The organism is Microbacterium sp. B24 (assembly GCF_000333415.1).
Taxonomy (GTDB): Bacteria; Actinomycetota; Actinomycetes; order Actinomycetales; family Microbacteriaceae; genus Microbacterium.
Genome location: NZ_BADB01000378.1, coordinates 1 through 48,919 on the forward strand (window position 1 = coordinate 1; position 48,919 = coordinate 48,919).

Consider the following 48,919-nt stretch of genomic DNA (forward strand, 5'->3'; position numbering starts at 1 on the left):
TCGGACCCGGGGATCCTCTAGAGTCCCGGAGAAGAAGTCGGCGTAGGCGTCGGCGACTCGTTGCGGGGTCGCCTTCAGCCCCGGGCGATCGGGGTCCTCCCCGATCGCGACGAGGATGTCGCGCACGGCGGCGGCGACGCGGTCTCGATCGACGGCCACGTCACGAGCCTAGGCGGTGGCGGGGCGCGCCTGCCCGCTCGGACGCCGCTGCGCCGCGGTCTGCGCCGCGGGCTGCTCCTCCGCGACGGATGCCGCAGCCAGCCCGGCCTCGTCCTGACGACGGGGCACGTCCACCGGCGGCAGCATCGAGACGGGGCGGTCGTCGCTGGAGAGCCACTGCGGGCGCGGCGGCAGCTTCTTGACGTCGCGGAAGATCTCGGCGAGCTCGAGGTGGTCGAGCGTCTCCTTCTCCAGGAGGGCGAGGGCGAGCTTATCGAGGATGTCGCGGTTGGCGTTGATCACCTCGTAGGCCTCGTTGTGGGCCTGCTCGATGAGATCGCGCACCTGCTTGTCGACGCGCTCGGCGATGCGCTCGGAGAAGTCGCGGCCGTGACCCATGTCGCGGCCCATGAAGACCTCGCCGGACGACGAGCCGAGCTTGACGGGTCCGACATCGGTGGTCATGCCGTACTCGGTGACCATCTTGCGGGCGATGCCGGTGGCCTTCTCGATGTCGTTGCTCGCACCGGTGGTCGGGTCGTGGAAGACGATCTCCTCCGCGACACGGCCGCCCATGGCGTAGGTGAGCTGGTCCTGCAGCTCGTTGCGGGTGACCGAGTACTTGTCCTCCAGCGGCAGCACCATCGTGTAGCCGAGGGCCTTGCCGCGCGGGAGGATGGTGACCTTCGTGACCGGGTCGGTGTTGTTCATCGCCGCCGCCGCGAGGGCGTGACCACCCTCGTGGTACGCGGTGATGAGCTTCTCCTTGTCCTTCATGATGCGCGTGCGACGCTGCGGACCGGCGATGACGCGGTCGATGGCCTCGTCGAGTGCGCGCATGTCGATGAGCTGCGCGTTGGAGCGCGCCGTGAGCAGCGCGGCCTCGTTCAGCACGTTCGCGAGGTCGGCACCGGTGAAGCCGGGCGTCTTGCGCGCGATGACGGCGAGGTCGACCGAGGGCGAGAGCGGCTTGCCGCGGCCGTGCACCTCGAGGATGCGCTGGCGACCCTTGAGGTCGGGGGCATCCACGCCGATCTGACGGTCGAAGCGGCCCGGGCGCAGCAGCGCCGGGTCGAGGATGTCGGGACGGTTCGTGGCGGCGATGACCAGCACCGAGGCCTTCGGGTCGAAGCCGTCCATCTCGACGAGCATCTGGTTGAGCGTCTGCTCGCGCTCGTCGTGACCGCCGCCCATGCCGGCACCGCGGTGGCGGCCGACGGCGTCGATCTCGTCGATGAAGATGATCGCCGGGGCGTTCTCCTTGGCCTGGTTGAAAAGGTCGCGCACGCGGCTCGCGCCGACGCCCACGAACATCTCGACGAAGTCGGAGCCGGAGATGGAGTAGAACGGCACGCCGGCCTCGCCGGCGACGGCGCGCGCGAGCAGGGTCTTACCGGTTCCGGGAGGGCCGTACAGCAGCACGCCCTTCGGGATGCGGGCGCCGACCGCCTGGAACTTCGCCGGGTCCTTCAGGAAGTCCTTGATCTCCTGCATCTCCTCGATGGCCTCGTCGGCACCGGCGACATCGGCGAAGGTGACCGTCGGGGTCTCCTTCGTCACGAGTTTCGCGCGCGACTTGCCGAACTGCATGACCTTGCTGTTGCCGCCCTGGGCCGCGGAGAAGAAGAACCAGAAGAGCAGACCCAGCAACAGGATGGGGATGAGCAGCGACAGCAGGCTCTCGAAGAAGGTGGTGCGCGGGACGACGTCGTTGTAGCCGTCCTTCGGGGTCGCGGCATCCACGGCCGAGACGACCTCGTTGGCGCGCGCGCCGACGTAGTAGAACTGCACCTGCGTGGCGCCTTGGAACGGCGCGGACAGGGTCATGTCGACGCGCTGGTCGCCGTCGGTGTTCGTCACCTGGGTGACGGTGCCGCCCTTCAGGAGCGTCAGGCCCTCCTGCGTCGTGATCTGCTTCGCGCCCGTGAGCGTCGAGATCAGCGACATGCCGATCAGCAACAGGGCGCCGATGAGCAACACGTAGACGAACGGGTTGCGGCTGAGCTTCTTGAAGTCCATGATCCGCTCAGGCTACCGCGCGGCGACTATGGGGCGTCTGTGCATTCGCCACAGGCGAACCGGGAGCGGCCGCGCACCCCCGGTCGTTGAGCGAGCGCAGCGAGTCGAAACGCCCGCGCCGCGTTCAGCTGTAGACGTGCGGCGCGAGCACCGCGACGTCGCGGAGGTTGCGGAAGCGCTCGTCGTAGTCGAGGCCGTAGCCGACGACGAAGTCGGTGGGGATGTCGAAGCCGACGTAGCGGCAGTCGATCTCGACCTTGGCCGCCTCGGGCTTGCGCAGCAGCGCGAGGATCTCGATCGAGGCGGCGCCGCGCGACGCGAAGTTCTCCAGCAGCCAGCTGAGGGTCAGGCCCGAATCGATGATGTCCTCGACGATCAGCACGTGCTTGCCGGTGAGGTCGGTGTCGAGGTCCTTGCGGATCTGCACGACACCGCTGGACTTCGTGCCGGCGCCGTAGGACGACACGGCCATCCAGTCGATGACGACGTCGCGGCGAAGCTTCCGCGAGAAGTCGGCCATCACCATGACGGCGCCCTTCAGCACGCCGATCAGCAGCAGATCCTTGCCGGCGTAGTCGGCCTCGACGCGCGCGGCGAGCTCACCCAGCTTGTCGTGGATCTGCTCCTCGGTGACGAGGACGGTGGACAGCTGGTCAGCGATGTCGGCTGCGCGCATTCCTCGATTTTAGGCACGGATGCCGCGGCACCTCAGTCGGCCGCCGTGAAGACCAGACGGGTGCCGCTGCGCTGGGCGCGGCATCCGGGCAGGTCGATCGGGCCCTGGCCGCGCCAGTCGGTGACGAGCCGGGCGACCTCGAGGGTCTGCACGCGGGTGAGGCTCACGCCGAACTCGCTCGCGACGACGTGGCGGATGATGCGGTGGCGCAGCGCGGGCGGGTTGGCCGCGAGCGCCGGCACCGACACGGCGATGCCGGCTTCGGCGTGCTCGACGATGTCTTCGATCGTCTCGTCGATCATCTCGGCGAAGGCCGCGGCATCCTCGCGCAGCTGATCGCTCGTGCGGGCGAGTGCCTCGGCGACGCCCGGGCCGAGCTCCGCTTCGAGCACCGGCATGACGTCCTGGCGCACGCGCACCCGGAGGAACCGGCGGTCGAGGTTGTGCGGGTCCTCCCACGGTGGCAGGCCCGCGGCGGTGCACGCGGCGCGGGTGGTGGTGCGGCGCACGTCGAGCAGGGGGCGCAGGATGCGGATGCCGTCTTCGACCCGGTCGGGCGACATGCCGCCGAGGCTCGCGGCACCGGAGCCGCGAGCGAGGCCGATGAGGACGGTCTCGGCCTGGTCGTCGAGGGTGTGGGCGAGCAGGATGGCTTCGGGCCCGGCATCCTTCGCGGCGGCGAGCAGGGCGGCGCGGCGGGCATCGCGGGCAGCGGCTTCGGGCCCGCCCTCCGCACCGACCTCGACGCGGATCACCCGGGCGGCCAGCCCCTGCTCTTCGGCGACGGCGGCCGCACGGGCGGCAACGCGGTCGGATCCGGGCTGCAGTCCGTGGTCGATGATCGCCGCGGATGCTGGGACCCCGGCTTTCGGCGCCTCGAACGCGACCGCGTCGGCGAGCGCGAGCGAGTCCGCGCCGCCGGACAGACCCACCAGCACGGGGCCGGTGACCGTGGCGAGGGCCGCGCGCACCGCCCGGCGGATCTCGGCGACGGCGGGGTCGAGGCTGGGGCGGTGGTCCACGGCATCCACGCTAGCGACTGGCCGCGTTCACAACTCCGCCTCAATGGGGGTAGCGGCGCCCCCGAGGGCGGATCCAGGCCTCTGAGGCGGAGTTGCGCACGCGACGACGGCGGAACGGCCACCGGGCCTGCCGACTAGGCTGGATGCCGGCATCCACCAGACCCTCCGAAGGAGAACCAGCATGGGCGCATACGACGCCGTCATCGAGATTCCGCGCGGCAGCCGCGTGAAGTACGAGGTCGACCACGGCACCGGCCGCGTGTTCCTGGACCGCGTGCTGTTCACGCCGATGGGCTACCCCGCGAACTACGGCTTCTTCGAGGACACCCTGGGCGAGGACGGCGACCCGCTCGACGTGCTGCTGCTGCTCGATCGCGACCTGTACCCGGGTGTCATGGCCAAGGTGCGCCCGGTCGCCGTGCTGAAGATGCTCGACGAGGCCGGCGGCGACGACAAGGTCGTGGCGGTGCTCGCGAAGGACCCGCGCTGGGCGCACATCCAGGACGTCGACGACCTCGACGAGTGGACCAAGGGCGAGATCGGCCACTTCTTCGAGCACTACAAGGATCTCGAGCCCGGCAAGTGGGTCAAGGTCGACCAGTGGGCCGGCACCGAAGAGGCCGAGCGCCTGGTCGCCGAGGCGTTCCAACGCTTCCAGGACGAGGGTGCGCAGACCGCCACCCAGGGTGAGGGCCACGCCCCCAAGACCATCTGAGACCTGGTCTCACACGCGAAGAGCGGATGCCGGTCGGCATCCGCTCTTCTGCGTTGCAGCACTCGTCAGTAGACGTTGATGCCGTGGTCGTAGAGCACGGGTGCCGGGTCGATGCGCACGCCCTGCCAGTACACCTCGAAGTGCAGGTGGCAGCCGGTGGAGGCGCCGGTGTTACCGACGTGGGCGATGAGGTCGCCCGCGTTGACCCACTGACCGACATCGACGTTGTAGCCGCCGTTGACGATGTGGGCGTAGCCGGTGACGACGCCGCCGCCGTGGTCGACCTTGACGTAGTTGCCCCAGTCGCCGGTGTACTGGGCCCACACGACGCGGCCGGAGGCTGCGGCGTAGATGGGCGACCAGCAGGAGGTGGCGAAGTCGATGCCGCGGTGACCGCCGCTGGTGCACACACCGTTGCCGCAGACCGAGCCGCGGTTTCCGAACCACGAGCTGATGTAGCCGGAGGCCGGGCGTACCCACCCGTCGGTGCCGGGCGTTCCGCCACCGCCACCGCCGCCTCCTCCGCCGCCACCGCCGCCGTTTCCGGCATTGGCGGCGGCCTCTTCGGCGGCCTTACGGGCGGCCTCGGCGGCCGCGGCCTGCCGGGCTTCTTCGGCCTTGCGCGCGGCTTCGACGCCGGCCTGGTAGTCGGCGACGGTCTTGGCGGTCTGGTCCTGGAGCGCGGCGAGCTGCGCCTGGAGGGTGCCGAGGTTCTTGTCCTGCTCGGCGAGCGCGGCCTGGGCAGCGGCGGCGGCATCCTGCGCGGCCTGCATCTTCTGCTGGGCTTCCTTCTGCAGGCGGTCGCGCTCGTCGCGGGCGAGCTTGGCCTTGTCGCTCAGGCTCTGGGCGTTGTTGCGGGCGCTGATCGCGTCGGCGTAGACGCCCCGGTTGGCCGCGACGAGACGGTCCATCGTGCCGAGCTTGGCGAGCAGGTCGTCGGCGCTGGCGGCGGAGCCGGAGAAGAAGAGCTCCATCGACGGGTCGCTGCCGCCGGCACGGTACTGCTGAGCGGCGAGACGGCCGAGCTTCTTGGCCGAGGCGGTTGCGCGGGCCGACTCGTCGTCCGCCTGCTTCTGTAGAGCGTCCGCATTGTCGGACGCGGTCTCGAAGTCGATCTGCGCCTGCACGTATTCGTTGGCGAGACGCTCGGCGTCTGCCTGCTTGGCGGCGACGTCGGCCTGCAGGGCAGCGATGAGGCCCTGGATGCGGGTGACTTCGTTGGCTTTGGCGGCCTCGTTGTTCTTGGCGTTCTGCACGTCGTCCCACGAGGGGTAGTCGGCAGCGAACGCGGATGGGCTGAACCGCAGGCCGAAGGCGCTGACGGCGCCCAGGCTCAGCACGCCCAGGCCGGCCAGTCCCAGCGCGGATCGGCGGCTCACCGGGCCGCGCAGGCCCGCAATCTCTGTGGCGGTCGGCGCGCAGCCGCAGTCTTCCGCCGAAGCGGCCTTCTCGGTCTTCACCTCGAACCTCCGTCTTTCACGCGCGTCGACCCCCGCCATCCCGCGATGGCAACACACGTCACACTAACAACATTCGTCACATTCGCCCAGGGGTTTCTGGTGATGAAACCGCTGGGAGACCGGGGCAATTCGGAGGCTCGCACGTGCCGCGCCCGCGGCCATCCTCCCCTGCGGAGAGCGCGCGGCACGGCATCCCACGCCCTCGATTTCCGATTTGCTGGATGATCTCTTATGCTTGAGCGTCGGTAAGAATGAGCCTCCGGGTTCGCTCGGCCCCATCGTTTAGCGGCCTAGGACGCCGCCCTTTCACGGCGGTAGCACGGGTTCGAATCCCGTTGGGGTCACTCTCCGACACACAACTGAATACGTATGGCCCTGTAGCGCAGTTGGTTAGCGTGCCGCCCTGTCACGGCGGAGGTCGCGGGTTCAAGTCCCGTCAGGGTCGCTCCGAGCGACGGGCCCTTTTCTTTCGAGATCGAGGGCCCTTCGTGTAGGACGCGGCAGATTCTTTCCAGCGGATGCCGCGCGGCTCTGTAGCTCAGTTGGTAGAGCGCACGACTGAAAATCGTGAGGTCACGGGATCGACGCCCGTCGGAGCCACACGAACCGTCGTTACAACGGTTCCAGAAACCCTCGCCTAGCTTCTACATGGCGGGGGTTTTGCTTTGGGCTAGTGAGAAGTGGTTTCCGGGTCGACGTTTCTGGGTCCCTGAGCCTGTCGAAGGGCCCGGTTCCCGAGTGAGCGCAGCGAGACGCAGGACGCCCTGACGCTGCCCCCCGGGACGTTGTGCCGGTTTTGTGTCGGTTACGGTGCCTTTCGACGCAACGCACACGACACATCGGCACCTTCCGATCTGCCTAGAGCTGCGAAGATGCCCCGCGCGGCGGACGAGATCGCCCCAGTACCCGAGTAGGCTCCCGATGACATCGTCACGCGAAGCGCCCGCAGGGTCGGGAGCCTACTCGGGTACTGGCAAGACGAAACCCCGGCGATGTGGCTGAGCCAGTGATCGTTCCGGGGTCTTCGTGTATAAGCATACGGTCAGGATCCTGAATGTCAACCGAACGAGCCGCGCTCAGCGCCGAGGACTACGAATCGCTCCTCCCGCTCGTGACTGCCGAGCGGCTGGGATCGTACTCCCGAGCCACTGATGGCGGCACTGCGGCTGCTTTCGCCCTCTATGAATGGAACATGCGCGCAGCCGCGAGCGTGATGGAGCTCACCTCAATGGTCGAGGTGATCGCCCGTAACGCCCTCGACACGCAGTTGCGTAGTTGGGCGACCCGCAAGCACGGCCACCCGTCTTGGCTTGATGTCGTGCCGGTCGATCAACAAGGACGCAAGGACATTCAGCAGGCCCGAGATCGAGCGACCCACCGGGGACGCCGGCCAGAAGTTCACGGGCGCGTCATCGCCGAGCTTTCGCTGGGGTTCTGGCGGTACCTGGTCGAATCGCGCTATCTGACCTCGCTTTGGGTGCCTTCGACGCACGCCGCGTTCGCGCACGGACATCCCGACCTCCGCACCAGGCGGCGCGACGTCGGATTCCGGATGCAGCAGCTCAACTTCGTCAGGAACCGCGCCGCCCATCATGAACCCATCCATCAGCGTAATCTCCGACGCGATTTGGGACTCGCCCTGGATCTGGCGCAATGGATCTCGCCAACCGCGGGCGAATGGGTCGCGAACACCACGTCACTCCCCGCTGTTCTCGCCGAGCGCCCAAGTTCCTCATAGTCTCGCATTCAGTACAGCTTTTGTCCTCGATTCGGGGTACAAATCATGCATGACTGGTTCCACCATCGCAAAGCTCGGCACAATCGCCGCTGAGCACTGGGGCATGGTCACGACAGCGCAAGCTGCCGACGTCGGCGTCTCTCGCAAGACAATCTCAAGCCTCACCGCATCCGGCGCCCTCGAACGCCACGCACAGGGCGTCTACCGGATGGCCGGCGCACCCGAAGCCATGCTCGAGATCGACACCCTCACTCACCTTTCATGGTGGACGCTGGGAAACTGGAACGAGCGCGGGTCATCGAAGATCAGGGGCCTGATAAGGGTGCGATCGCAAGCGAAGAAGTACTGGCGGTTGGCGATGATTCCCTTTTCCCGCTCCAGGCAGCCCTCAGCTACGATATTGCTCAGAACCTTTATGTGGGGCCCGACAACCTCCTCGTTGAGGGGACTAGCGACTTCACTTATCTCACGGTTCTTAGTGATCACCTGAAGTCCATCAACCGTGAAAGAATAAACGGTCGATGGCGCGTGCTTCCCGCGGGTGGCGCGACCAACATTCCTACTTTCGTGGCTTTGACCGGTAGGAACTTGGACGTCACTGTTTTTGTCGACGGGACGCCATCGTCGATCACGAAGCTCACTAATCTGGCTGACCGAGGGCTCCTCAAGAGGAAGCGCATCTTGGTGACCGATATGTTCGCAGAGATTGACCCATCGGGCATCGAGGATCTCTTCGAGCCCGAGGACTTCCTCGCGCTCTACACGAAGGGCTTCAAGACCCGGCTCGCAATGTCAGCGCTCAACGCAAGGACCGCATCATCTCCCGCATCTCGCGGGCCGTCGGGACCGAATTCACAGCCCATGGCGTTCCTGCCGACTATCTACTTCGTCATCGCAGCGAAGTGCTGCCAACTCTTTCTGACGTGACCCTCAACCGGTTCGAGGCCGCATTCAAAGCCATCAACGCGACACTCACTTAGTAGCTGCTGCTACGCCGAGGGCACGGACGCGCAGTGGGATCAACGATCTCCAGCACCAACGCCGACCGACCGCTGACATCGTTCACACGAGCCTCGACGAACTCTTGGACCCGTGTCGCCACGCCCGAGTTCAAACGGCGGGCCCCGACCGCGAGCGGTTCAGCGTGGGCGCTACCCTGGCTACATGAACTCACCGCCGGGCTCGCTCACGCCGATCTTCGTGACCCTCGTAGCGATTCTGGTTGCGCTAATCGCGGCTGTGGTAGTTGTGCGTACCTTCCGGTCGAGTTACCTCCGCAAGGTGACGTTGGATGACACCACGATTCGAAACCTCCAAGCCGAAATCACAGACGGCGCCCGGCGGGCATCCATCCAGCCTGGCATGGAGGTTGATCTTGCCGGATTCTGGCGCAAGAGCGGAATTAAGGAGCCTGACCGCCGCGCGGTTATCCAACCCTTGATCGATAGCAACATCTTCGGGTGGTACGAGCGCAAAAGCAATGCCGCGTTCGAGCAGTTCCTTGCTGACGTCGGCCGACTGATGTGGAACCCCACCCGGACCAAGGTCGTCGTCTCTCAGTGGGTGAGGGACGACCGCGAGGCCGCCCAAGTCGTAGTCGAGCAGGCACTCGGTCCGTTGTACTTTGGGGACGTAGACAACAGCACGACCTTGGGCGACCGCGCAGGACGCGACTTCACGGGTGGTGATCGCATCGGTGGCGACAAGGCCGGGGGCGATCTCACCAAGGTTCGTGCCGCAGGGTCAGTGATTGGAAGTGCGAACCAGGGCCGCACCAGCTTCGAGGGGTCACCTATCACCACCGGCGAGGAGCTCAGCTCCGCGCTCTGCGATCTCGCCAACCAAGCGGCACAACGCCGAGAAAGTGATGAGGTTGTTGCGGCGCTCCGTTGGGCTGCCGAGATGGCGGCGGGAAACAGCGTTCCAGATGCGCGTGATCAAGCGAAGCACCAGCGCACGCTGGACCGCGCGAGCGGTTGGGTCCGCAGCAGCTTGAGCGCCATTCTCGAAGGCGTGAGTGGCGCGCTGGCCGGCGGGTGGCTGCTAGACCTTCTCCGAGGCTAAGAGGTGTGCCGGTCCCGTGCCGGTAGCTCCGCTGAAACCACCCCCGACCAGCCGCGACCAACCATGACAACTTCCGAGGAATCACGCGGCAAACAGCGACCAACGAGCATCCACCACACCTCACGAAATCCAACTGAAAATCGTGAGGTCACGGGATTGACGCCCGTCGGAGCCACACGAACCGTCGTTACAACGGTTCCAGAACCCTCGCCTAGCTTCTACATAGCGGGGGTTTCGTCAACGCCGCGGTTCCGGTCTGGTCATCCTCGTCATTCGAGAGGGGCCCGGCATCCACCGCCCAGGTGTGATGCTCACGGACGCAACCCGAACGACTCACCTCCCCTTTACGGATGACGGTCCTCGGCGAAAGCCCGAGATGCTGCGACACCAGATCGGGATCCGTCTCGACGGAGCTCACGACCAGCGACGCTCGACCGGCGCGAATCATGAGCCGAGCATAGAGCGACGTCGCCGGTCAGCGGATGTTCGCTTCGTCGAGCTCGCAGTGCTCGACATCGACCGTCCCGATGAAGACGCCGGTCTGATTCCACGCCCACGAGCCCGAGTCGAGATCCGCCGCGCGGAAGGAGGCGAGGATGCCGGGTCCCTGTCCGCCGAGGCTCGCCACCGTCACGCTCGTCCACCCGCTGGCAGGCGCCACGGCATCCAGGTGGAACACGTCACCCGTCTGGACGTCTCCGATGATCCGGGTCACCGACATCGCGGATTGCTCCGCTGATTCGTCATCCGACCACGTCACCTCGAAGAAGTCCGCGTTGCGGGCATCGCACGTCGCGAAATCGAGCGAGCCATCCGCGTTGATCCTCGCGGCGACACGGTTCACGGAGGAGCACCCGGCCAGCGTGACCCCCACGGCAAGAAGAGCCGCGATCCCCACGAAACGCACGGTCCGCCTCACGGGCTCACTCTAGGAGAACGGCCCCACCCCCGGCATCCGTTCTACCCTCGTGGTGTGACCGATGTCGCTGCCGCCTACGCTGCACGAGCGGCCGAGTACGTCGAGGTCGTCGGATCGATGACCGCCGTGCACCCCAGCGACAGACACCTCGTCGAGACCTGGGCGGCCGCGGCATCCGGCCCGATTCTGGATGCGGGATGCGGACCGGGGCACTGGACCCACCACCTCCACCAGCGAGGCGTGGGCATTCGCGGCTTCGATCTCGTGCCCGCGTTCATCGACGGCGCTCGCGCGACCTATCCGGGTGTCAGGTTCGACCTCGGCAGCATAGATGCGATCGACGAGAACGACGGCGCTGTCGGCGGCATCCTGTCGTGGTTCTCGACGATCCACCACGAGCCCGAACACATCGCCGTGCCCCTGAGCGAATTCGCCCGCGTTCTTCGGCCCGCGGGCACGCTGCTGATCGGCTACTTCGAGGGCGAGCAGATCGAGCCCTTCGACCACGCGGTCACGCGCGCCTACCGCTGGCCGGCATCGCAGCTGCAGTCACGGCTCGATCAGGCCGGCTTCGACGTCATCGAAACCCACCGGCGCTCCGAGCGCGGCCGTCGCCCGGTCGGCGCCATCCTCTGCGAACGCCGCGGCTGAGGCCAGGACGATAACGGCCAACCGGGCTGACGACCGCGTCGACGGATGCCGAGAACGCCGATTCCCGCGTCACCCGCCGAGGCCGTCGCGCATGTCCTCCCACACCGAGGCGAGCGCCTCCTCGAACGACAGCTCTGCCGAGCCTTCCAGCCACCGATCCATCGCGAGCTCGAAGCACGTCACGGCGATCGCGGCCAGCGTGCGCGCGTGCCGCGCGTCGGTGCCGCGGTGGGTCAGCGCCTCCTCGATCGCGCGCCCGAGGTGGTGGCTGCGGAGAAGATCGCGCTCGTGCAGCGCGGGCTCGCTGCGGACGATGCGGCGTCGACGCGCGATCGGCTCGCGCCACTCCTGCAGACCGCGGCACGCGGCGAGCAGCCCCTCGCGCACGACCGCGGAACCCGAGCTCTCGGGCGAAACGGCCGCCATGAAATCCGCGACGGCCGGGGGAAACTCGCGGTCTCGCAGGAACAGCACATCGCGCTTATCGGAAAAGTGACGAAAGAACGTGCGCGTCGTCAGCCCCGCCGCCTCGGCGATCTGCGGCACCGTCGTCCCGGCGAAGCCCTGCCGCTCGAACAAGCGCATCGCGGCGTTTTCGAGCCGGAGCGCGGCATCCGGAGACCATCGGGGCATGCTCCCATGATGACACGACGTGCCGTAACATATGCCGTGATGACATCACATGTCATCACCAACGGATGGACGCAGACATGAGACAGAACACCGCGGCGTGGATCGACGCCCCGTACGCCGAGCTCACGGTTCGCGAGGCACCGATGCCGACCCCCGAACCGGGCCAGCTGCTGGTCGAGGTGCGCGCACTGGCGGTGAACCCGCTCGACGCGATCATCCAATCCAACGGCGCGGTCATGTACGGGTGGCTGCGCTACCCGGTGATCCTCGGCGAGGACGTCGCGGGTGTCGTCGTCGGCGTCGGCCCCGGCATCGACGCCTTCGCCGTCGGCGACCGGGTCGTCGCCTACGCGATCGGGTTGGAAAAGGGCCGCGATGCCGTCGGCGAGAGCGGATTCCAGGCCTACGTCGCCGTCGACGCGAGCCTTGCCGCCCGGCTGCCCGACGACCTGCTCTTCGAGGATGCCGCGGTGTTGCCGTTGGCGGTGTCGACGGCCGCAGCGGGTCTGTTCGAGGCCGACCAGCTCGCGCTGGACTACTCCGCCCTCGGGGCGGCGGCGGCGCGCGAGGACGTCGTCGTCGTGTGGGGCGGGGCAACGGCCGTCGGCGGCAACGCGATCCAGCTCGCCCGGGCGGCCGGCTATCGCGTCATCACAACCGCATCCCCCCGCAACCACGAGCAGCTGACGCGGCTCGGCGCAGAGGGGGTCTTCGACTACCGCGACCCGAATGCCGTCAAGCGGATCATCGACGCGATCGGCGCCTCCCCCGTCGCCGGCATCCTCGCCATCGCGGTCGGGTCCGCGGAGCCCTGCCGGAAGATCGCGCGGGCCACCGGCGCCGCCAGGATCGCGATGGCCAGCCCACCGGTCTCCTTCTACGACCAACCACGCCGCCGCGGACTCTCGCTCCGCCGGATCCGCCTGTTCCTGCGCCTCGGAACACGCACCGCCCTCATGCAAGTCCGCAGCCGCACCCGCGGCATCCGCGCCTCGTTCATCTGGGGAAGCGCCATCGCGACCTCGCCCGTCGGGCCGGCGATCTGGGGCGACTACCTGCCCCGGGCCCTCGCCTCGGGCGCACACGTACCGTACCCGCAGGCGCGCCTCGCCGGGTCGGGGCTCGCAGCGATTCAGGGGGCGATCGACACGCTTCGCCGCGGCGTCTCGGCGCAGAAGCTGGTCATCGCGCTCGACCCGGCATCCACGGACTCCTGACCGCCGCCGACCGAGGATCCGGCGCTCAGCCGGCGGCCCGGAACGCGAACACGTCTTCCGGGGCGAAGCGGTACTCGTCGTCGCAGCGGTAGCCACGCAGCCACGGAACCCCGTCCACCACGCGAAGGTAGAACCCCTTCGGCACCTCGACGTCGTCGCTGATCGGCGCCGTCGCGACCTTCAGCGCTCCCTGTGGCGACCGACCCACCGACAGCACCGAATCCGTCGAGTTCGACTGGGTGAGCCACGCCAACCGGAGATACGGCGCGGCGTCCGGCGGGCAGAGCCCCCAGCCGAGGGATGCCGCCGCAGCAAACACCTCCGGCAAGGTCCCGCCGTCTGTCAGGCCCAACTCGTGCACGGTGCGCGCGACGATCCCGACGCGCTCGGCGGGTCGGGTGTCGAATGCCGAGTGAGCCAGAAGAGTCTCGGCGTGGGCGTTGAGGCCGACCCCGTGCTCCTGCAACCGCGCGGCCAGATCCTGTCGCGACAGCCCGCCCACCGTCAGCGGACTCGGCCCCGGCCAGGCCCATGCCTCCGGCTCGGTCGTCTCGACGCTCATCGTCTCAGCGTAGGCGGCGGCATCCGCGACTCGACGCTTACCCTCCGGGGCACTCGCACTCGCACACGCTGCCGCTGTAGCACTGGCACGGTAGCGGACTCGGGTCGACTCTCTCGGCCGGGGGCCGGGCGGAGTGGAGGCCACTGGCCAGCCCCACGCCGAGGTAGGCGCTGAAGAGCAGGGCGACGAGGGCCAGCGTGAACGCCGCCCATCGACTCCCCACGGCCGCGACGACCACGATGCCCAGGAGCACCGCGGCGACGATGCCGAAGCCCGCGGCGAAGGCGGCCGCCCCAGGTCGGCAGACGCCCGAGGTGTGGGGCCCATGGAGATGTCCGACTCGCCGCCCCTCGCCGCTGATCGGCGGAGAGGCCTGCGAGTTCATCCCTTCGACGCCAGCCGCAGCCGCAGTCGCATAGCACCGAAGGGATGCCCCGCGCCAGCCCACCGGCGTTGCGGCATCCGACTGCTACGTTTTCAGCCTCACTCAGAAGGCAGACATGACCGAGCGCGTAGCTGAGCGGGTGAAACGCCTGCTGCACGAACACCCCGACGCCGAGGTGCGTTTCACCGCTGCCGTGACCGGCGACAGCTACCTGTTCAGCATGAGCAGCGGGCGACCCGCGATCTTCGTCCACCCGCTGCACGAGCAGCTCGTGACCGATCTCCGCCGCGCTCACGCCGCTCACGTCGCGCCCACAGCGACGGCATGACGACGGGGTAGCCTGAACGTCGGACAGCACTGACGCGACGAAAGGCGAGAGCCGATGGCCGTGACCTACGCCTCCTTCAGCAGACGCACGCGCGCGAAGCTGACACCGCTCGGCGCCGCCGACTTCCTCTTCCTCGCGGCCTGGAGCGCCACCCACCTCGACGACACCTACGGCGCCTATCTCGACGAGATCGAGCACGGCGACGCACGCCGCGTGCTGCGCGACGCGCTCGACGCCGCGTGGACGGTGGTCGACGCCGGCACCCTCCGCAGCGGCACGCTCGACGCCGGCTTCCGGGACGAGCTGTCCGCGCACCTCGCCGCCGTGCGCGACATCGACATCGACGACCTCGACTTCACGAGACCTTCCGACAGCGGCGTCCTCAAACTGATGGAAGCGACCGAGGCTGCACTCAGCATCGCCGTGACACCAGACCCCGATCCCACCGACGCGCTCACCGCACTCTGGGCGCCGGTGGATGTGCTGAACACGATCAAGCACGGCGGGGCGTTGCGCCCCGAGACCGACCCGCTCGACGACGCCTTCTTCGCCGAGGAGCTCGCCGCGCAAGCCGCCGTCATCGCCGACCTCCAGGCGCAAGCGCGGCTGACCGGCGCCGATCGCCGCATCCACCGGTCATGACGATCGACTCGTTCCCCGCGTACCTCGCAACGCTCGAGAGGGCGATCGAGCGTCTCCCGTCCTCGGCGCGCCTCGCGTTCGGCGCCTGGTGCGCGCGACGGCTGTTCGCCGCGCACGCGGATGATCTGCCGGATGCCGCGGCACGGACCGCGGCCGCGGAGGCGCTGACGTTCGTCGAGCGTCGCACCGCCGCGGACACGGACGAAGCGGCATCCATCGACGCCGCGCTGCTGCGCCTGCAGACGATCGACGTCGACGAGATCGACGCGGTCACCAGCTCCGGTACCGGCGCGCTGAAGCTGCTGGAGTGCCTCGAAGACGCGCTCGTGTTGAGCGAGAACGGTGACACCGCGTTCGCCGTGGCGTGCGCGCAGTGCCCGATCGACGTCATCGACGTGGTGATGACCGACGACCTCGGACTCGACACCCGTGATCCCACCACGCACATCCACCATCCGCTGCTGTCCGCGGAGATCGACGCGCAGATCGCCGAGCTGGAACGGCTCCAGCGCGGCAACCGCTCGCCCCGCCCGGCTGGCACCATGACCTGACAATGGCGACAATGAGAGCGTGCCCCGCCCCGCCGTCACGCCCGTCCAGCTCGATGCGACGCCCGCGACGATGCGCGCGGTCGTCGGCGATGGAGGCCTGAACGCCCGTGCGGCGATGCAGGCCGTCGTGACGTGGGCCTCGTCGGCGACGAGGCGCGAAGACCTCCTCGACCGCAGCGAGTTCCCTCTCGCCGGCGACATGCTCGCGTTCCTCGTCATGAATCAACTGGCCTACCGCGGTGTGGCGAGGCCGACCGAGCTCGCGGACGCCGCCCACACGGGGCGCTCGAACCTCAGCAAGGTGGTCCGGCGCCTCGAAGCGGCCGGTCTCGTGGGCCGCATGGCCAACCCCGCCGATGGCCGGGAGACCATGATCGGCATGACGCCCGCGGGACGCGAGGTCGCTCGCCGCATCGTGGCGGCCAGCGATATGGACCTCGCCGGCGCTCTGGCGGACTGGAGCGAGGACGATCGCGTGCGCTTCGAAGCGCTGCTCGTGCGGCTCGTGCGCGACCTGGACCGCCAGGTCGATGGCGACGTACACCGCATCGCCGGCGGCACCTGGGAGGATGCCGCGACACCGTGGCGCCCCGGCGATGGGCCGTGAAATCCGATATCATTGTCCAAGCGACAATCATTGACGACGTGCTGACCACGTCGAGAGCGGAGATGCCATGACGGAGACCGTGCGAATCGACGTGTCGACCGGCGCACTCCGCGGGCTTCGGGAGAACGGGATCGACCGCTTCCTCGGCATCCCGTACGCCGAGCCCCCGGTGGGCGCGCACCGCTTCGCGGCCCCCGTCCCCGCCCGACCCTGGACGCAAGAGCGCACCGCCGACAGCTTCGGCGCGACCGCGCCGCAGTCGCCCTACCCCGGCGAGATCGGCGAACTGCTCAGCTGCCCCGTGATCGAGGGCGACAACATCCTGACCGTCAACGTCTGGACACCCGCGACCCGCGCTGTCGACCCCCGGCCCGTCGTCCTGTGGCTGCACGGCGGCGCGCTCGAGCGGGGCGCCTCGGCTCAACCCGTCTACGACGGCACCGCCTTCGCCCGCGACGGGATCGTCTTCGTGTCGGCGAACTACCGACTGGGCGCCGAAGGGTTCAGCGTGCTCGAGGGCGCGCCGCGCAACATCGGCATCCTGGACGTGGCCCTGGCCCTGGAATGGGTGCACACCGAGATCGCCGCCTTCGGGGGTGATCCCGCGCGGATCACGCTGATGGGCGAGTCCGCCGGGGGCGCGCTCGTGGCCGCACTGATCGCCCGGCCGGCTTCCCGCAGCCTCGTGGCCGGCGCGATCATTCAGTCCGGACCGCTCGAAGCGCAGCGCGAGGTACAAGCCCGCCGTGCCTCCGACGCGATCGCGCGCCACCTCGGAATCCCCGCGACTCGCGACGGGTTCACCGCCCGCACCACCGCCGAGCTGGTGCAGGCCCGCTCGGAGATCTCCGCGGGATCTTCACCGGTGCGCGGCGCCCCCGGCTTCCAGCCCACGATCGACCCGGAGACCCTTCCGGCCTCACCGCTCGACGTGCTTGCGGAGGCCGAGCTCCCGCTGCTGATCGGAACCAACACCGACGAGTATCGGCTCTGGCTGACCCCCGACGCGCTCGCGAGCATCGGACCGGTGAAGTCCTGGCTCGCGCGCCGCGCGACTCGCAGCCCCGAACGCGCCGCCCGCGCGGTGCGGGGCGCCTTGCCGGACGCTTCCCCCGGCGAGGTGCTGGGACAGCTGCTGACCGATCGCATGCTGCGCGCCCCGCTGGTGCGGGCGGCGACGGCGCGCCCGGCACCGACCTATGTGTACGAGTTCGCCTGGGAGAGCCCCGTGCGCGACCTCCGCGCGGCCCATGGGCTGGAGCTGGGTTTCACGTTCGACCGGCTCGACGAGGAGGAGGCGATCCGCATGGCGGGCCCCGCTGCACCGGCCGAGCTCGCTCGCGCGATGCACGCCGCCTGGGTGTCGTTCATCGCCACGGGCGACCCGGGATGGCCGGCCTTCGACGCGAGACGACTCACGCAGATCTGGGACGATGCTCCGCGTATCGCGCCCCTTCGCCGCGCCGCGGTGGTCGACGCTCTGAGCTAATCGCCACTCGGCGGGGCGGCGCTCTGCCGACTCGCCGACAGCGAGGCCAGACGCCCGCCGATCTGGGCCTGCACGGCGGGCGACGCATACTGGAACACCACCTCGGCGAGCGTCTGCTGCCGCGTCCACCGCGTCGCCGCGAACATGGCGTCGGCCGCTCCCGGTCGATGCGCATCGAGCGCGTCGACAACCACGGCCAGGGCGTCCGCATCATCGATGATCTCCGCCAGCGCGCTGTCCAGGCTCACCGAAGCCGGAACCGGAGGCTCCGCCACGACGACCTCCCAGCGATACGTTCCGGTACCGACCACGACGTCCGCGCTCGCCCCCGGCAGACGAACCAACGCCTCGACGCCGGTCGGCAGCACCGCCTCCACGACGACACGCGCGCCGCCACGGCGCCAACCGACCTCGATCTGCCCGAACGGCGACGCGTACGTCACCGCCGCATCGTCGATGCCGACCAGCGGGTGCGGCGCGATCCGGATGCGGCGGTATCCGGGCTCGAGCGCCGTCATCCCGGCGAGGACGCGATGCATCCAGTCGGCGACCGCTCCGAGCGCGTAATGGTTGAAGCTCGTCATGTCGCCGGGGTTGATCGACCCGTCCGGGAGCATCGAGTCCCAGCGCTCCCAGATCGTCGTCGCGCCCATGGTGACGGGGTACAGCCACGACGGGCACCGCGTCTGCAGCAGCAGCCGCGCCGCCTGGGCGTCGTGACCGGTCATGGTGAGCGCATCGAGGACGAGCGGAGTGCCCACGAAGCCGGTGGCGATGCGGTAGCCGTTCTCGCGGACGAGATCGGCGAAGCGATCACCGGCGGCCTTTCGAAGCTCCTCCGGCAGCAGCTCGAAGACGAGAGCGAGCGCGTACGCGGTCGGGGTATCCGACATCAGCCGCCCGGCGGGGGTCACGAACTCGCGGACGAACGCCGCGGTCACCTCCTCCGCCACGGCCGCATAGGCCACGGCATCCGCGGACTCGCCGCACAGCGCGGCCGCGCGTGCGAGCACGCGGGCCGACCGCGCGAGTTGAGCGGTGGCCACGAGCCCCGTGGAGGTCATCGCCTGCGCCGGCCGATCCGGCGGCGCGGTGGGGTCGAGCCAGTCGCCGAACTGGAAGCCCCCCTCCCAGACGCGTGTCGGTCCGGCCAGCTCCAGGCAGCGATCGACCCACGCCTTCGCGCTCGGGTACTGCCGGCGCACGGTGTCGGCGTCGCCGAGGAGACGCTCGAGAACGTCGGGGACGATCACGGCGGCGTCGCCCCACGCTGCCGCCGGCCGGGCGATGCCGATGACGTCGGGCACCACGAACGGCACCGTCCCGTCGGCGGCCTGCTCGAGCGCGAGATCACGCAGCCATGAGTCGAGGAACCCTCGGACGTCGTACAGGAAGGCCGCCGTCGGCGCGAAGACCTGGATGTCGCCGGTCCAGCCCAGACGCTCGTCGCGCTGCGGGCAGTCCGTCGGAATCGAGACGACGTTGCCGCGAAGACTCCACACGACGTTGTCGTGCAGGCGCTGCAGCAGCGGATGCGATGTGCGGAATGAACCGGTGCGTTCGAGATCGCTATGCACGACGACCGCGGTGACGGCCCCTTCCGGAATCTCGCCCGGCCAGCCGGAGACCTCCGCGTACCGGAAGCCGTGGAACGTGAACTCCGGTTCCCACACCTCCGTGCCGGTGCCCGCGAGCGTGTAGCGGTCGGTCGCCGCGGCGCGGCGGAGCGGACGCGTGCCGAGGCGACCGTGCTCGAGCACTTCGGCGTGACGGAGCGTGATCCGCGTACCCCGAGGGCCCGCGACGCGCAAGCGCAGCCGGCCTACGAGATTCTGACCGAAGTCGAGGATCGTCGCGCCGTCATCGGTCGCGATCCGCGCGACCGGATGCCGCTGCTCGATCCGCCGCACGGGAGGCGAGACCCGCGGACCGGGAATCGTCTCACGTGGATACACGCGCGCCGGCGCCCACGAACCGTCATCGAACCCCGGTTCGTCCCATTCCCTGCCGGCCGCGTCGACGGGCTGTGCTCGGGCATCGTAGGTCTCGCCGTCATAGAGCCCGCTGGCAAGGAGGGCGCCGGTGGATGCCGTCCACGACGCATCCGTGCGCACCCACCGACGAGATCCATCGGCGAACTCGAGAAGCAACTGCGCGGCGACCCGCGGCTGGTCTCCGTAACGGGGGCGGGCGTTCTGACGGAAGCCGAAGTGCTCGGTCGCCCACAACCCGGCCGCGCGCAGACTCAGGCAGTTGCGCCCGGCACGGACGAGCGAGGTGACCTCGACGGTGTCGTGCACCGTGCGCGACGAGTAGGGCGTCCACCCCGGCGCGAGCACGTGATCGTCGACGTCGCGCCCGTTGACGGCGGCCCGATATCCGCCCACGGCGCTCGCGTAGAGCAATGCGCGCACCACCGCGGGGGCATCGCTGCCGCGGTCCGGGAGGTCGAACTCGCACCGCAGCAGGGCGGGCTGGGCGTGAGCCTGCGGCGCGGGGTGGCCGATCCACTCCGCATGCCATTCGTCGTCGGCGAGGAATCCGGCGACGACACGCACCGGGTCGCTCCACGCGCTGACGCTCCCGTCGACACCCACGACCCGCACCGACAGCGCGCCCGTCTCGCGCGGCTCCAGCGCGGCGAACGGCCAGGCAATGCGGAACCGCCCCTCCCCCGCAATTCGCGCGGACCGCGTCCGACCGGCGACGACCCAGCGCACCTCGGCGTGCTCCTGCCGCCACGCCGGCTCGCGGGCCTCGACGCGCCAGCCCATCCGCGGACAGGGCGATGGGACCGGGAGACCGGGCGCCGGGGCGTCGATGTCGACACGCACCACACGCACGGCCGACCGGTCGGTCATGCCGCACCCGCCGTCGAAGCGGCCTCGGGATCGGGCGCGGCCTCCTCGTCGAAGACGTGCGGTACCGCCCGCCGCCGGAACACCGCCCACGCGCACGCGAGCCCGAGCACGTTGAAGATCGTGAGGAGCACGTACAGCGTTGTCACCCCGGCATCCAGGATGAGGGGGGTGACCACGGCGAGTCCGGCCGCGGCGAAGCGCCCGACCGAAATGATCGCGCCTTGCGCCGTCGAGCGCAGCAGGGTGGGGAACGATTCCTGCGTCCAGACCTTCATGATCCCCTCGAACGCGAACGCCCCGCCCACTGCCGCCAGCAGAGCGCTGACGGCGTAGGTGACGAGAGAGAGACCGGCCACCACGATCACCAGCTTGGAGACGATCATGAGCACGGCCCCGATCTGAAAGTAGAGGAACCGCCGCGGGCCATCTGCGATCTTCATGAACCACAGGTAGCCGAGCACCGCGACCGGCACCATCGGCAGCGCGATGAGCGCGGCTTGACCGACCGTCGCACCGCCGTAGGTCACGACGATGTAGGTGCCGAACTGGCCGCTCGTGTTCGCGACGAGATTCGTCAGGGCGTAGAAGGCCATCAACGCGAGGAACGGCACGGCGTACGGCGGGCGCAGCAGGTCGCGTACACGCGCCCGGTCGGCGCGCACCGTGGCGACTCCGGCGCGCCGCTCGTCGCGCGCCACCCTCCACGCCACCGACTCGGGAATGGTCAGACGCCCCACGAGCACGAGAGCGGCCACGATGCCGATGTGCGCGAAGATAACCTGCGCACCCGGGCGCCCCAGGTCGCCGACGATGCTCGCAAGGACGGTGTTGACGACGATGCCGACGATCCACAGGAGGTTGGACAGCCCCAACAGCCGCCCCCGATTGCGGTCAGTCGCCGCCTCGGCGATCGTCGCGAGGGAGACGGGCAGGTCGGCACCCGTGCCGAGCCCGAGGAGCACGGCGCCGACGGTCACGATCGTGAACGACGGCGCCGCGATCAGAGACGCGACCGCGACGATCACCAACACCATCGTCGCAGTGAACACGGGGCGGCGCCCGAATCGATCACCGAGACGGCCGCCGATCAGTGCTCCGATCGCGATCGACAGCGTCAGAGCGCCGGCGGCGACTCCGACTTCCCACTGCTCGAGGGTGAGGTCTTTCTGGAGAATCACGAGCGAGGTGCTGAAGCCGGTGATGGCGGCGGAGTCGATGTACGACGCCATGCCGGAGACGACGGCGACCCACCAGGGGCGCTCACGAAGCGGACGTGCGGGCATTGCTTCTCCTTCGAAGCTGACGACGGGTCGCAGCTCACATTAGACAATCATTGTCCCTGAGACAATGATTGTCTAATGAATCCGTCTGCGGGATGCCCGCGCGGCGGCCGGAGAACACCGGAAGAACGGCATCTGTCCACAGACTGAATACTCGCGGTGGCGCTCGACGCGATTCGCGGGGTAGAGTCGCTCACGACGCACGCGTGACAGCCGGGGGGTTGGTCCGCAGGAGACGGGGGTCTTCGCGTCGTCTTACTGGGGGTGGACGGATTTCGATTCGTCCGTCGGTTTGCTGGGGGGCAAAATGCCGACTGCATTGCTGCGTTCGTCCGTGCTGGGGATCACACGATGAGCGCGCTTCACGACGCCACGGGCATCGCGACGACCGGGTTCGTTTCCCCGTTCCCGACGATCGCGTCTCGGGCGTCCGCGGCCGCACCACCGTCGCGCGCTCTCGAGCGCCGGCAGTCGTGGGAACGCCGCTACCGCTGGATCCTGCGCACGAGCGACGCCGCCGCGGTCGCCTTCACGTGTGCAGTGGCCTCGGTGGTCTCGATCGGCGCGGTGAGCGGTCCGCTCGCCGTCGCCGATCCTGGCCTCGTCTTCCAGATCGCCGCCGCGACAGCCGTGATCTGGCTCCTGATGCTCTCCGCCTTCGCAACGCGAGACGTCAAGCTCATCGGCTCGGGCGCCGCCGAGTACACCCGCATGATCCACGCGACCGGGTTCGCGTTCGGCCTTCTCGCGATGATCGATGTGGCCATCGATGTCGACGGCATCCGCGCGCAGCTCTTCGTCGCGCTGCCGCTCGGCATCGGCGTCCTGCTGTTCGAGCGCTGGCTCTGGCGCCGTTGGCTCATCCGCCGTCGACTCGCGGGCGCGTACACGACGCGCGCGATCGTGGTCGGCGAGCGCGCAGACGTCGAGTACGTGATCCGCTCGATCGCCGACCCCGGCCTGGGCTACCAGGTGGTCGGCGCCTCGCTGCGCGGGGACGACCTCGACAGCCTGCGCGTCGGCGACGCCATCTACCCGGCGATGCGCACGCACAGCGTGGCCGAAGCCGCCGCAGCACTCGACGCCGACACGATCATCATCGCCAGCCGCGGAGACGAAGGCGCCGACGAGATCAAGCACCTCGCCTGGCAGCTGGAGAACACGGCCGCAGAACTGGTGATCTCCAGCCGCGTCTCCGATGTCGCCGGGCCGCGCATGTCGCTGCGGCCCGTCGAGGGGCTGCCACTCATCCACGTCGAAATCGCCTCGTTCACCGGCCGCGCCTACCTCGCCAAGCGCGCACTCGACATCGCGGTCGCTTCGATCGCACTCCTCTTCTTCGCGCCGATCGCGGCGGTCATCGCCATCGCGATCAAGCTCGACTCGCCCGGTCCGCTGTTCTTTCCCCAAGCACGGGTCGGGCGTGACGGCCACGAGTTCCGGATGATCAAATTCCGCTCGATGGCCGTGGATGCCGAGGAGCGGCGCGCCGCGCTGCTCGCGGCCAATGAGGGCGCGGGCCCGCTGTTCAAGATGCACGACGACCCTCGGGTCACCCGCGTGGGCCGGATCCTGCGGAAGTACTCGCTCGACGAGGTTCCCCAGTTCTGGAACGTGCTGGTCGGCGACATGAGTGTCGTTGGCCCGCGCCCTCCCCTTCCGAGCGAAGTCGCCACCTACGACGACGACGTCTTCCGTCGCCTCTACATCAAGCCGGGCATCACCGGCCCCTGGCAGGTCGGAGGACGCAGCGACCTCAGCTGGGAGGAGAGCGTGCGGCTCGACCTGCGGTACGTGGAGAACTGGACGGTGATGACGGACATCGTCCTCATGTGGCGGACGGTGCGCGTCATGCTGCGACCGGACGGAGCGTACTGATGACACGCACGGTCCGCATTCTCGGCACGCACGGCGTCCCCGCCGCCTACGGCGGGTTCGAGACTGCCGCACAGCATGTCGCGATGTACCTGCGCGATCGGGGCTGGAACGTCGTGGTGTACTGCCAGCTCGACGGCGACGGCGACATCACCTCGGATTGCTGGAACGGGATCGAACGGGTGCTCGTTCCGGAACCGCGCGAAGGCTGGAAGGGCACGTCCCACTTCGACCTCGTCTCGATCCGCCACGCCACCACACATCACCGCGAGGGTGATGTGTGGTTGACCTTCGGATACAACACCGGCGTCCTCGACGTCATGCCGCGCCTTCGCGGCATCCCGAACGTGATCAACATGGACGGGATGGAGTGGACCCGCCGGCGCTGGGGGCTCGCCAAACAGGCCATCCTCCTGGGCAACGAGCGTCTCGCCGGTCTCGTCGGTGACGTGCTCATCGGCGATCACCCCGTCATCTCCGCGTATCTCCGGCGTCACTTCGGCGCACGGCGCGTGCAGACCATCACCTACGGCGCACCGGAGGTCATCAGCGCACCCGTCGCACCGGTCTCCGACCTCGCTCTCGCCCCCGACGCGTACGGCATCGTCGTCTGCCGGCCGATTCCGGAGAACTCCGTGCTCGAGATCGTGACCGCCTGGTCGGCACGCCACCGCGGGATGCCGCTCGTCGTGGTCGGGCCGTACACCGACACCGACCCGTACCACCTCGCCGTCCGCTCCGCCGCCTCGGACGAGGTGCGCTTCCCCGGTGCGATCTTCGACGCGGATCGGCTCGCCGCGTTGCGCCTGCACGCGGCCGTGTACGTGCACGGACACACCGTCGGCGGGACGAACCCGTCACTGGTGGAGGCGATGGGCGCGGGCAACGCGGTCATCGCCCACGACAACCGCTACAACAGCTGGGTCGCCGGATCCGACAACGCGTACTTCCGCGACGCCGACGATCTCGCAGTCCTGCTCGACGAGCTCCTGCCGAACGCCGGGCGGCTGCATCGGATGGGCGAAGCCAGTCGAACCCGGTACCGCGAAGAGTTCACCTGGGAGCACATCGGCGCCCAGTACGAGCACGCACTGCTCACGGCGCTCGCGCGCCACGGCCATGTTTCACAACGAACGGAGGTGCTGGTGTGATCGATGTCGCCGTCGTGGGCCTCGGCAAAATGGGGCTCTCTCACCTGTCCATGATCAAGGCGCACCCGGAGGTCAATCTCGTCGGTGTGTGCGACGCCACCGGCTATCTTCTCGACATCCTGTCGAAGTACACCGGAGTAGCGACCTACAAAGACCTCGGCAAGATGCTCGACGAGGCCAGGCCCGAAGCGATCATCGTGGCGACGCCCACCCACCTGCATGCGGGAATGATCCGGGAGGCGTTCCGCCGCGGCATCCACGTGTTCTGCGAGAAGCCGTTGGTCATCGATCCCGCCGAGAGCGTCGAACTCGCCGCCCTCGCCGAGGAGAGAGGCATCGTCACGCAGGTCGGCTACCACAACCGCTTCGTCGGCGCGTTCCGCGAAGTGCAGCGGCTGCTCGAACTCGGTGCGATCGGCACGGTCGAGACCGCGCTCGCCGAAGCGTACGGGCCGGTGGTGCTGAAGCCGGCCGGACGCACCTGGCGCAGCCAGCGTGCCACCGGCGGGGGCTGCCTCTACGATTACGCGGCGCACCCGCTCAACCTGCTCACGTGGTACCTGGGCGAGCCGGAGTCGGTCAGCGGCAGCCAGCTGACGAGCATCTTCTCGGCGCAGATCGACGATGCCGTCGCGGCGACGCTGCACTACCCGCAGGGCACCGCGCAGATCATCGCGAACTGGTCGGACGAGTCGCAGCGCAAGATGACGACCAAGATCACCCTGTGGGGTGAGCACGGGCGCATCCACGCGGACCGGCAGGAGATCCAGGTGTACCTGCGCGACACCGCGGAGATCCCGGAGGGCTATCGCGCGGGCTGGAACGTCCGCTACACCACCGACCTCACCGAAGCGCCGTGGTTCTACCTGCGCGGCGAGGAGTACAGTGCGCAACTTGACGCCTTCGTCTGGCGTGTGCGCTCTCGTGCCGTCCACGGCCAGAACGACTTCGGTTCCGCCGCGGCGACCGACCGCGTCATCGCGATGATCAGCGAAGACGCCACCCGCGTCGACGCGCGACTCGCGGCATCCGGCCACACCGCGACCATCACCCCGCTCGCGCCGCGCCGCGCGAGCCGATTCGGCACGGCACTGCGCGCCCTGCGAGGAGGAGCACGATGACTCTCATCACCCCGTCCACCCGGACGATGGACCGCCTGCTGTTCGGCGACAACCAGTTCTTCGGCGTCAACCACATGTCCGAGGAGAAGGCGCGCGCCCAGCAGATGCGCTTCCAGGACACCGACGCGATCATGTCGGTGCTGGATGCCGCCTACGACGAGGGCGTCCACACGTTCATGTGCACGACCCACGACCGCATCGGTGAGATCGCCGACCGGGTGCGCGCAGATCCTGACCGGTACGACCAGATGACGTTCTTCCCCTGCATGCCGTACGCACACAAGTACGCCAATGCGGTCACCGACGACGGGTTCCTCGGCGCGGTGCGCCGCTTCCTCCCGGAAGAGGGCCTGCTCGATTCCATCGCGCGGGGCGCGTCGTCGTTCGCGCGCAAGGACATCGAGGGCGTCGCCACGCTGCTGATCGACGCCGAGCTCAAGATGTTCTCGGGCCTGTCGACGCCCGTGATCTGGCTGCAGAACGTGATCGTCGATCTGCTGTCGGGCCTGGGCTTCACCGATGCCTTCCGCATCTTCGCGGACCATGTCCGAAAGCGCTACAACGCCGAGCCGGGCTTCATCACCATGAACCTGCCGCGACTGCTCGACGATCTCGACCGCGCCGGCGTGGAGAACCCGATCGTGTGCTCCAACATCAACAAGCTCGGCTTCCGCATGTCCGGCGGCGTGGACAGCTACCTCGACGCGATGCAGAAGCGACCGTTCCGCGCTGTCGCGATGTCGGTGTTCGCCAGCGGCGCGATCTCGCCGCGCGAAGCGATCGAATGGGTCACCGCGCTGCCGAACCTCGAATCGATCGTGTTCGGCGCGTCGAGCCGAGCCAACATCGCCTCGACGGTGAGTCTCGTCGACGAGTACTGGCCCGAGCACTGACATGGCCTCCACCGCCCACGGTCGCACCGTCCTGATCGCGAACCCTTCCGCCGACCTCTACGGATCGGACCGGATGATGCTCGAAGGCGTTCGCGGCCTCGTCGAACTGGGGTGGCATGTGGTCGTGACCAGTTCGGATGACGGACCCCTCATTCCGCTGCTGCGAGCCGCCGGCGCCGACGTCGTGTTCCTGGACGCGCCGGTGATCCGCAAGAGCGCCCTGCGGCCCGGCGGACTCGTGCGACTCATCCGCGAGATCGCCACGCAGACGCCGCGCATGCGTCGCTTGGTCGCCGATCTCGAAGCCGACGTGGTGATGGTGAACACGGTGACCATCCCGTTCTGGCTGCGCGCCGCACGGCGGGCGGGAGCCGCCAGCGTCGTGCACGTGCACGAAGCCGAATCCACGCTGTCGGCGCCCGCGCGCGCACTTCTGACCCGACCCTTGCGGTGGGCGAGCGGCGTCGTCTTCAACTCCCAGACCAGTCGTCGCGTGTCGGGGTCTGCATGGCTCGAGCGGCGCGATCGCGCCCGGGTCGTCCTGAACGGTATCGCCGGCCCCGACCGACCGTCGCCGGCCCGTATCCACCTCGATGGACCCCTGCGGGTCGTGTACGTCGGACGTCTGTCGCCGAGAAAGGGAGTGGATCTCGCCATCGATGCGATCGATCGCCTCCGGGCCGCGGGGATCGACGCGGAACTCGACATCGTGGGCGACGTCTTCCGCGGTTACGAGTGGTACGAGCGACAGCTCCGAGAACAGATCTCGCGCCTTGCACTCGAGGACCGTGTTCGCATCGTCGGCTTCCAACGGATGGTGTGGGACATCGTGTCCGCTGCCGACGTGGCGGTCGTTCCCTCCCGCGGGGACGAATCGTTCGGCAACGTCCTGATCGAGGCCCTGATGTGCGCACGCCCGGTAGTCGCCGCCGATCATTCGGGGCTGCGCGAGGCCTCCGGGGGGCTCGAAGCGGCCGTCCTCGTTCCGACCGACAGCGCCGATGACCTCGCGAGAGGTCTCACCGGAGTGCGAGACGACTGGGCCGCAATGCGCGACCGGGCGTGGCGAGACGCCGAGACGGTGCGACGGCGCCACTCGCCGGACGCCTACCATCGCGCTCTGTCCGACGCACTCGCCGAGCGCATCGGAGATCTCGGCGCGCGAGCGCCCGGTCGGACGGCGGCGTCGACGATGATGAGCGAGTCGGAACCCCTCGTGCTCGAGGGGAGAGGGCGATGAGACGCACGGTCGCGACGTCCGCACGTCCCCGCTCCCGCGCCGCCACGATCGGTACGGCAGCGGCAGCGCTCAGTCTGACCCTCGTTCTGACGACCACAGCCTGCTCGGCCCCGCTCCCGGAGGGGGGATCCGCCCCGGCAGCGACACCGGCGGCTCCGGCCTCCAGCGCACCACCGGCCACGGGAGACGCTGTCGGCGAAGCCCCGACGGCGTCACCCGCTGCCGAGATTCCCGTCGCGAAAGTCGGACGAGGCGGCGGCACCGCCACCGTGAGCGCGGCGGCATCAGCTCCCGATGCACCGGTGGTGTACGCGGACGGTGTCACGCTGCGGATCACGGATGTCTCGTACGCCACCGAGACGTCTCAGGGCCCCGGCGCCGCGACCGGACGCGAGTTCGCCCGACTCACCGTCGAACTCACCAACGGGTCGACCGCGCCGATCGATGTCTCGACGTCGGTCGTGACGGTGCTGGATGCCGAGGGCAACCGACTCACCCCGGTCTACACCCCGGAGTCCGGGGCGCGTGACTTCAGCGGCACCGTCGACCCGCGGCAGACCGCGACCGCGGTCTACGCGGTCGCCGCGCCGACCGACCACTCCACCCCGCTCACGATCGTCGTCGACTTCGACGCGCTCCACACGTCCGCGGTGTTCCGCGGTGCGCTGACCTGACCCGCCGTGTTCCGCCCGGCATCCGTTGCCCACTCCGCCCGAGGAGCATCATGACCCGACTCGCCGCGCACTCGTCGCGTCTCACCCGCCTGCTCGCGCCCGTCCTCGTGGCCGCGACGGTCATCGCCGGCGGTCTCGTCGCCGCCGCACCCGCCGCGGCGGCAGATCCCGCTCCGGTGGCGCCGGAGACGGTGACCGTCGACCTCCTGCCGACCTGGCAAATCAATGGCGTCGTCTGGAGCCAGGCCGTCGTCGGCACCACCGTCTACGTGACCGGCAGCTTCACGAAAGCGCGGCCGCCACAGGTCGCCGCGGGCGGCGCCGGCGAGATCGACGCGAACAACGTCTTCGCCTTCGACATCACCACCGGCAACCCCGTCGCGGGATTCTCGCACGCCTTCGACGCGCAGGGACTCGTCGTCCGCGCCGCTCCCGACGGGAAGACCGTCTACTTCGGCGGCGACTTCACCACCGTCGACGGCCAAGCGCGTGCCCACGTGGCCGCCTTCGACGTCGCGACGGGTGCGCTGACGCCGTGGGCACCGCGCACCGATGGACAGGTGCGCGCCTTCTCGTTCATCGGCGACACCGTATACGCGGGCGGGAACTTCCGCTCCAGCAACGGCCAGCCGCGCACCGAACTGGCGGCGTGGAGCGCGACGACCGGCGCGCTGACGTCGTGGGCGCCCACCGCGTCGGGCGACGGGTTCGTGTGGGACATGGTCACCAGTCCCGACTCGTCGCGGCTGATCGTGGCGGGTTCGTTCACCCTGCTCAACGGCGCCGCCGCGTATGGAATGGGAGCCCTGGATGCCGCGAGCGGTGCAAGCATGCCGTGGGCCGCTGTCGACCGCATCCGCAGCGCCGGTCTCAACGGGGCCATCTCCAGCCTGAGCACCGACGGCACCCAGGTCTATGGGTCGGGGTACGCGTTCGGCGCGGGAGCCTCCTTCGAGGGCACCTTCGCGGCCGACCCGTACACCGGAGCACTGAACTGGGTCAACGACTGCCTCGGCGACACGTACTCCACCTTCCCCCAGAACGGCGTGCTGTACGTGGCGAGCCACCACCACGACTGCAGCGTCGTCGGCGGGTTCCCCGACACGAACCCGCGCTCGCGGTGGATGAAGGCGACGGCGGAGCCGACGACCCCCGTGGGCACGATCACGCGCAAGGACGCCTACGGGTGGGACTTCACCGGCCTGCCGTACGCGGGCCTGCTGAACTGGTATCCCGACCTCGACTTCGGGTCGTACACCTCCGCCCGCCAGGCCGCGTGGAGCGTCACGGGCAACAGCAACTACGTCGTCCTCGGCGGCGAGTTCCCGAAGGTGAACGGCATCGCCCAGCAAGGTCTGGCCCGGTTCGGCAAGCGCACCGTGTCACCGCATCTGAGCGGTCCGATCTACACCGCCGCGATGACGCCCACACCGTACTCGAACGAGCGCGGCCTGGTGCGTGTGCCGTTCAGCAGCGCGTGGGACCGCGACGGGGCGGCCGTCACCTATGACGTCTTCCGCAGCCCCGCGACCAAGATCGCCACGTTCAGCCGCACCGACGGTCGCTTCTGGTCGCTGCCGAGTCTCAGCATCGTCGACAGCGGACAGACTCCCGGCAGCCAAGTGCGTTACCAGGTGAGAGCAAAGGATGCCGACGGCAACATCCAGTGGAGCGCGTGGTCACCCTGGATCACCGTCTCCGACGCGGCCACCTCCGCATACCGCGCCGCCGTCCGCGCCGGTGGGGCCTCGCACTACTGGCGACTCGGAGAGCCGAGCGGGGCCACGCGACTGTTCGATGACGTGGGCGATGCTCCCGGCATCCCGACCGGACTCGCGCTCGGAGCGCCCGGCGCCCTGCAGGGCGACACGGATGCCGCGATCACCTCCGCCGGCGGGAGCACGCCACGGATGACCACGGTGGATCCCCTGCCGAGCGACACGGCGGTGTCGGTCGAGGCATGGGTGAACACGACGAGCACACGGGGAGGCCGCATCGTCGGCTTCGGGGACTCCGCCACCGGAACCTCGTCCGCCGGCGGCACCGACCGCGTGCTGTATCTCGACACCACGGGGCGGGTGAACTTCGCGATCAACGACGGGGCCTATCGCACGGTGTACAGCCGCGGCAGTGTGAACGACGGTCAATGGCACCACCTCGTCGGCACGGTCGACGGCACGGGGATGCAGCTCTTCGTCGACGGCATACGCGTCGGGCGCTCCCAGGCGGCAACCACGCCGAAGTCCTACACGGGCTACTGGCGCATCGGAGCCGACCAGACCAGCGGGTTCGCCAACAGGCCGAGCGACGCGGGGCTCGCCGGCGCCATCGACGATGTGGCCGTCTACCCGAACGCGCTCTCGCAGACCGACGTGCAGGCGCACTACACCGCCAGCGGTCGAGCCGGAGCCTGGGGAGTCGCCGGATCGGACGCGTACGGCACCGCGGTGTCGTCCGACCGTCCCGACCTGTACTGGCGCCTCGATGAGACCGGTGGCACCGCGCTCAAGGATGCCGCCGGCGGGGGCCCCGTCGGCGCGCTCGCCGGCACGGTCACACGCTCTGCCGGCGGGATCGTGCCGGGAAGCAGCGCGACCGTCTTCAACGGCAGCAACGCGGTCGGCATCGCACAAGAAGCGTGGGACGCTCCGCAGGCGTTCAGCGCCGAACTGTGGGTCAAGACCACGAGCACGAAGGGTGGCAAGCTCATCGGGTTCGGCAACACGTCCTCCGGGCTGAGCAGCAGCTACGACCGGCACGTCGTGATGCAGAGCAATGGACGCGTGAACTTCGGCACGTACAACGGCACGCAGAACACCATCACGAGCACGAACGCCTACAACGACGGCCAGTGGCACCACATCGTCGCCTCGCAGGGAGCCGACGGGATGAAACTGTGGGTCGACACCCAGCTCGTCGCGAGTTCGCCGGTGACCACCGCGCAGGTCTACCGCGGCTTCTGGCGCATCGGTGGCGACAAGAGCTGGGGCAACACGTCGAGCAACTACATCGCCGGTACCCTCGATGAGGTCGCCGTGTATCCGAGCGTCCTCAGCGAGAGTCGTGTGCGCGCGCACTTCGCCGCGGCGGGCCGCGTACCGAGCGAACGCGCACCGGTGCCGTCGTTCACGGTCGCTTCGACCTATCTCACGACGACCGTCGACGGCTCCGCGACGACGGATGCCGACGGCAACCTCGCCACCTACGCATGGAACTTCGGCGACGGCACGAGCGCGTCAGGACAGACGGCGACGCACACCTACGCCGCCGCCGGCACGTACACGATCACGCTCACCGCCACGGACGCGACGCTTCTCACCGGCGCACTGTCGAAGACCGTGACCGTGGCGCCGAACCAAGCGCCCACCGCGGCCTTCTCCCCCACCATCGACCATCTCGCCCTCAGCGTGGACGGCAGCACATCGCACGACAGCGACGGCTCCATCGCCGCCTTTGCGTGGGATTTCGGCGACGGAACCTCAGCCTCCGGGACGAACGCCGCGCACACCTACGCCGCTCCGGGCGACTACACGGTGCGGCTCACGGTGACCGACAACGACGGGATGACGGGCACGGTGACGCGCGTGGTGACGGCGAGCGCCGTTCCGAACCAACCGCCGACAGCGGCCTTCACGGAGACGACGGACTTCCTCTCCGTGAGCGTGGACGCCGGCGCCTCCACCGACCCCGATGGCACCATCGCTTCGTTCGCGTGGGACTTCGGCGACGGATCCACCGGCGCGGGAGCGACGGCCTCGCACGTCTACACATCGGCCGGCACCTACACCGTCTCGCTGGTGACGACAGACGACAAGGGGGCCACCACCACCGCGTCCCACGCGATCACGGTGGTGGCCGATCAGCCGCCGGTAGCCGCGTTCGTCACCGGGGTGACCGACCTTCGTGTTGCCGTCGATGCCACCGGCTCGACGGACCCGGACGGCAGCATCGCCTCGTATACCTGGGATTTCGGAGACGGGACGAGCGCGACAGGCGCCACCGCCGTGCATGACTACGCGGCGGCCGGGTCCTACACGATCTCGCTGACCGTGGCCGACGATCACGGTGCGACATCCGCACAGACCGCTCCCGTGACGGTCACGGCCCCGCAGGTGTGGGCGCGCGACGACTTCGAGCGCACCGTCGCCAGCGGTTGGGGCGCTTCCGATGTGGGCGGAGCCTGGGCGATCACACCGAACACGGCGACGGCGGTCGGCAAGTTCTCCGTCTCCGGCGGAACAGCGAAGGTGACGCTGTCGGCGGGCAACTCGTACACGGCGTCGCTGCCCGCGGCGACAGCGTCGACCGACGCCGAGGAGCGGTTCACCGTGACGTTCAGCCAGCCGTCGACCGGGGGAGGGTACTACTTCTCCGCGATCGGTCGACAGGTCGATGCCGCGAACGACTATCGGGCGAAGGTGCGTGTGGCCTCGACGGGAGCCGTGGCCGTGTGGCTCACCCGCACGGTGGCAGGCACCGAGACCGTGCTGACGAGCCTGACCATCCCGAACACGACGGTGACCACCGGCGATGCACTCAGCATCCGCTTCCAGGTGAGCGGGGCCAACGCGACGAGCCTCAAGGCCAAGGTGTGGCGCACCGCGACGGCCGAGCCCGCATCGTGGACCCTGACATCGTCCGACGCCACTCCGGCCCTCCAAGTGCCCGGCGTCGTCGGCATCAACAGCTACCTGTCCGCCAGCGCCACCGCCGTTCCCGTGCAGTACTCCTACGACGGCTTCTGGGCCGGACCCGCGAAGTAGTTCCGACGGGGTCGGGGCGCCGATCACGGCATCCGCGCCCCGACCCCGTCGACCGATCCCGTCCACCACGCCGCTGCGCGCGGAGGGCGGGGTTGCGCGACACCTGGGTGCGACACATCGCCCAGCAGAGAACCGGTGGGGGTGGTCACCGGGCGACCGTCGATGGAGATCGAGTGCAGGTCCTGGCCCGTGATCGCACGGTAGCTGTCGAGCGTCGTGAAGACGAAGGGATTCACGTTCGCGGCGCCCCGGGACCATACGACGAGCCACGCGGGCTGCGATGCTCCCGTGCGCTGGAAGATGTTGCCGTCCGATCGGATGTTCAGCTCACTCGCGGCGAAGCGGTGCGAGTAGTCCTCGACACACAGGGTGCACGCGCCGCTGCTGTCTCCCACCACATTGTTGCCGAGGGCGATGTCTCGGATCGTCCACGGCATGTCGGGGTCGGGGAACGGACGCCGCGGATCGTGGCCAGGGACGGACGCGTCCGCCTGGCTGCGAGAGTCTTGGACAATGTTGATCGTCCGGTTTCCGCCGACGATCGTGTTGTTCCAGATCTGCACGTCGCCGGTGTTGTTGATCTTCAGCGCATTGCCGCCGTTCCCGACGATGAGATCGTCGACGATGTCGACCTTCTGAGTCAGCTCGATGAAGGCGCCGTGCCCGAGATTGCCGATCAGGTCGCTCCTGGCGATCGTGAGATCGAAGACGGACTGGTCGGTCCAGATCCCCGGGCCGTCGTTGCGGAGGAAGGCGGAATCGACGACGCGAACACCGCGCGACTTGGCGATCTTCACGCCCCCCGACACCGGAGCCTGGTTGAAGTGCTCCGCGTTGTTCTCGAGGGCCAGGACGTTCTCGAGACGCAGATCGTCCGCCAGGTTCGCCCCGATGCCCAGCAGACCGTTGCGAGCGACGGTCACGTCGCGCAGAGTCGCGCGCGCGGCCCCCACGAACACTCCCGTCGTCGCGTTGTCGGCGACGGTCACCCCCTGAAGGGTGACATCCGGCGCCTCGATCGTCACGGTGCCCATCATCCAGACCGATGTCGCATATCCCCGGATGCCGATGTCACGGATGACCGTGCCGGCGCCTCGGATCGAGAGCGCCTTGGTCTCCGATGACGCGCGCACCTGATGGCCCTCCGGCGAGGAACCGATGTACAGGCGATCGGCGGCGGTATCCACGAAGAAGGTGCCGGGACGCACCTGATCGCGGCTGCCGACCTGCGTGAGCGGCGCACCGTCGATCCACAGCTGGTCCGGATGCGCGGCCATCGGATGCTCCGGGTTGATCCACTGCCATCCGCTGGTCGTGCCGTCGGGAGCGCCGCGGGTGAACGTGGGGCTCGAATCGAACTCCGCCGTCCAGCCGTCGACGAACCACGCCGTCCCGGAGCTGCGCCACCCGGCGACGGCGCGGGAACCGTCGAGCCAGACCTCGGCGCCGGGGGCGGCCTGGATCGTCAGGCGCTTGCCGGCCGGAACGGTGACGTTTTCGTTGTAGCTTCCGCCTCGAACGACGATGACGGCACCGGTGACGGCACGGTCGACGGCACCCTGGATCGTGGAGAACGGCGCGGAGCTGGATCCGGTACCGCCGGCGCGTGCGGAGCCGTCGACGATGACGGCGCCGACCGGAATCGCCGCGCTGGACACGCCCGGCGACGGGGCACCACGGTGGCGCCGTGTGCCGGACTCGTCCCAGGTGAGCGTGGAGCTCGACGACGGGTCGGGCTGCACGGACGGAGACGGAGTCGGCGCGGGTGTCGGGGACGGCGCGAGTGTCGGGGACGGCGTCGGAGAGGGGCGCGGCGTCGACGGCTGCGACGGCGTGGGCTGAGGGCCGTTGCTGCCGGGACCGGCCCCCGTCGGCGCGACGGCGACACGGTAGTCGTCGAAGGCGAACTGCTGAGCAGACGAGCTGCTCGAGAGGTAGCCGCCCACGCTGACCGCGCCGGCGGCGGCGAGACGGGCCGAGCTCGCGTCCGTGGCGGCGAGCCGGGTGGTGACACCACCGACCGTCACGACGGCGTCGACCGCCACGGAAGTGGTGCCCCTCACACTCGCTTCGAGGACGATGGAGGTGTGGGCGCGGAGCCGGGTCGAGAGGGTGGTGCGAGCGAGCACGACTTGGCGCGATCCGGTGACTCGGAGCGCCTCGAGCACCGCGGAGCCCTTCGGATCGACGACCACCTGCACGTGGTAGAACCCGGAAGCGGTCTTGCGCGCCTGCAGATTCAGATACACCCCGCGTCCGAACGCGGGAAGGCTCGGCACCGTGAATGCGACCGATTGCGTCGTGTCCAGCGCTGTGAGCCCGGACGGCGATGCGGCCACCGACGTTCCGGGAACGCGGATGACCGCACGCGCCGCTCCACCCGAGACGGAGAAGGCGCGCGGGTCGGACATTCGGTACGTGGCCGCTCCCGAGGCCCCGCCGAGTCCCGTCGCGACGCTGCGCTGCATGTCGTCCGCGAAGACCACGGCGGGTGCCGCAGCGGTCACAACCGTCGGCGAGGAGGCGATGTCACGCTCGACGGCGAAGGCGGCGGTGGGAACGCCGCCGGCGAGGAGCGCGCTGACGAGAAGGACGGCAGACGCCGTGGAACGCATGAGGAGTCTCTTTCTCCCCAAGAGTCCACCACGCGGCAACGATCGCACGCGGGGTGTGACGAGCGTAGCAAGCGCGGAGAGCGCCCTTGCCGACTATGAGACTCTTCTCACCGCGAGCGCGGCGCACCGCGCGCTCATCCGAGGTGCTTCATGCGGCGAAACCACACCGGCAGCGCCGCAACGAGGTGCACGAGAGCCGTCAACGCGAGCATGGAGTACACCACGACGAACACCGGCGGTGCTCCCCACAGCACGAACGAGAGACACCAGACTCCGTAATCGACAGGGAGCCCGAGGATCGATCGCAGCGGCGACGATCCTCCCGCCTCCGCCGCCTGGGCCACGCCGGCGCGGGCGCGCAGCAGATCGTTCAGGATCATCCCGAAGAACGCGACCGTCGCAACGATCGCGAAGCCCAGCGGTACCAGGATCCACGCCACCGGCGCATCGAAGAAGCGGAACGCCCCGACGGCGACCGCCACGTGCAGACTGACCAGCTTGGCCGCATCGACCACGTGATCGAGCCACTCGCCGGCCAGAGACCCTCCGCCGCGCAGCCGGGCGACCTGCCCGTCTGCGCTGTCCCAGGCGTAGCCGGCGGCGAGCAGCAGCCAGACGACGACGCCGAGGAGGAACGACGGAGGTACCGTCGCGAGAAGGACGATCCCCGTGAAGGTCAGTCCGGCACTGACGGCGGTCACCTGATTGGGTGTCAGCCCGACCGCGTACGCGCCGGCCGCGATGACCCGGCCGACCGGACGGTTGACGTAGAGCGAGTACGCCGGAGCTCCGCGTCCCCGACCCTTCTGCGCGGCGCCGAGCTGCGCGTAGGCCGCTGCGACGGTCACGGCACCACGACCTTCGCCTGGAAGTCATCCACGAGCACGACGAACGGCAGGCCTGTGAAGCCCGTGCCCGCGTAGGTGGTGAAGCCGGTGAAGCCCGCCGACTGCAGCGCCGCCGTGGTGTCGGTGGTGCTCAGCTGCCATGCCGAGGGCTCCGCGGTGCCCGCGGGCCAGATCTTGCTGCGCAGAGCGGTCGTCCCCGTACCATCCACCTGCACGCGCACGGTGTACACGGTGTTGGCCGCGAGGGTGAATCCGGGAAGATCGAGCGAGGACAGCACCGTGCCGCCGCGCGCGAGCTGCGCCTGCACGCCACCACCCGGCGCGATGACCCACCGCGCGCGGTAGTCGTCCGACCCCACGACGCGGCCGAGGGCGGAAACGTACATGCGCGCTCCGGTCGGCAGCGCCGGCAGTGCGAACCCGAAGGTGAGATCGGTGCTCGTCGAGGTCGTCGCGTTCAGCGTCGCCGAGCGCGTCTGTCCCGCGGCCTGCGAGGTGAGCTTCGCTCTTCCCGCGTCGATCGCGACGTTGGCGGTGCCCGAGGTCTGGGTCCACGTTCCGCCCACGACCGCCGCGCCCAGCGCAGTGCCGGAGGCTCGACCGAAGTCGTCGGCCCCGAACGGCGCAGCCGCGGGGGCGGCGGCGACGACGGCGCTCGTCGTCGTGCCTGTCGCCCCCTTGTCGTCGGTAACGGTGAGCTTCACCGTGTACGTTCCCGATGCCGCGTAGGCGTGCGTGGCCGTGACCCCTGTGCCGCTCGTCCCGTCGCCGAAGTCCCACGCGTAAGCGGATACGGTGCCGTCGGCATCCGTCGACGCGGACCCGTCGACGGCGATCGACAGTCCCGAAGGCGTCGCCGTGAAGGCCGCGGTCGGTGCCTGGTTCGGCGGTCCGGCCGGCGCGGTGACCGTCACCGATGTCGACGCGCTCCCCGTCGCACCCTTGTCGTCCGTGACGGTGAGTTTCACCGTATAGGTGCCCGCGGTGGCGTAGGTGTGCGAGGCGGTCGCTCCCGTGCCCGATCCCCCGTCGCCGAAGTCCCAGGCATATGCCGACACGGTCCCGTCGGCATCGGAGGACGCGGACCCGTCGACGGCGACCGACAGTCCCGAGGGGGTCGCCGTCACCGCGGCGACGGGCGGCTGGTTCGCGGGGGCTGTCCCCGCGGACGATCCCGTCCAGAAGTTGTCGAACCCGGTCTCGAACGGAACGTTCGTCGCTCCCCCGCCGAGGTAGACGCCAAGCCCGACCGAGCCGGCCGCCTGCAGTGCGGCGGTGGCGTCGCTCGCCGTCGCGGTCCATGCCGCCGGTTCGGCGGTGCCCACCTTCCAGACCTTGACGCGCAGCGCCGTCGGTGCCGTGCCGACCGCCTCGACACGGACGTGCAGCGCATCGCCCGCAGCGACGTTCAGCGTCGTGCCCACATTGGTGAGCGTGGTCGTCGTCTGCAAGAGCTGCACGGTCACCCCGCCCGACGGGGCGACGATCACGCGCGCACGGTAGTCGACGGCGCCGACGCGCCGTGCGTGCACCGTCGCATACGCGCTGGCGCCCACCGGCCGCTGAGCGAAGCTGATGTCGACGTTCACCGCAGTGTCGGTCGAAGACACACCCGTCAGGTACGCGTAGCGCTGCGCCGTGGCGGAGGGCTGGATGAAGACGGCCTTCGTCCCATCGACCCGGTAGTTGGACGCCGTGTTCGACAGTGTCCATGCACCGCCGTTGTCGGCCGTGCCGAGTCCGGATGCCACCGTGCGGTTGAACGAGTCGTTGGCGTAGGTCGACCCCGCCACCGGCGCCGTGACGGTCACGGGGATCGCCTGCGTCGCCGTGGCGCCGTCGTTGTCCGTCACGGTGAGCGTGACCGTGTACGAGCCGGCAGCGGCGTAGGTGTGGGATGCCGTCGCTCCGGCGCCCGCGGGGGTCCCGTCGCCCCAAGCCCACGCGTAGGAGGTGACCTGACCGTCACCGTCGGTCGATCCACCGCCGTCCACGGAAATGGTCAGGTCCGCCGCCGTCGAGGCGAAGGACGCGGCGGGCGCCTGGTTGGCGACCGCGGTGACGGGCGTCGAGGACACACCCGTCGCCCCCTTGTCGTCGGTCACCGTGAGCGTCACGGTGTACGTGCCGGCCGCCGCGTAGGTGTGCGTTGCCGTTGCACCGGTGCCGTCCGGCGACCCGTCGCCCCACGACCAGCTGTACCCGGCGACCGCCCCGTCGCTGTCGCTCGAGCCCGTACCGTCGACCGCCACGGCGAGTTTGGTGACCGCCGAGGTGAACGACGCGGTCGGCGGAACGTTCGCCGGCGTCCCCGTCGCGCCGAGCGCGTAGTGCTGCACGATGTCGCTCGCCGCGAGCGGCATCGGATACACCGCGACCTCGTCGATCTGTCCGTCGAACTCCCAGTCACCCGGGCCCCAGGTGACGTCGCCGCCGACGTGCCAGTAGCCGGTGTAGTCCTGCGCGTTGGCCTGACCGTTCGACCCCTTCAACGCGCCGTCGACATAGAGCCTCATGCCCTCGGCGCCCTGCGTGGCGACGACGTGGTGCCACGCACCGTCGTTGTAGCCCGGCGCCGTCTGGAGCGTCTCACTGAAGCCGACCCATACGCCGTAGATCAGGCTGCCGTCCGGCGTCATGTAGACGTGCCGATCGTAGTTGTTGGAGTTTCCGTCGGGGCTGTTGCCGAACCCGATGATCTTTCCGCCGGTCGTCGTCGATGTCTTGAACCAGGCCTCGAGCGAATACGAACGCGGGTTGGAGAACGTGTTCCTGCTGATCACCTGCCCACCGGAGAACGTCGCCGCCGTGTCGCTCACTCCACTCAGCGCTCCGGCCGCACCTTGTGCGACCGCGCCGACGTAGGTGCCGGGTTGGCCGAAGCCGGAGGCGTCAGCGGCGACGTTTCCGGAGCTCTCTTCGAGCCGCCAATACAGCGACGGCTCGAGCGCGTAGACGGCGGCGCCGTAGGCATCGGCGGGCGCCGTGGCGGCGGCGAGCGTGCGCCCCGAGGCGACGTAGTGGGCGGCCACCTGCTGGCGGGTCAGGGGCGCGCCGTAGATCGCGACGTCGTCGATCGCCCCGGCGAAGAACGCGGCACCGGACCACGGGCTGTCGCCGCCGACTCGCCAGTATCCGCTGTAGGGCTGAGCGGAGGTGACGTCGGTGCGCATCGCGACGCGCACGCCGTCCACGTACAGGACCATGCCGCCCGAGCTCAGGCCGGCCGAGATCTGATGCCACTGACCGTCGTTGTACGACGCCGAGGACGTGATCGTCTGGACCGAACCGGGGTAGACACCGAAGGTGATGCGCCCGTCCGGCTCCATGTACACATGCCGGTCGTAACTGCCCGACGTTCCGGTCGAGCTGTTTCCGAACCCGACGATCTTGCCGCCTGCCGTCGTGGTCGTCTTGATCCAGGCCTCGATGCCGAAGGTGTCGGGACCTGCGATCTGCTGCGTCGTGGATGCGAATCCGGCGCTCGATCCGTCGAAGGTGGACGACGGGCGCGTGTCATTGAGCATCGCGCCGGCGCTCCCTCTGGTGACTCCGCTGTTGACCGTGAGGTCGGAGGCGCCGGCCCAGTCGTAGGACAGGGTGGAGGAGTCGTCGTCGAGCGGCCAGTAGTCCAGGGGGGTGTCGGCCAGCACGGCGTCGCGATACGCACTCGCGGTCGAGGTGCCCGTAGCGGTCACCGTCGCCGTCCCACCCAGGATGGAATGGCCCTGCGCATCGGTCGCCCGCACCCGATAGGTGTACGTCGTCCCGTTGGACACCGAGTTGTCGATGTAGGCCATCGCCGGCAGACCCCAGTCGGGCGACTTCGATCGGACGTTCTCAAAGGTCTTCACGACGACGTTGTTGCGCAGCACCTCGTACGTCAGGAACTCGCTGTCACGGTCGTAGTTGAGCGGCCAGCTGACGCGGACGGATCCCCCGGACAGCGCGATCGCCGTCGCCGGCCAGGCCGTGTTCCACAGCAGGGGCCCCTGCGCATTGGTCGACTTCGACGGGACCGCGAAGCGCACGAGACCCTGTTGCCCCGTGTTGTTGACGCGGGTGAACTCGCCGCCGTAGACGAGGTACTGGGAGTTGCCGTTGACCGTCCAGGGTCCCTGCGAGGCGCCGCTGACCGAGCCGGCGTTGAAGCTGGGGAACCAGTGCAGCAGCCGAGGTGCCGGGTTGCCGCCGAAGTCGAAGTAGCCGTTGTTGAGCCCAGACGGCGTGATCCGGGCGGGCTCGTTCGTCACCGCGATGCCGCGGTAGAAGGTCCAGGGGTCGCTCTGGGGGAAACCGTCCTCCAGGCTGCCGCAGTAGTGCGGATGACCGGCGGCGTATACGGCGTCGCCCATGGGCTGCACGTCGTATTCATCGCCGTGGCAGTCGTTGACCCAGATGAGGTCGCCGGTGGCCCAGGAGGATCGGAAGCTTCCCTCCAGATTGCCGCCGTCGCCGAACACGTAGCCGGTGCCGTAGAACGATCCGGCACCGTCGGATTTGAGCGACATGATCGACGCGTCGAGGCCGGCGTTGCGGATCACATTGTTGGTCTGGAACGGCAGCAACGAGGCATCCGCGGCACTCACCATCGCGAGGCCGTACCCGGGGTTGCTGCTGCCGTTGAGCGTCTGGAAGTTGCCGCCGAGGACCACCTTGGCGCCGTCGGGCGAGACGACCACGACGCGACCCTGGCGTCCCTCGAGCACGGGGGCCCACGGCAGGAGCGCCCCGGCGCGTGTGACCGCGGCGGCGCCGGCGCGGTCGTTTCCCGACATGCGGCCGAAGGTGCCGGTGAGATACACCGTGTCGTTCGTCGCCGCGACGCCGGAGGTCACTCCGTTGGAGTTCGGGTTGAAGGTCGAAAGGGTCCCGCTGGGCAGATCGAAGGCGGCGACGCGGTTGCGCGTCTGACCGTTGACGGTCGTGAAGTCGCCGACGATGTAGAGGCGGGTGCCGTCGGGCGACGCCTCGACCTGGCGCACCTGCGCGTTGATCGACGGCGCGAACGACGTGATGAGGTTGCCCGTCGTGATGTCATACGCCAGGAGGTTGCTGCGCGGCGTCTCGTTCGTTCCGGCCGCCGCCCCCGCCGGGCGGGCCGAGGTGAACTTGCCCGCCGCGTAGACCACATTGCCGACGACGGCCTGGTCCCAGACGATGCCGTTGATCTGGACGGTCGGCAGCGCATCGGCCGTGACGGTCGACGGCGTGCCCTCCGGCGGACTGACATCCGCACGCGCGGGCGCGACGACGACGAGACTGCTGACGATGACGGCGGCGGCAGCCGCAAGAACCGTCGCGATGATCCGCGTCTGCTGTCCGCTGACGCCGGTACGAATGCGCACCATGACTCCCCCAGTCATCCCTCGCAGCCGGATCCCCATCCGTTGATGCCGCGAAGGCGATAATCCCCCAGGTCTCCTACGGCCGCGGGCCGACGAAGACGATGTCTGGCTCAGACGCCAGCAGGTCGACGGTAACACGGATATCCCCCTCCGCCGCAAGGGGTGCGACGAAGGTGAAATCCGCGGTGGCCTCGGCGCCCGGCGCAACCGATGCCGGGAACACGCGCGCCTTCTTGTCGGTCACGGCGATGCCCGGCGTGCGATCGTCTCCCCCGTAGGTCAGGTTGACGCCCGCCGCGCCGGTGTCGATGGGTGCCGAGCCGTTGTTGACGACGCGCACCGACACGGTGATGGCGTCGCCGCTCGGCTCGCCGGGCACATCGCCCGTGAACGTGCCCTTCGTCACCGCGACGAGCTGCACCGTCGCGCCGGCCACCGGTGGTGCAGGCTGGTCGAGAGGCACCTCGGCATCCGTCGGCGGCTTGGTGATCTCGGTCGTCGAACCCGCCGCGGGTGTCTCGAACGCCGTCGGCTGCGGCGTCGGCGTCGCCCACGACGGGCTGGGAGACGCGGCCGCGGATGCGTCCGGCTGGCCCTGGCCGACCACCGCCCACACCACGCCGCCGACCAGCAGCGCCGCCACGACCACGAAAACGATCCACGGAGCGCGTCCGCGTCCGGCTGTCGGCATGTCTTGTGCCATGCGAAAAGCACCTCCCCCATGTGCCCCGCGCCGCGGCGGGCCCCAGTTCCCCGCGTGCGCTCCCTCAGCGTACGCCCGGCATCGTCACAGAGCGAGCACGAGTTTGGTTCTCGTGACCCGGCGGCCCGGACGCCTGTCGCGACCTTCTGGTCAGCAACGCCGACAGCGTCACGAACAGGACGAACGGCATCGCGCTGTCGACCATGCCGCTCTCGGTGAACGTGCGGATGACGAACATCGTGAGCAGCGGCAACAGCAGTCCGCGACGCGACGCCGCTGTGACGGCGGTGATCACGCACCACGCCACCAGCAGACCGATCAGCAGCACTCCGAGCAGTCCCGCCTGCGCCAGAAGTGAGACCCAGCTGCTGTCGAGCACCTGCGACGATCGCCACTTCTCCTGGACCGCGACCTCTTTGACCGACAGACCGACGCCCAGCCAACGCTGCCACGAGGCCCAATCCCAGCCGAGGACCACCTGCCAGCCCGTGAGACGGGAATCCAACGCCGTGCTCTCCGCCGATGTGCCGCCGCGGCTGGCGAGGCCGTCGACGACGCCGGTGAAGACGATGACACCGTAGATGACGGGGACGAAGACGAGAAGGGCGTAGAGGACGCCGCGCCGGCGCACGCCGTTGGTCACCAGCGCCACGATCGCGCCGAAGAGGATGCCGACGAGGGCGATGCGCGATCCTGTGGCGACCACGATCCCGAACAGGACGACGCTCGCGATCACGGCCGACACACGCACACCGCGGCGCAGGATCAGAACGACGAGGGCGATCAGCGGAAGGGCGGCGAGTCCGGCGAGCTCGTTCGGATGGATCTCCGGGATGCCGCCGCCCAGCCGGCCCTTGACCAGCGTGCGCGCGCCCGTCGTGGCGGCGACCACGGCGAGAATCCCCATCGCCGTCAACAGGGCGGCGACGGCCCGATCCCACGGGGCGTTCGTCAGCAGAAGCAGCAGGGTGGCCATGACGATGAAGACCCTCATGACCAGCACGGTGGTCGCCGACCCGTTGCCCGCGACGACCCCGCCGAGCAGGCTGATCATGAGGGTGACGGCGATCACCGCCGCGGGACCGAGCCCCACCGGCATCCGTCGGCGCGTGAAAAGGGTCAGGCCGACGGCGCCGCCCAGCGCGACCAGGGCGATCGCCGCCTTGGCCACGACCACCGGGTCGAGCCCGCCCGCGTAGAACGACTGCGGCCGCCACGGGATGACGCTGACGATCACCAGGAGGAACAGCGCGACGAGAGCCGCGAAGCGTCGACGCGTCGGCCGCGAGGCATCCGCGTGGACGCCCCCGTGCACCCCTTGCCCGCGCATCGCGAGCCCTGCGGCCGTCATGGCCGTGCGGCCGCACCCGTTCCGGCGGCCCCCACGGGCACCGCATCGCGCCAGGTCTCGGTCACGACGCCGGACGCATGCCGGGCGGCCCCGGTGAGGACGACACCCAACGGATGCACGTCCACGAAGGAGAGCTTGGTGATCAGGGCCGACAGCGCCGATGCCGCCGGCGATCCGCTCCGCACCGCGACCACGACTCCTGTGGCGTCGTCGACGAGTTCTCGCACCACGGCGACGGATGCGGCATCCACCACCACCACGACGACGTCGACATGCGCCCGCAGGCTCGAGCGGAGAGCGGGCAGTGCGTCCTGCAGCGCTGCCGCCGCGACAGGCAGAGGATCGGCGAACTGCCGGCCCGCGGCCTCACCCACCGCGGCATCGGCGTCCTCCCCGTCGAGCACCTCGGCGAGCGAGCGCGTCTCGGCCGCGGCGTCGGATGTGGCGCGCGTCTCCAGGAGCGTGACGGTACGACCCGCAGCAGCGAAGGCAGCCGCCAGACCACTGCGCTCCGCCTGCCCGATGGCATCGTCCGAAGCGGTCAGAACGAGCACGGACGAGAGGTCGCTGCCGCCCAGCACCCCGAGATTGGCGACGGTCTCGTCGAAGGCGACGGACTCGTCCTCGTCGTCCGAGCGCCTCCAGCGGCGACGGCGGGGGATGCGCCCGACGACCCGGATGCCGACGAGGCGGCGCACGTCGGAGATGGTGATGACGTTGCGGTTGGTCACCGTGCGATAGACGGCGACGATCCCGCCGACGGCCAGCCCGACGATCAGCCCGAGCCCGACGATCGCGAGCGTCTGCGGTGACACCGGCGCGAGCGGTTCGACCGCCGGCAGCACCACGGTGAGGTTCACCTGGTAGCGCTCATCGGCGTCGGAGTTCTCCGTCGACTGGATGAGTTTCGACAGGTGCGCTGCGGCCGCATTCGCGATCGCCGCGCTGAGCTGCGCAGTGGGAGCCTCGGCGCGCACGACGAGCAGCACGGTGTCGGTCGTGTTGTCCGCCGACACCATCTTTCGCAGGTCGCGATCGCTGTAGTCGGCAGCGGAGAGGTGCAGATCGCTGCGGATGCCGGCGATGACCTCCGGACTGTCGACGAGCTCCGGATACGAGCGGATGCGCGCGAGGCTGAATTGGTTGCGCTCGAACAGCGACGCTTCCTTCGAATCGACCTGCAGCATCAGCGTCGACGTCGACGCGTATGTCTCCGGCAACAGCTTCGCGATGCCGTAGGCGCCGCCTGCTCCCAGCAGCGCGACGATCAGGACCAGCAACCAACCTTCGCGGAGTATCCGCGCGTACGGGACGTCCTCCATGCTCCCCACCCCCCAAGATGAGCCCGAGCGCCGGACGTACCCCTGTTTCCCTCGTCCGACGCCTTCGTGCTGGGCTGAACCTACCACCAGTCGACGTGGCCTGCCGACCCTTCTCAGCCGGTTGAGAGGATCAAGGCTCCGCCGGCGTGTGCGCGGCGATCCAGCGCAGCGCGACGCCGCCGAGCGCGGATGCCACGGCGAGCGCGAACGGAATGAGGGCCGGACTGCCGCCGACGAGCACGATCACGACCGTCAGCACCAGGCCGAGAAGGGTGTCGCTGAGGCGAACCAAGAACACCACCCGCTGACGCCCGGCGACGGCGCTGAGCGCACCGTAGGGCGTGACCACCGCCACGGAGAGCCCGTACACGAGCCACGCCACGAGCATCGTCGGATCGAAGGCGACACCGAACGCCAACGGCCCCAGCCAGGGCCCGGCGCCGAGCGCCACCGCGCTCATCAGCACCGTCGCGCCGACGAGGACGAGCACGACACGGTCGGCCTCTCGCAGCGAACCGGAGCGGCCCTCGCGCCGGTGGTCGGCGAAGCGGACGAAGAGGAACGACGACAGCCCGCCGACGACGAGCAGGAGCGGTGAGGTGTAGGTGCGCGCCGCTTCGAGCATGCCGACCGCGGCGGCCCCGGCAGCCGCCAGCACGACCACCCGTACCGCCGTCAGCATCGCCGGCCGCAACGTCTGCTGCAGCCCTCGCCACGCTCCATAGCTCCAGACGGTGCGCAGGTCCGCGCGTCGCCAGCCGACGAGGACGCGCTCCGATCGGGGAACCAGACGCCACCCGACGATCGCGCCGACGGTCTGGCCTGCGGCGATGACACCGAGGAAGGCTCCGAGCGACAGCGCCTGCAGGGCCGCTGCCGCGGCCAGCAGGGCGAGGCTGATGACGAAGCCGGTCAGATCGGCGGCGATCACCCGCGAGAAGGCGTACCCGGCCATGAGGAGGCGTCGGACGATCTCCTCGACGACGAAGGCGACCATCGCGAGGGCGAACAGTCCCGCTTCGGCAGGGCTCGCGAAGCCGGTGACCGCGGCCACGACGGCGGCGATCACAGCGCTGGTCGCCGCCGCGATCGCGAGCCAGACCTCGAGTCCGGCGCGAATGCGTCGGTCCGCACGATCGAGCACGACGAGCGCGTCTCCGACGAGTCCCGTGACGATGCCGGACGCCAGCACGATCACGCCGTAGAGGATCGCGAAGCGTCCGTAATCGGCGATGCCGAGCAGCCGCGCAACGAGAATCTGCAGCGCCAGGCTCACCGCAGCCTGAGCCGCTTGCGCGGCGATCGCTCCCAGCGCCTTCCGCTTCACGCGAGCCCCTTCCCCCGCGCCCATCTTGCCCGACGGCGCGCCCGGGCGGCAGCCTCGCCCCGCTTCACCCCGTCGTCGAGGTGCACGGCACTGTCGTCTCGCGCGCACCTGCGGTAGTGTGCAGACGTGGGCCGGGGGCCCGCATCGAGCCGGGGGGCTCGAACCGGGACGACGCTCGTCGTCGAGCTCGGATCACATCGAGAGCTGGGGGAGCTCGCTATGGCTGTGTCGATCGGCTACGCCGCCGGGGCGTTCGATCTTTTTCACATCGGGCATCTGAACATCCTTCGCCATGCCAAGGAGCAGTGCGACCTGCTGATCGCGGGTGTCGTCAGCGACGAGATGCTGCGCCAGGTCAAGGGCGTGGAACCGTTCGTCCCGACCGTGGAGCGCGCGCAGATCGTGCGCGACATCCGCTACGTCGACCATGTCCACATCGAGACGGTGCCGGACAAGCTCGAGGTGTGGCGCGAGGTCGGCTTCACGCACTTCTTCAAAGGTGACGACTGGCGCGGCACGGAGAAGGGTCTGCGCCTGGAGCGCGAGTTCGCGGCCGTCGGCGTGCAGGTCGTCTACTTTCCTTACACTGCGCACACGTCGAGCTCGCAGCTGCGACGCGCGCTGGACGCGGCCATCGTGGCGAAGGACGAACGTCGCGGCATCCGCTCGGACGTCGGGTAAGCACCCCCGAGCGGAGGGAATCTGCGACGAAAGTCGAAGAAAACAACCGCGCACCCGGTGATTTCCGGTTCACGACACCTTGTCCTCCTAGGATGAGCGCGGCGCGGGGGCGCGCCGTCGACCTTGGGGGTTGTTTTCATGGGTTTCGTGCACCGCCACCGCGGCCTCATCCGCGCGCTCACCATCGGCGTGGTCCTGACGGCGACGGCGAGCTTCGCCGGCTGCGCCACGGAGAACACGGATGCCGCGACGTCGTCACCGCGACCGACCACGCACACGCCTTCCCCGACCCCCACGCCGCTCACCCCGGCTCAAGCGCTCCTGGCGGCGCATGCCGATGTCCCGGGAGCGTGCGCGGTCAGCTTCAGCATCGACGGCACGACGCTCGAGCCGCAGCTGCAAGTGCAGGACCGCCTCTACGACCACCTGCCGATCCCGCGGGCGGCCGACCGCGTGTTCGCAGGCTGGTACGCCGACGCGGCGACGGCGGCCGCGGCATCCGCCGATCCCGCTGCACATGCCGGCAGTCCCGCGACGCGGATCAACGGCTCGCGGCCGGTCGCCTGCACCGCCCACCAGCAGACGCTCTACGGCGCGTGGACGACGACGGATGCCGTGGCCGCCGCCAAGGCGCGCGTGCCGATCCTCATGTACCACCAGTTCACCGCGAAGCCCGAGGGCGAGTCCGGCTGGCTGCGCGGCAACTACGCGTACATCGAGGACTATCGCGCCCAGATGCAGTACATCAAGGATCAGTCCTTCTATCTGCCCACCTGGGACGAGCTGAGCGCGTTCATCGACGGCGCGCTCTACCTGCCCGACCACGCGGTGATCATCACCGACGACGACGCCGATCCGAGCTGGCTCACGATGGCCTCGCCGATCAACGAGCAGCTGCAGCTCATGGCGACCTCCTTCGTGATCACGGGATCGGGCGTCCCCACGCAGAACCGCTTCATCCTGCAGCGGTCCCACACCCACGACATGCATCATGCGGGAGCCAACGGCAAGGCCCGATGATGAACCTGA

Annotated in this window: 38 protein-coding genes, 3 tRNA genes and 1 pseudogene; 24 read left to right on the top strand and 18 right to left on the bottom strand. The window is 69.2% G+C overall.

Annotated features, from left to right (window positions below):
- The 4 genes from I5I_RS09945 to tilS all read right to left on the bottom strand — a co-directional run.
- Nucleotides 1–159, bottom strand: a 159-nt coding sequence (locus tag I5I_RS09945; protein ID WP_036319003.1) for a GTP cyclohydrolase I, incomplete at its 3' end; no start/stop codon positions are given.
- A gap of 9 nt (nt 160–168) precedes the next feature.
- Entirely contained in the window at nt 169–2,178 is a 2,010-nt protein-coding gene (gene ftsH / locus I5I_RS09950) for an ATP-dependent zinc metalloprotease FtsH (protein WP_036319004.1), read from the bottom strand.
- A 124-nt stretch (nt 2,179–2,302) separates the two neighbouring features.
- Complete coding sequence (gene hpt, locus I5I_RS09955; RefSeq protein WP_036285982.1) at nt 2,303–2,854, bottom strand: hypoxanthine phosphoribosyltransferase; 552 nt, start codon at nt 2,852–2,854, stop codon at nt 2,303–2,305.
- Nucleotides 2,855–2,886: 32 nt separating this feature from the next.
- Nucleotides 2,887–3,885: a tRNA lysidine(34) synthetase TilS gene (gene tilS / locus I5I_RS09960; protein ID WP_036319005.1), complete on the bottom strand. Its 999-nt coding sequence runs from the start codon at nt 3,883–3,885 to the stop codon at nt 2,887–2,889.
- Between the two features lie 172 nt (nt 3,886–4,057).
- Here tilS and I5I_RS09965 point away from each other — a divergent pair, with 172 nt between their 5' ends.
- A complete protein-coding gene (locus I5I_RS09965; RefSeq protein WP_036319006.1) occupies nt 4,058–4,591 on the top strand; it encodes an inorganic diphosphatase in 534 nt (177 codons plus the stop codon).
- 65 nt (nt 4,592–4,656) lie between these two features.
- On the opposite strand, the gene I5I_RS09970 is transcribed toward I5I_RS09965, so the two are convergent.
- Nucleotides 4,657–6,051 (bottom strand): M23 family metallopeptidase, encoded by a 1,395-nt coding sequence (locus tag I5I_RS09970; protein ID WP_036319007.1) that lies wholly within the window; start codon nt 6,049–6,051, stop codon nt 4,657–4,659.
- Between the two features lie 271 nt (nt 6,052–6,322).
- On the opposite strand from I5I_RS09970, the gene I5I_RS09975 reads away from it, so the two are divergent.
- The 7 genes and pseudogenes from I5I_RS09975 (at nt 6,323) to I5I_RS10000 (ending at nt 9,853) form a co-directional block, all read left to right on the top strand.
- A tRNA-Glu gene (locus tag I5I_RS09975) sits at nt 6,323–6,395 on the top strand.
- A gap of 27 nt (nt 6,396–6,422) precedes the next feature.
- Nucleotides 6,423–6,496 (top strand) — tRNA-Asp (locus tag I5I_RS09980).
- An 82-nt stretch (nt 6,497–6,578) separates the two neighbouring features.
- Nucleotides 6,579–6,651, top strand: a tRNA-Phe gene (locus I5I_RS09985).
- A gap of 454 nt (nt 6,652–7,105) precedes the next feature.
- Entirely contained in the window at nt 7,106–7,789 is a 684-nt protein-coding gene (locus I5I_RS09990; protein WP_051039560.1) for a hypothetical protein, read from the top strand.
- Nucleotides 7,790–7,838: 49 nt separating this feature from the next.
- Nucleotides 7,839–7,988, top strand: a pseudogene (locus I5I_RS17790) (type IV toxin-antitoxin system AbiEi family antitoxin domain-containing protein); the annotation flags it as partial.
- 62 nt (nt 7,989–8,050) lie between these two features.
- The gene (locus I5I_RS17595; RefSeq protein ID WP_187289936.1) at nt 8,051–8,716 is read left to right on the top strand and encodes a hypothetical protein; all 666 of its coding nucleotides are present in this window, start codon (nt 8,051–8,053) and stop codon (nt 8,714–8,716) included.
- 237 nt (nt 8,717–8,953) lie between these two features.
- Nucleotides 8,954–9,853 (top strand): hypothetical protein, encoded by a 900-nt coding sequence (locus I5I_RS10000; RefSeq protein ID WP_036319008.1) that lies wholly within the window; start codon nt 8,954–8,956, stop codon nt 9,851–9,853.
- A gap of 475 nt (nt 9,854–10,328) precedes the next feature.
- On the opposite strand, the gene I5I_RS10005 is transcribed toward I5I_RS10000, so the two are convergent.
- Nucleotides 10,329–10,772, bottom strand: a complete 444-nt coding sequence (locus tag I5I_RS10005) for a hypothetical protein (protein WP_148285530.1) — start codon at nt 10,770–10,772, stop codon at nt 10,329–10,331.
- A gap of 54 nt (nt 10,773–10,826) precedes the next feature.
- Here I5I_RS10005 and I5I_RS10010 point away from each other — a divergent pair, with 54 nt between their 5' ends.
- A complete protein-coding gene (locus tag I5I_RS10010; RefSeq protein WP_036319010.1) occupies nt 10,827–11,423 on the top strand; it encodes a class I SAM-dependent methyltransferase in 597 nt (198 codons plus the stop codon).
- A gap of 69 nt (nt 11,424–11,492) precedes the next feature.
- On the opposite strand, the gene I5I_RS10015 is transcribed toward I5I_RS10010, so the two are convergent.
- Nucleotides 11,493–12,056, bottom strand: coding sequence for a TetR/AcrR family transcriptional regulator (locus I5I_RS10015; RefSeq protein WP_036319011.1), 564 nt, complete (start codon nt 12,054–12,056; stop codon nt 11,493–11,495).
- Between the two features lie 77 nt (nt 12,057–12,133).
- Here I5I_RS10015 and I5I_RS10020 point away from each other — a divergent pair, with 77 nt between their 5' ends.
- Nucleotides 12,134–13,273 (top strand): zinc-binding alcohol dehydrogenase family protein, encoded by a 1,140-nt coding sequence (locus tag I5I_RS10020; RefSeq protein WP_036319012.1) that lies wholly within the window; start codon nt 12,134–12,136, stop codon nt 13,271–13,273.
- 25 nt (nt 13,274–13,298) lie between these two features.
- On the opposite strand, the gene I5I_RS10025 is transcribed toward I5I_RS10020, so the two are convergent.
- On the bottom strand, nt 13,299–13,835 hold the full coding sequence (locus I5I_RS10025) for a hypothetical protein (protein WP_051039564.1): 537 nt from the start codon (nt 13,833–13,835) through the stop codon (nt 13,299–13,301).
- Between the two features lie 37 nt (nt 13,836–13,872).
- Nucleotides 13,873–14,220, bottom strand: a complete 348-nt coding sequence (locus I5I_RS10030; protein ID WP_036319013.1) for a hypothetical protein — start codon at nt 14,218–14,220, stop codon at nt 13,873–13,875.
- A gap of 115 nt (nt 14,221–14,335) precedes the next feature.
- Between I5I_RS10030 and I5I_RS10035 the strand changes: the two genes are divergently transcribed.
- The 5 genes from I5I_RS10035 (at nt 14,336) to I5I_RS10055 (ending at nt 17,837) form a co-directional block, all read left to right on the top strand.
- Complete coding sequence (locus I5I_RS10035) at nt 14,336–14,548, top strand: hypothetical protein (protein ID WP_051039565.1); 213 nt, start codon at nt 14,336–14,338, stop codon at nt 14,546–14,548.
- A 54-nt stretch (nt 14,549–14,602) separates the two neighbouring features.
- Nucleotides 14,603–15,190, top strand: a complete 588-nt coding sequence (locus I5I_RS10040) for a hypothetical protein (protein ID WP_036319014.1) — start codon at nt 14,603–14,605, stop codon at nt 15,188–15,190.
- The gene (locus tag I5I_RS10045) at nt 15,187–15,741 is read left to right on the top strand and encodes a hypothetical protein (RefSeq protein WP_036319015.1); all 555 of its coding nucleotides are present in this window, start codon (nt 15,187–15,189) and stop codon (nt 15,739–15,741) included. The genes I5I_RS10040 and I5I_RS10045 overlap by 4 nt, the downstream gene beginning before the upstream one ends.
- 19 nt (nt 15,742–15,760) lie before the next feature.
- Entirely contained in the window at nt 15,761–16,348 is a 588-nt protein-coding gene (locus I5I_RS16070; RefSeq protein ID WP_051039566.1) for a MarR family winged helix-turn-helix transcriptional regulator, read from the top strand.
- A 67-nt stretch (nt 16,349–16,415) separates the two neighbouring features.
- Nucleotides 16,416–17,837, top strand: a complete 1,422-nt coding sequence (locus I5I_RS10055; protein WP_036319016.1) for a carboxylesterase/lipase family protein — start codon at nt 16,416–16,418, stop codon at nt 17,835–17,837.
- On the opposite strand, the gene I5I_RS10060 is transcribed toward I5I_RS10055, so the two are convergent.
- Both I5I_RS10060 and I5I_RS10065 read right to left on the bottom strand, forming a co-directional pair.
- Nucleotides 17,834–20,698 (bottom strand): alpha-L-rhamnosidase, encoded by a 2,865-nt coding sequence (locus I5I_RS10060; RefSeq protein ID WP_036319017.1) that lies wholly within the window; start codon nt 20,696–20,698, stop codon nt 17,834–17,836. The two genes, I5I_RS10055 and I5I_RS10060, sit on opposite strands and share 4 nt — an antisense overlap.
- Entirely contained in the window at nt 20,695–21,981 is a 1,287-nt protein-coding gene (locus I5I_RS10065) for an MFS transporter (RefSeq protein ID WP_036319018.1), read from the bottom strand. The genes I5I_RS10060 and I5I_RS10065 overlap by 4 nt, the downstream gene beginning before the upstream one ends.
- Nucleotides 21,982–22,329: 348 nt before the next feature.
- On the opposite strand from I5I_RS10065, the gene I5I_RS10070 reads away from it, so the two are divergent.
- From I5I_RS10070 to I5I_RS10100, 7 genes are read left to right on the top strand one after another with little or no spacing between them, the layout of a single operon-like run.
- Nucleotides 22,330–23,856: a sugar transferase gene (locus I5I_RS10070; protein ID WP_036319019.1), complete on the top strand. Its 1,527-nt coding sequence runs from the start codon at nt 22,330–22,332 to the stop codon at nt 23,854–23,856.
- Nucleotides 23,856–25,004 carry a DUF1972 domain-containing protein gene (locus tag I5I_RS10075; RefSeq protein ID WP_051039567.1) on the top strand — a complete coding sequence of 383 codons (1,149 nt, stop codon included), beginning with the start codon at nt 23,856–23,858 and terminating at the stop codon, nt 25,002–25,004. The genes I5I_RS10070 and I5I_RS10075 overlap by 1 nt, the downstream gene beginning before the upstream one ends.
- Nucleotides 25,001–26,125 (top strand): Gfo/Idh/MocA family protein, encoded by a 1,125-nt coding sequence (locus I5I_RS10080; protein ID WP_051039568.1) that lies wholly within the window; start codon nt 25,001–25,003, stop codon nt 26,123–26,125. Before I5I_RS10075 ends, I5I_RS10080 begins: the two co-directional genes overlap by 4 nt.
- Nucleotides 26,122–27,018, top strand: a complete 897-nt coding sequence (locus tag I5I_RS10085; protein WP_204365822.1) for a hypothetical protein — start codon at nt 26,122–26,124, stop codon at nt 27,016–27,018. The genes I5I_RS10080 and I5I_RS10085 overlap by 4 nt, the downstream gene beginning before the upstream one ends.
- A gap of 1 nt (nt 27,019) precedes the next feature.
- A complete protein-coding gene (locus tag I5I_RS10090) occupies nt 27,020–28,258 on the top strand; it encodes a glycosyltransferase (RefSeq protein ID WP_051039569.1) in 1,239 nt (412 codons plus the stop codon).
- Nucleotides 28,255–28,932, top strand: coding sequence for a DUF4352 domain-containing protein (locus I5I_RS10095; RefSeq protein ID WP_036319020.1), 678 nt, complete (start codon nt 28,255–28,257; stop codon nt 28,930–28,932). The genes I5I_RS10090 and I5I_RS10095 overlap by 4 nt, the downstream gene beginning before the upstream one ends.
- Before the next feature lie 50 nt (nt 28,933–28,982).
- Nucleotides 28,983–33,695, top strand: a complete 4,713-nt coding sequence (locus I5I_RS10100; protein ID WP_036319021.1) for a LamG domain-containing protein — start codon at nt 28,983–28,985, stop codon at nt 33,693–33,695.
- 23 nt (nt 33,696–33,718) lie between these two features.
- On the opposite strand, the gene I5I_RS10105 is transcribed toward I5I_RS10100, so the two are convergent.
- The 7 genes from I5I_RS10105 to I5I_RS10135 all read right to left on the bottom strand — a co-directional run bounded on the left by I5I_RS10105 (nt 33,719) and on the right by I5I_RS10135 (nt 47,209).
- On the bottom strand, nt 33,719–36,310 hold the full coding sequence (locus I5I_RS10105; RefSeq protein ID WP_051039570.1) for a right-handed parallel beta-helix repeat-containing protein: 2,592 nt from the start codon (nt 36,308–36,310) through the stop codon (nt 33,719–33,721).
- Nucleotides 36,311–36,444: 134 nt separating this feature from the next.
- A complete protein-coding gene (locus tag I5I_RS10110) occupies nt 36,445–37,158 on the bottom strand; it encodes a CDP-alcohol phosphatidyltransferase family protein (RefSeq protein WP_036319022.1) in 714 nt (237 codons plus the stop codon).
- A complete protein-coding gene (locus I5I_RS10115) occupies nt 37,155–42,509 on the bottom strand; it encodes a PKD domain-containing protein (protein ID WP_051039571.1) in 5,355 nt (1,784 codons plus the stop codon). Before I5I_RS10115 ends, I5I_RS10110 begins: the two co-directional genes overlap by 4 nt.
- Nucleotides 42,510–42,582: 73 nt before the next feature.
- Nucleotides 42,583–43,209, bottom strand: coding sequence for a hypothetical protein (locus I5I_RS10120; protein WP_135949632.1), 627 nt, complete (start codon nt 43,207–43,209; stop codon nt 42,583–42,585).
- Nucleotides 43,210–43,273: 64 nt separating this feature from the next.
- The gene (locus tag I5I_RS10125) at nt 43,274–44,560 is read right to left on the bottom strand and encodes an O-antigen ligase family protein (protein WP_036319024.1); all 1,287 of its coding nucleotides are present in this window, start codon (nt 44,558–44,560) and stop codon (nt 43,274–43,276) included.
- Nucleotides 44,557–45,882 carry a YveK family protein gene (locus I5I_RS10130; protein ID WP_083867993.1) on the bottom strand — a complete coding sequence of 442 codons (1,326 nt, stop codon included), beginning with the start codon at nt 45,880–45,882 and terminating at the stop codon, nt 44,557–44,559. The genes I5I_RS10125 and I5I_RS10130 overlap by 4 nt, the downstream gene beginning before the upstream one ends.
- Nucleotides 45,883–46,012: 130 nt before the next feature.
- Nucleotides 46,013–47,209, bottom strand: coding sequence for a hypothetical protein (locus I5I_RS10135; protein WP_051039572.1), 1,197 nt, complete (start codon nt 47,207–47,209; stop codon nt 46,013–46,015).
- Nucleotides 47,210–47,428: 219 nt separating this feature from the next.
- Between I5I_RS10135 and I5I_RS10140 the strand changes: the two genes are divergently transcribed.
- On the top strand, nt 47,429–47,890 hold the full coding sequence (locus I5I_RS10140; RefSeq protein ID WP_036319026.1) for an adenylyltransferase/cytidyltransferase family protein: 462 nt from the start codon (nt 47,429–47,431) through the stop codon (nt 47,888–47,890).
- Between the two features lie 138 nt (nt 47,891–48,028).
- Entirely contained in the window at nt 48,029–48,910 is an 882-nt protein-coding gene (locus I5I_RS10145; protein ID WP_036319038.1) for a xylanase, read from the top strand.
- Nucleotides 48,911–48,919 lie beyond the last annotated feature (9 nt).

Excerpts from the sequence above, each read along its gene's own strand:
- hpt (WP_036285982.1), bottom strand. The coding sequence starts at position 2,854 with ATGCGCGCAGCCGACATCGCTGACCAGCTGTCCACCGTCCTCGTCACC.
- I5I_RS10025 (WP_051039564.1), bottom strand. The coding sequence starts at position 13,835 with ATGAGCGTCGAGACGACCGAGCCGGAGGCATGGGCCTGGCCGGGGCCG.
- I5I_RS10120 (WP_135949632.1), bottom strand. The coding sequence starts at position 43,209 with ATGGCACAAGACATGCCGACAGCCGGACGCGGACGCGCTCCGTGGATC.
- I5I_RS10140 (WP_036319026.1), top strand. The coding sequence starts at position 47,429 with ATGGCTGTGTCGATCGGCTACGCCGCCGGGGCGTTCGATCTTTTTCAC.
- I5I_RS10115 (WP_051039571.1), bottom strand. The coding sequence starts at position 42,509 with ATGGTGCGCATTCGTACCGGCGTCAGCGGACAGCAGACGCGGATCATC.
- I5I_RS10055 (WP_036319016.1), top strand. The coding sequence starts at position 16,416 with ATGACGGAGACCGTGCGAATCGACGTGTCGACCGGCGCACTCCGCGGG.
- I5I_RS10000 (WP_036319008.1), top strand. The coding sequence starts at position 8,954 with ATGAACTCACCGCCGGGCTCGCTCACGCCGATCTTCGTGACCCTCGTA.
- I5I_RS10045 (WP_036319015.1), top strand. The coding sequence starts at position 15,187 with ATGACGATCGACTCGTTCCCCGCGTACCTCGCAACGCTCGAGAGGGCG.
- I5I_RS10145 (WP_036319038.1), top strand. The coding sequence starts at position 48,029 with ATGGGTTTCGTGCACCGCCACCGCGGCCTCATCCGCGCGCTCACCATC.
- I5I_RS09990 (WP_051039560.1), top strand. The coding sequence starts at position 7,106 with ATGTCAACCGAACGAGCCGCGCTCAGCGCCGAGGACTACGAATCGCTC.
- I5I_RS10035 (WP_051039565.1), top strand. The coding sequence starts at position 14,336 with ATGACCGAGCGCGTAGCTGAGCGGGTGAAACGCCTGCTGCACGAACAC.
- I5I_RS17595 (WP_187289936.1), top strand. The coding sequence starts at position 8,051 with ATGGTGGACGCTGGGAAACTGGAACGAGCGCGGGTCATCGAAGATCAG.
- I5I_RS10090 (WP_051039569.1), top strand. The coding sequence starts at position 27,020 with ATGGCCTCCACCGCCCACGGTCGCACCGTCCTGATCGCGAACCCTTCC.
- I5I_RS10065 (WP_036319018.1), bottom strand. The coding sequence starts at position 21,981 with ATGCCCGCACGTCCGCTTCGTGAGCGCCCCTGGTGGGTCGCCGTCGTC.
- ftsH (WP_036319004.1), bottom strand. The coding sequence starts at position 2,178 with ATGGACTTCAAGAAGCTCAGCCGCAACCCGTTCGTCTACGTGTTGCTC.
- I5I_RS10070 (WP_036319019.1), top strand. The coding sequence starts at position 22,330 with ATGAGCGCGCTTCACGACGCCACGGGCATCGCGACGACCGGGTTCGTT.
- I5I_RS09965 (WP_036319006.1), top strand. The coding sequence starts at position 4,058 with ATGGGCGCATACGACGCCGTCATCGAGATTCCGCGCGGCAGCCGCGTG.
- I5I_RS10040 (WP_036319014.1), top strand. The coding sequence starts at position 14,603 with ATGGCCGTGACCTACGCCTCCTTCAGCAGACGCACGCGCGCGAAGCTG.
- I5I_RS10085 (WP_204365822.1), top strand. The coding sequence starts at position 26,122 with ATGACTCTCATCACCCCGTCCACCCGGACGATGGACCGCCTGCTGTTC.
- I5I_RS10125 (WP_036319024.1), bottom strand. The coding sequence starts at position 44,560 with ATGACGGCCGCAGGGCTCGCGATGCGCGGGCAAGGGGTGCACGGGGGC.
- I5I_RS10095 (WP_036319020.1), top strand. The coding sequence starts at position 28,255 with ATGAGACGCACGGTCGCGACGTCCGCACGTCCCCGCTCCCGCGCCGCC.
- I5I_RS10105 (WP_051039570.1), bottom strand. The coding sequence starts at position 36,310 with ATGCGTTCCACGGCGTCTGCCGTCCTTCTCGTCAGCGCGCTCCTCGCC.
- I5I_RS10030 (WP_036319013.1), bottom strand. The coding sequence starts at position 14,220 with ATGAACTCGCAGGCCTCTCCGCCGATCAGCGGCGAGGGGCGGCGAGTC.
- I5I_RS10130 (WP_083867993.1), bottom strand. The coding sequence starts at position 45,882 with ATGGAGGACGTCCCGTACGCGCGGATACTCCGCGAAGGTTGGTTGCTG.
- I5I_RS10020 (WP_036319012.1), top strand. The coding sequence starts at position 12,134 with ATGAGACAGAACACCGCGGCGTGGATCGACGCCCCGTACGCCGAGCTC.
- I5I_RS10060 (WP_036319017.1), bottom strand. The coding sequence starts at position 20,698 with ATGACCGACCGGTCGGCCGTGCGTGTGGTGCGTGTCGACATCGACGCC.
- I5I_RS10100 (WP_036319021.1), top strand. The coding sequence starts at position 28,983 with ATGACCCGACTCGCCGCGCACTCGTCGCGTCTCACCCGCCTGCTCGCG.
- I5I_RS10015 (WP_036319011.1), bottom strand. The coding sequence starts at position 12,056 with ATGCCCCGATGGTCTCCGGATGCCGCGCTCCGGCTCGAAAACGCCGCG.
- I5I_RS10075 (WP_051039567.1), top strand. The coding sequence starts at position 23,856 with ATGACACGCACGGTCCGCATTCTCGGCACGCACGGCGTCCCCGCCGCC.